Raw genomic sequence first — 57,407 nt, forward strand, 5'->3', positions numbered from 1 at the left:
CTGCTCGGTGTGGTGGTCGGCTGGGTGCTCGCGGCAGCCCTCGGCGATCTCGACCCGAAGGCGGTCGACGGGCTGCGCGACGCGGCCTGGGTCGGCCTGCCCGAGTTCCACGCGCCGAGCTTCAGCCTGCGCGCGGTCGTGCTGGTGATCCCGGTGATCCTGGTGCTGATCGCGGAGAACGCCGGGCACGTCAAGGCGGTCGCCGCGATGACCGGCCGCAACCTGGACCGGGACATGGGCCGGGCGTTCCTGGGTGACGGGCTGGCCACCGTGCTGGCCGGCTCGGGCGGCGGCTCCGGCACCACCACGTACGCGGAGAACATCGGCGTGATGGCCGCGACCCGGGTCTACTCGACCGCCGCGTACTGGGTGGCCGGGGTGGCGGCGGTGCTGCTCGGGCTGAGCCCGAAGTTCGGCGCGCTGATCCTCACCGTGCCGGCCGGCGTGCTGGGCGGCGCCACCACCGCGCTGTACGGCCTGATCGCCATCCTCGGCGCGCGGATCTGGATCGAGAACCGGGTGGACTTCCACGACCCGGTGAACCTGCTGACGGCGGCGGTCGCGGTGATCGTCGGCGCGGCGAACTACACGCTGACCGCCGGCGACCTGTCGTTCAACGGCATCGCCCTCGGCACCGCCGCCGCCCTGGTCATCTACCACGGCATGCGCCTGATCGCCCGCCTCCGCGGCACCACCCCGGAAACCCGCCGCGGCCCCGAACCCGAACTCTGACCGCCCACCGCCTGTGCCCGGGCCGGGCGGCCGGTCACGGTTGATCATGAAGTTGTTACCCTCCGGGACGGCGTGTCGCGGCAACAACTTCATGATCAACGGGCCGAACCCGGGGTGGGGCGGCGGCGGGTGAGTGGGAGGGGCCGGCCGCGTGAGCAACCGGCCCCTTCCGCGTCCGGGTCAGTCGCGTTCGATCTGGTGGCCGATGACGGTGGGGCCGAGCATGACGGCGAAACCGGAGCCGTCGCGGCGCGGGTCGGCCGCCGGCAACGCCACCGGCTCGCCGTTGGCGGTGGCGCCCACCGGGCGCGGCCCGACCCAGGCGACCACCACGTCGGTCTCGCCCTTGAGGAACCGCTGGGCACGCACCCCGCCGGTCGCCCGCCCCTTCGCCGGGTACGCCTTGAACGGCGTCACCTTCACCGTGGCGCCGGTGGAGGTGACCACCATCGACTCACCGTGCTTCGGGTCGTCGGTGCGGACCGCGCCGAAGAACACCACCCGCGCGCCGCCCGGCAGGTTGATGCCGGCCATGCCGCCGCCCTTGAGGCCCTGCGGGCGCACCAGCCCGGCGGAGAAGCGCAGCAGCGACGCCTCCGAGGTGACGAAGGTGAGCGTCTCGGCCCCGTCGGTGAGCCAGGTCGCGCCCACCACCTCGTCGCCCTCACGCAGCCCGATCACCTCGAACTCGTCGGAGCGGACCGGCCAGTCCGGCGCGCAGACCTTCACCACGCCCTGCCGGGTGCCGAGCGCCAGCCCCGGCGAGCCCTCGGCGGTCGGGCCGAGCGGAGCCAGGCCGACCACCGTCTCGCCGGCCGCCAGCGGTACCAGCTCGGCGGCCGACATGCCGCCGCGCAGCGACACCGTGCCGGCCTGCTCGGGCAGCACCGGCAACGGCAACACGTCGATCTTGAACGCCCGGCCGGCGCTGGTCACCAGCAGCACCCGGCCCCGGGCCGTGGTGTGCACGACGGCGCGTACCGCGTCGTGCTTGACCCGGCCGTGCCGTCGCCGGCCCTCGGCGGCCTCCTCCGACTCGGCGGCGGTCCGGGCGACCAGCCCGGTCGCGGAGAGGATCACCTGGCACGGATCGTCGGCCACCTCCAGCGGGCCGGCCGGCGCGGACGCGGCCAGCACCTCCTTGAGGTCGCCGTCGACCAGGGTGGTACGCCGGGCGGCGCCGAACTGCTTCACCACCGCGGCCAGCTCGTCGGAGACGAGCTTCCGGAGCACCTTCGGGTCGTCGAGGATCCGGGACAGCTCGGCGATCTCGCCGCGCAGCTTCTCCTGCTCGGCCTCCAGCTCGATCCGGTCGTACTTGGTGAGCCGGCGCAGCGGAGTGTCCAGGATGTAGGTGGCCTGGATCTCGGAGAGCTTGAACTTCTGCATCAGGCCGTCCTTGGCCGCCTGCGCGTCCTCGCTGCCCCGGATCAGCTTGACCACCTTGTCGATGTCGAGCAGCGCGATCAGCAGACCGTCCACCAGGTGCAGCCGCTCTTCGCGCTTGCGCCGCCGGTACGAGCTGCGCCGGGTCACCACCTCGTAGCGGTGCGCCAGGAAGACCTCCAGCAGCGCCTTCAGCCCGAGGGTCCGCGGCTGCCCGTCGACCAGCACCAGGTTGTTGACGCCGAAGGACTGCTCCAGCGGGGTGAGCCGGTAGAGGTCGGCGAGCAGAGCCTGCGGGTTCACGCCGACCTTGCACTCGATGACCAGCCGGGTGCCGCTCTCCCGGTCGGTGAGGTCCTTGACGTCGGCGATGCCGGTGAGCCGCTTGGTCTTGGTGACCTCGTTGGTGATCGCCGCGATGACCTTCTCGGCGCCGACGCCGTACGGCAGCTCGACCACGGTGATCGCCTGCCGGCCCCGGCTGCCCTCCAGCGGGCCGATCTCCACCTTGCCGCGCATCCGCACCACGCCGCGCCCGGTCTCGTACGCCCGGCGCACCTCGTCCAGGCCCAGCAGCAGGCCGCCGGTGGGCAGGTCGGGGCCGGGCACGAACTCCATCAGCTTGTCGAGCGTGGCGTCCGGGTGGTTGATCAGCCAGCGGGCGGCCTGGACCACCTCGCCGAGGTTGTGCGGAATCATGTTCGTCGCCATCCCGACCGCGATCCCGGACGCGCCGTTGACCAGCAGGTTGGGGAAGGCGGCCGGCAGCACGGTGGGCTGAGTCAGCGAGCCGTCGTAGTTCGGCTCGACGTCGACGGTGTCCTCGCCCAGCTCGCCGACGAGCAGCATCGCCTCGCGGGACATCCGGGCCTCGGTGTTGTGGTTGACAAAGCCACCGGCGAGGAAGGAGTGATCTTCGGACTCGACCCTGACCGAGTAGACCTCGGCCGCCGAGCAGTTCTCGACCTCAATCACCTGCTCGAAGCGATAGCCGGAATCCATGATGGGAAGGATCGTCGCGAGGATCTCCGGATCCTTGATCCGGTCGATGATGCGGAGACGCTCCGTCTCCCAGCGTTCAACCCGGTCGAAGTTGTGCTGAGTCAGCCATTTACGCCCGCTCCCGCGTCGGTCGAAATCGAGAGCCTCACGGACATAGTCGGCGACGAACGGGACCCGGTCCCTGCTCAACCGGTGAGGTCGCAGTGGCGAATGACCAAGCACCTGGTTCAGCTTGGTCTGCTTGGTGCCAAGGAACCCGACCCGGTGTGCGTAGGCCTTGATGTTCCGAAGGCCCGAGATGACCAGTCGGTGCTCGACCGAGCCGCTGGGGCGGGTGTACTGACGCCGGCCAGCGATGACGCCGAACTCCGCAAGCAGTTCCTGAACCTCTGTGACGAGCCGTTCGCTATAGCTGGTGTACTGGATGGTGAAGCTGTCGTTCGCCACTCGAACGCCGCCGTCGCCTTCGAAGAGAGCCATCAGGAAGGCTCGCTTCACCCCCCAGCCACCGGTCCAGACGAACTGTGGAACGCCCTTGTCTCGCGCCTGACACCCGATGAACTCCGCCAGCGGGCTTGATCGGAACGCATCCATCCCGCCGGCGCACTCCTGTACGTCCAACTCCTGAATACGCTTCCGGTCGCGGCGGGTTTGCCGCTCGCTCACATAACGGCGACCGCCAACGACCTGGTCGTACGCATGCAGCACCTCACCAAAGAAGTGCGCGTCGGTGTTGTTGAACCCTGCTCGTGATTCGCTCGCGAAGCCCTCGGACGCCCACGCGCCCCCGAGGACGCCGAGCATGTACTCCTGAGCCGTGGGGACGACCTGCGACCAAGCGTTACGCGCGATGCAGACCACCGTGCCGGCGCTGATCTCGTCGAGTCGCCGCCATTGAAAGACCGGCACGCCCATGGGCGCCTCGAGACACAGCACAAGATGATTCTCGCTCCCCCGCAACGAGAAACCCGCCTCTGTCGCGATCCGGATCGTCGGCTGCAGACCGGAGTTGAAGACCTTGTTGACGCGGACTGCCTTCCCGTCCTTGTCGAGCACCTCGAAGTCAGCGTCTGCCTCGCTGTCGGGGGGAAGATCGACCAGGTCGGCGATGCGGGGACTGGTGCCGTCAGCAAGGCGAATACGGGTGTCACCGGTGACGCAGTAGCGGGCGGCGGCCGGGCCGTCGTCCGGGGAGCCGAAGTTGCCGTGCCCGTCGATGAGCGGCACGTTCAGGGAGAAGTCCTGGGCCAGCCGGACCATCGCGTCGTAGATCGCCGTGTCCCCGTGCGGGTGGTAGCGACCCATCACGTCGCCGACCACCCGAGCGGACTTGACATGCGCCCGGTCCGGGCGGAACCCGGAGTCGTACATCGACCAGAGGATGCGCCGGTGCACCGGCTTGAGGCCGTCGCGGGCGTCCGGCAGGGCGCGGGAGTGGATCACCGAGAAGGCGTACTCCAGGTAGGAGTCGGAGACCTCGGCGACCAGCGAGTTGTCGATGACCCGAGCGCCGGCCTGGTCGAAGGCGGACAGGTCCACCTTGGCGCGGTCTTCCTTGCGGCGTGCCATGAGTCAGCTTTCCCCTCGAACGAACCCGGTGCTCATGCGTCGATCGCTTCCCGGTCGACCAGGTCGGCCGAGTCGATCAGCCAGTTGCGGCGCGGCTCGACCTTCTCCCCCATCAGCAGCTCGAGGATCCGCTCGGCGGCGTCCACGTCGTCGAGGGTGATCCGGCGGACCGACCGGGTGGCCGGGTTCATGGTGGTCTCCCACAACTCGTCGGCGTCCATCTCGCCGAGACCCTTGAACCGCGGGATCGGGGTGACGATCTGCTTGCCGGCCTTCTCCAGCCGGCGGACCGTGGCCGCCATCTCGGCCTGGGTGTAGGTGTAGAACGTCTCCGGGTTGCGCCCCTTGGTGGTGATCTTGTGCAGGGGCGGCATCGCGGCGTAGAGCCGGCCGGCCTCGATCAGCGGCCGCATGTAGCGGGCGAAGAGCGTGATCAGCAGCGTCCGGATGTGCGCGCCGTCCACGTCGGCGTCCGCCATGATCAGGACCCGGCCGTACCGCATGGCGGACAGGTCGAAGGTACGCCCGGAGCCGGCGCCGAGCACCTGCACGATGGCGGCGCACTCGGCATTGTCCAGCACCTGCTGGAGGTTGGCCTTCTGCACGTTGAGGATCTTGCCCCGGATGGGCAGCAGCGCCTGGTACTCGGCGGAGCGGGCGAGCCTACCCGTTCCGAGGGCGCTGTCCCCTTCCACGATGAACAGCTCGCTGCGCTCGATCCCCGCGGCGCGGCAGTCGACCAGCTTGGCGGGCATCGACGCGCCCTCCAGGGCGGTCTTGCGCCGCGCGGCGTCCTTCTGCTGCTTCTGGGTCAGCCGCACCCGGGCCGCGTCGACGATCTTCTGCAGGACCGTACGCGCCTCGGTCTTCGTCTTCCGGTCTTCCAGCCAGGCCTTCAGATGCTGCTCGACCAGGGACTGGATCACCTTGGTGATGCCGGCGGTGGAGAGTTCGTCCTTGGTCTGCGAGGTGAACTGCGGCTCGGGGATCCGCACGTGCACCACCGCGGTCATCCCCTCCAGGACGTCGTCCAGGGTGGGCGGATCCTCCTTGGCCTTGAGCAGGCCCCGGGCGTTGCGGACGGCGTCGGCGAGGGTGCGCGCCAGGGCCCGCTCGAAGCCCTTGCGGTGGGTGCCGCCGTGCGCGTTGCGGATGGTGTTGGTGAAGCACTCGACGGTGCGCTCGTAGCCGGTGCCCCAGCGGAAGGCCACCTCGACCTCGGCCCGTCGCTGCACGTTGGACTGCATCACGCCGTTGGCGTCGGCGGCGTTCTCCCGGTAGCTGCCCTCGCCGGTGACCACCAGGATGCCGGAGACCGGACGGTCGCCGGCCGGGGCGAGGAACTCCACCATGTCGGTCAGGCCGTTGGGAAAGTGGAAGCGCTCCTCGGTCGGCTCCGCGCCGGTGTGGTCGCGCAGCAGGTAGCTCACGCCGGGCACCAGGAAGGCGGTGTTGCGCAGCTTCATCCGCACGGCCTCGGTGTCCAGGGCTGCGCCGGTCTCGAAGTAGCGGGGGTCGTGCCAGTAGCGGATTGAGGTGCCGGTGCGCTGGCCGCGCTTCATCGCGCCGACGATCTGGAGCCCCGGGCCGGCGGTGAACGGCGCGTCCGGCCCGTCGCCGTCGAAGACCCCCGGCACACCGTGCCGGAACGACATCGCGTGGACCTTGCCGCCCCGGCGGACCGTCACGTCGAACCGGCGGGACAGCGCGTTGACCGCCGAGGCGCCCACGCCGTGCAGGCCGCCGGAGGTCTTGTAGCCGGAGCCGCCGAACTTGCCGCCGGCGTGCAGCCGGGTGAGCACCAACTCGACGCCGGAGAGGCCGGAGCGGGCGTGCACGTCGGTCGGGATGCCCCGGCCGTCGTCGTCGACCTGCACGGAGCCGTCGGCGTGCAGCGTCACCTCGACCTTGCGGGCGTGACCGGCGACACCCTCGTCGGTGGCGTTGTCGAGGATCTCGTTGACGAGGTGACCCACGCCACGGCTGTCGGTGGAGCCGATGTACATGCCGGGCCGCTTGCGGACGGCGTCCAGCCCCTCGAGGTGCGTGAGGTCGTCGGCCCCGTACAGGGTCTCAGGCTCTGCGGTCAACTGGTCGTACTCCCAGGTCTCGGCGGTGTGGTGCCGCTCACCGGCGAACGTCGCCCCCCGCGGCGCGCCGCAGCGAGCCTAGCCCGCTGCTCCGACAACGCCGTGGCACCCCGCGCGACCCGGCGGGGCGGAGCGCGGAAGCGGCTCGGAAGTTCCGGAGGACCCGCTGGGCGCTCCCGGCAGTGCAACGCCGCGGACCCCGGCCGGATTCCGCCTACCGCCCGGGACGGCCGCCGCGGCACCGCACCGCCTGGCGGCGCCGGCGCCGCACACCAGTCGCTGACCCGGGGGGTCGGGACCACCGACCGGGACGGTCGCGTCCGCCCCTGTCGAGCTGCGCGCCCGGCCGAGGCGCCGACCCGGTGACCGCCCCGCAACGAAAGATCATTGTTTCCGGCCATTGACGGCCGTCACACCGAGGTGATCTGATCACGCTCTCGGAGAATCTTTCATATTTCGATCGTTGGATGGGGGACCCATGTCCAGGTTCCGTCGTACCGTCGTCGCGGTCGCGCTGGCCGCCGCCACGGCGGCGCTCGCCACCGCCGTGGCGCCGCCCGCGCCCGCCTCGGCGGCCCTGCCCACCGCGGCCGTCGCGCTGGGCGACAGCTTCATCAGCGGCGAGGGCGCCGGCGCGTACGCACCCGTGGTCGACGTCAACGGCGTCGCGCAGACCTTCCCCGGCTGGACCGCGCCGAACAGCAACGCGTTCTTCTGCCACCGCTCGGCAAACGCCTCGCTGCACCGGGCCGCCCTGCCCGGCATCCAGGACCGGTTCAACCTCGCCTGCTCCGGCGGCCAGCCGCACGACATCGCCACCACCTCCTCGGCCCGCGCCAACGGCCGGCAGGTGGCCGCGCAGCTCGACCAGCTGCGCGCGGTCGGCCGCACCCACGACATCGACCTGGTGCTGCTCGGGCTCGGTTCCAACAACAGCTCGTTCACCTTCGGCGACGTCGCCGAGAAGTGCGCCAACCGGTTCATCGCCGACGCCTGGACCGGCTGGTGGGAGTTCTGGGCGTACCTCGGCGGGCCGGTCGAGCAGGAGCCGTGCACGGACGCCGACCTGGCCACCGCCGCCCAGTGGAGCGCCGCGACCGCGGAGACCACCACGGCCGTACGCCAGCTGCTGACCACCCTGCGCGAGATCGACGCCGACGGGCAGCACCGGGTGGTGTTCCAGGACTACACCAACCCGCTGCCCTTCGACCTCGACCCGACGTTCCACACGGAGGACGGCCGGAGCGACACCCGGGACAAGTTCCGGGCCCTCGGCGCCGAGCGGTACGCGGCCGGCTGCCCGATCCACCGGGCCAGCCTGCTGCCCGGTCACCGCTTCTCGCAGGGCCTCGGCACCCTGGTGCGGTCCACCCGGGACACCCTGGCCGCCGAGTTCCCCGGCGCTGACCTGGTCTACCTCAACGTGCAGCGGGCCTTCGACGGCGCCCGGCTCTGCGAGTCGGCGGCCAGCCCGACCGGCGCGCTGGCCACCCCGATCCGGCTCCAGGACTCCCCGCCGAACGGCGTCTTCGTCACCAGCCTGGCCGGCAAGGACAAGATCGACATCCAGCGGATCGCCAACACCTGCGTGTCGTACTTCCAGACCTGCCAGGAGTCGTGGCACCCGAACGCGGCCGGGCACCAGGTGCTCGGGCAGTGCCTGAGCGGCGCCGCCGCGACCAGCGCCCGCTCGGTGGCCTGCGTCCGCGCGAGCAACGGCTCGATCACCGTCTCCTGACCCGCCGCGCCTGGGCCCGCAGGCGCGGCACCGACGAGGCCCCGCCGCTCGGCGGGGCCTCGTCCGCGCCCGGGTGCGCGAAGAAAAGACGGGTGTCGAAGATCCGCTCGCCCGGGGTGACCTATTCGTCACGCCCGGCGGGGGCGACGCACATCGCCGGAACGGCGCCGGACGCCGGGGCGCCCGGCGCGCCGGACGCGGCCGGGGGCGCGCCGAGGGCGAGCAGGATCGGGCCGGCCGGCCCGGTGACCAGATCGTCGAGGCGTACGCCGTCGAGCACGGCGAGGAATGCCTGCTGGGCGCGGCGCAGCTCCGCGCGCAGCCGGCAGGCCGCCCGCAGCGGGCAGGGCGGCGCCTCGCAGCCGACCACCTCGTCCTCGCCCTCGAACGCCCGGACAACCTGACCCACGGTGAGCCGCCCGCCACCGTCGGCGAAAGCCACCCCGCCGGCCCGACCCCGGATGGTGACCAGCACGCCGAGCCGCTGCAGCCGCTGGACCAGCTTCGCCACGTGGTTGCGCGGCAGCGCCAGCTGCTCGGCCAGCTCGTCCACCGTCGTCCGGCGCCGCGCCGCCGCGGCGGCCATGGCGACCCGCAGCGCCATGTCGGTGGACCGGTTGAGCCGCACGGACCCGACCCTAGCCAGCGCCGACACCGCCGACCACGGCCGGACGGGCCGGCAGTGTGATCCGGACGACCAGCGGCCCGGGACCTTCGGCCCTGAAGAGGTATCTCAAATGCTTGTTTAGCTGGCCGGGCCCGAACGGTTCATCGGAGAAGGAGACAACTCGTGCTCACCGAGTCCTCAGCAGCAGTGGTGACGGCGACCCTGCCCGCCGTCCAGGCGCACGGGGAGGCGATCACCCGCCGCTTCTACCAGCGGATGTTCGACGCGCACCCGGAACTGCTGGACCTGTTCAACCGGGGCAACCAGGCGACCGGGGCGCAGCAGGCCGCGCTGGCCGGCGCGGTGGTGGCGTACGCCGGGCACCTGACCGGCGGCTCGACGGTGCCGTGGGGGCCGATCCTGGACCGGATCGCGCACAAGCACGCCTCGCTGGGCATCACCGCCACCCAGTACACGATCGTCGGCCGGCACCTGCTCGCCGCCGTCGGCGAGGTGCTGGGCGACGCGGTCACCCCGGCGGTCGCGGCGGCCTGGGACGAGGTCTACTGGCTGCTCGCCTGCGAGCTGATCGCCCGGGAGGCCCGCCTCTACACGCTCGCCGGGCTGGCCGAGGGTGAGTCGGTGTGGCGCGCCTGGCGGGTGGCCGACAAGGTCCGGGAAACCCCCGACGTCGTCTCGTTCGCCCTGGTGCCGGTCGACGGCGGCGCGGTGCCCACCTTCACTCCCGGCCAGTACACCTCGGTCGCGGTCGACCTGGACGGCGGGCGCGGCCAGCAGATCCGGCAGTACAGCCTCTCCGGCCGCCCCGGCGCCGACCACTGGCGGATCACCGTCAAGCGGGTACGCGGCACCGGCGGCGACCCCGACGGCATGGTCTCCACCTTTCTGCACCAGCAGGTGACCGTCGGCGACACCCTCCGGCTCAGCCCGCCGTTCGGCGAGGTCAGCGCGGTCGCCGGGTCCGGACCGCTGCTGCTGGTCAGCGCCGGCATCGGGCTCACCCCGGCGATGGCCGCGCTGGAGCACCTGGCGGCCACCGAGCCGCAGCGCCCGGTGACGCTGGTGCACGCCGACCGGGCCGGCACCGCGCACGCCTTCCGCAGCGAGCTGCCGCGGTTGCACGCCGCGCTGCCCAACCTGCGCACCACGCTGTGGTACGAGGAGGTCACCGACGCCGACCTGGCCGGACCGACCGCCGAGGTGGCCGGTGGCCTGGTCGACCCGGAGATGATCCCGCTCTCCCCCGACGCGCACGTGCACCTGTGCGGGCCGCTGCCGTTCATGAACGTGGTCCGCGGTGGCCTGCTGCGCCGCGGCGTTCCGGTCGACCGGATCGCCTACGAGGTGTTCGGGCCGGGCATGCTCCGCGACGAGCGGGCCTGACACCGGATACGTCCGCCTCGAACGGGACCGGGCCGGCGGGCGCCGGGGCGACGCGCCGCCCCGGCGCCCGCTCGATCTCCACATCCACAGGTCCTCGCCGCAATGGACCGGGTGCAGCGGCACCGGCCGGCCCTGCTGCCCGCACGGTAGGAGGATCCGGCCCGGCGGGCCGGTGGTGGACGACCCACTAGCTACCGACAGGTAACCTGAGCCGGTGAACGCGACGGCGGAGTACGCGCAGGAGTTCGTCGAGGTCGACGGGGCCCGGCTCGGGATCCAGGTCTACCCGGAGCCGGAGGGCGTGCCGGCGGCACCAATGGTGGTGATCTGGCCGGCGATGGGGGTGCGGGCCCGCTACTACCGCCCGTTCGCCGCCGCGCTGCGCGCCGCCGGCCTGGCGGTGGTGGTGGCCGACCTGCGCGGCACCGGGGAGAGCACGCCCCGGCCCAGCCGCGCCTGCCGCTACGGCTACGCCGAGCTGGCCACCGACGTGGGCGCCGTGCTGGCGGCGCTCAAGCCCCGCCTGGACGGCCGCCGGACGGTGCTGCTCGGGCACTCGCTCGGCGGGCAGGTCGCCCTGCTGCACCTCGCCCTGCACGGCACCGACGCCGTCGACGGCCTGGCCCTGGTCGCGGTCGGCATCCCGTACTGGCGGTCCTACCCCGGCGGCCGGCGGTTCGGGGTGCTGCCGTACACCCAGGGCATCGCCGCGGCGGCCCGGCTGCTCGGCGTCTGGCCAGGCTGGGGCTTCGGCGGCCGGCAGGCACGCGGGGTGATCCGGGACTGGGCGCACACCGCGCGGACCGGCCGTTTCCCCCGGCTGGACGGGGTGGACGCGGAATCGGCGGTACGGGCGGTCCGCACTCCGGTGCTCGCGGTCAGCGTGGACGACGACCAGTACACCCCGCACGCGACGATGGACGCGCTCTGCGGGAAGCTGGTCGCCGCACCCGTGACGCGCGAGCGCTACACGGTGGCCGAGGCCGGCGCACCGCTGGACCACTTCACCTGGGTCCGCGCGGCGACCCCGCTGGCCGCCCGGGTGGCCGCCTTCACCGCCGGCCTGCCGGCCCGCTGACCGCCGCGCGGCGCGCCCGTCCCCCGGCCCCGGCCAGCGCGGCGGTCGGGCGGTGCGCCGGTCGCGCCGCCTGCGGAGCTGCCGACAGCGCAGCCGACCACCGGCCCTGGGCTCGGGTACTGCGCCCGGGTCACTCGTCCTGGTCGACCGGCACCATCCGGCCGTCGCGCTCCACCCGGGTCTCGCCGTGCTCGGCCGGCGGCGGGACCTGTGCGCTGGTCTTGCGCGGGTCGTTGTCCGGATGCATCAGGACCGCATCGGTCTTCGGGGTCTTCTCCCGGCTCTCGTCCGGCTGCGACATCCCGCTTCCCCTCTCCCTCGGCTGCGTCGGTGACGAACTACCCGCCGCCGTCCGGCCGACTCCTCCGGGCGCCGATGGACCGTCCGGCCGGCCCGGACCCGACCCGGTCGTCCGGCGGCTCACCGATGTCCGCCCGGCTCCGCTTCCGGCGCGTCCCGCCTCATGACGCTCGGGATTAGCGGCCCTGGCGGTGGGTATGCCGCGACGCCCGACACGGTGGAAGGGGATCAGATGTCCGAACGGCACACCGCATTGCGCTCGATGCACGATCTGGGCTTGGCGGCCTGGTTCGGGGGCTCCCTGATGGGAGCGTTCGGCGTCAACGGCGGAGCAGCACAGATCAGTGACTCGACCCAGCGGCTTCCGGTGGCCTCGGCGGGCTGGTCCCGGTGGACCCCGGTCAACGCCGCGGCGATCGGCGCCCATCTCGCCGGCGCGGTCGGCGAGTTGGTCACGGAGAGCCCCCGGGTGATGGCCCAGACGGGGGTCGGCCGGGCCAGCACGCTGAAGACCGCGCTGACGGTCAGCGCTCTCGCGGTCACCGGCTACAGCCGGTTGCTCGGGATGAAGCTCGAGAAGTCCGGCAGCCCGCCGGTGGACGGGATCACCGAGCCGAACCACCAGACGCCGGCGAACGTCGCGTCCGCCCAGCGCCAGATGAAGGCGCTCCAGTGGGCGGTCCCGGCGCTGACCGGCGCGCTGATCGTGGTCACGGCGTACATGAGCGAGCAGCAGAAGCCCGGCGAGGTGCTCCGCGGGATGCTGAACCGGGTCGGCGCGATGGGCTCGCCCAAGGCGATGGGCAAGATGGCGGCGATGACCGCGATCGGGAAGCGGATGCCCATGTCTTCCCGCCGCTGACACCGGTGACGAGTGCGACGGCGTCCCGCCGACTCCTCGACGGCGGGGCGCCGGCCGGCGTGTCCGGACGCCGGGCCACGCCGGCGACCATCCGGAGCGCGGGGCATGACCGGGGCCGGGAGGGGCAATCCGCGCCGGTAGCGACGGAGCGACCAGCGAGGTGAGCATGGCACCAGCAGACCGGCGGGGCGGCGACGGACGGGACGTGACCACCCCGTGGAAGACCACCGACGGGTTCGACGCCGAACCACCCTGGGGCGCCGGCGAGGACGACCCGATGGACGAGGGCAGCGAGGAGACCGCGGTACCGGAGGGGCACCGCGGGGAGCGCCGCGCGGGCCAGCCGGCCGGACCGTCCGGCGCCCGCGGCCGGCACGGGTTCGGTCCGGTCGAACCGACCCGGACGGCCGAGGCGGGGCCGGGCGCCCCGCCGGATCCGGCGCCGTCGCGCCGGTCCTTCCCGGACGACGCGGACATCGGGGAGCGGACCGAGGACGCCTTCCGGACCCAGGGCCGCCGGCACTCGTAGGTCGCGGTCACCGGACGAGCGCGAGGCCGGCGGTGGCGTACAGGATCGGCGGGACCGACGACGGATGGCCCTGCGGCATGTCCACGCAGGCGAAGGTGAGGCCGTGCTCGCGCAGAAAGGTCAGCGTCTCCGCCGCCGCCGGACCGTCGAACCAGGACCCGTGCCGCAGCTCCACGGCCACCCGCCACGGCCGGCACCGCACGGCCAGGTCGGCGATCCGCCGCCGGGCGGCCTCGCCACGGGCGAACCACGGCGGGAACTGCAACAGCACCGCGCCGAGCCGCTCGGCCGCCGCGAGCGGCTCCAGCGCGGCGTGGAACCGGGCCCACAGCTCGTCGTACGCCGCCGGCGGCAGGTCGCGGCGACGGATCCGGGCCGGTCCACCGGCCGGGCGTAGGTCCCGCGGCAGCGCGGCGACCGGGGTGGGGTGGCCGGTGAAGAGGCTGAACGCCTTGACGTCGAAGGTGAACCCCGCGGGCGTGGCGGCCACCCAGCCCTGCGTCGTCTCCGGCACGGGCACCGCGTAGTACGAGGTGTCCACCTCGACCAGCGGGAAGCAGCCGGCGTACCAGCCGAGCCGGCCGGCCGGGGTGTTCGCCGTGCGGGGATACCAGCTTGAGCGGAGCAGCATCCGGTGGGCCCAGCCCGACGTACCCACCTTAATCACACCCATGTAGTTCAGTGCACCGCCGATCGGGCGGATCGGCAACCGGAGGGCACGCACGGGACGAAACCGTCGGTGGTCCGGCCTATCCTGGCCCTCGCCACGACGTCGGGTGAAGGGTGACATCGATGACCATCTCGGAACAGGTGACCACCGGCGAGCGGGCCGATCTGCTGCAGACGCTGCGCCGGCACCGCGGGTTCCTCCGGCAGACCGTCGACGGGCTCACCGACGAGCAGGCGGCCCGGCGCACCACGGTCAGCGAGCTCTGCCTCGGCGGGCTGATCAAGCACGTGGCGGGCACCGAACACCGGTGGATGCTCTTCGCGGTCGGCGGCGCCGCGGCGATGGAGAGCGAGCCGGTGGACTGGGCCGGCCAGTTCCGGATGACCGGAGCCGACACGCTGGCCGCCCTGCTCGACGACTACGCGCGGGTCGCCGACCGGACGGACGAGCTGGTCCTGACGCTCGACTTGGACGCCGCGCACCCGCTGCCGCAGGCGCCGTGGTTCGAGCCGGGGGCGAGCTGGTCGGTGCGCCGGGTCGTGCTGCACATGATCGCCGAGACGGCCCAGCACGCCGGGCACGCCGACATCCTCCGCGAGGCGATCGACGGCGCGAAGACCATGGGCTGACCGCCTGGGCCGGGCGTCCGACGCGAGCCGGATGCCCGCCCCCGGCGGTGCCCGGCCCCGCGTCGACCGACCTTGTCCCACGTCACACCGGCGCGATGTGACACCACCGGAGCCGGTGGCGCTGAGGGACACGAGATGAACGCACACCGGATGGACCAGGAAACCGTCGAGCGGCTGCTCGACGGTCCGGCCGGCGACCCGCAGGACGGTCCCCGGCCGTTGGTCCTGCTGCTGACCGCGGTCCGCGCCGCGCCACGCGACGGTGAACTGGCCGGGGAGGGCGCGGCGGTGCACGCGTACCGGCGGGCGCTGGCCGGTGCGCCGCTGGACCTGCCGGCCTCACCTCGGCAGCGGTTCACCCTCACCGCGTTCGGCGTCCGGGCCCTGGTGGCCGGCGTCGCCCTCGCCGCCACCGGAGGGGTGGCGTTCGCCGCCGCGAACGGGAGCCTGCCGAACCCGCTGCGCGCGCCGGCGCCGGCCAGTGCGCCACCGTCGACCCTGCCGCCGCCGTCCGACTCCCCCGGTCAACCGGCGGGCCCGTCGGCGTCGCCGTCCGGGCCGGGCGAGCACGACGTCGCGTCGACCGCCACGCTGACCAGCCTGTGCCGGGCCTATCTCGAGGTGGCGGACAATCCGGGCCGCGCGTTGGACAATCCCACTTTCGCCCCGCTGCTGCACGCCGCCGGCGGCAAGGGCCGGGTGGACGACTACTGCGAGCGGGCGCTGGTCGGTTCATCGGGCCGGTCGAAGTCGCCCGGCGCCCCGACCGACCGGCCCGGCGGTGAGCCGGGCACCCGGGCGACCGACCGGCCGACACCGGCCGCGTCCCCGGACGAGCGGCCCGCGGTGACCGGTGGCGACCACACCCCCGCCCCGGGCCAGCGCCGCAGCCTCCCGCCGGGGCACGCCGCGAGCTGACCGCCACCGGCGATCGACGCGGCCGGCCGGCGGAGGCGGGCTGATAGCGTGCGCCGATGAGTCTGCGGCGGCGGGGCGTGGCGGTGTCCTTCCGTCTGACGATCGTGATCAGCGTGCTGGCCGGGATCGTGCTCACCACGCTCGGTCCGGCGACCGTCACCGGCCTGCTGCCGTACTTCACCATCCAGAGCAACGTCGCGGTCGGCCTCCTCGCCGGGTACGCCGCCCTGCTCGCCGGGCGCGACCGGCCCGGCCCGTCGCCCGCGCTCAAGGGCGCGGTCACCCTCTACATCGCCATCACGGGGGTGGTGTACCACCTGCTGCTGGCGAACCCGGCCAGCCCGTTCGCCATGGCCCAGCCCGACCGCGCCCCCGGTGAGGTGCTGGGCAACCAGTTGCTGCACACGGTCGTGCCGCTGCTGGCGCTGGCCGACTGGGCGCTGCTCGACCGGCGCGGGCGGCTCCGCCTCCGGCACCCGCTGTACTGGCTGGCCTTCCCCCTCGGCTACCTCGGGTTCGCGCTGCTGCGCGGGCTGGTGGTGCACCGGTACCCGTACCCGTTCCTGGACGCGGCGACGTCGGGCTACCCGGGGGTGGCGGTGAACGCCGTCGGCTTCGCCGTCGCGTTCTGGCTGCTCGGCCTCCTTCTCGTCGGCGTCGACCGCGGACTGGCCCGACGGGTCACCCCGCCCCCGCCCCCGTCCCCGACGACCGCCGCGGCGCCGACGGCGGGCCGGGTCACCGCAGCCGGGCCCGGTGCCCCCTGACCCGGTCCCGGGCGTACGCGTCGGCGTGCCCCCAGCGGCCCGGGATGTCGTACAGTTCGATCCGCCCGAAGCCCTTCGGCAGCGCGGGATTGACCAGTAGGTTCTCCCCGCACGGGGACAGCCCGAGCATCGTGGCGAGCAGCAGCAGCACCGCGCCGGAGGACCACGACTGGGGCCGGCCGGCGCTCGGCAGCTGCACCGGGTATTTGGTGAGGCTGCGCGGGTAGCCGGCGATCAGCTCGGGCACCGGACCGCCGAGGATGTTTGCCATGTCCACGATCCCGGCGGCGACCCGGGCCGCCTGCTCGTCGTAGCCGTAGCGGCGCAGCCCGGCGGCGATCAGCGAGTTGTCCGACGGCCACACCGCGCCGACGTGCGAGCCGACGGGGTTGTACGACCGTTGACCAGCGGCCAGGGTGCGAACGCCCCAGCCGCTGAACATCGCCGGACCGAGCAGGTGGTCGGCCACCGCGCCGGCCCGCCCCGCGTCGACGATCCCGCTCCACAGCAGGTGCCCGATGTTGGACGCGAGCGCGTCGACCGGCTCGCCGTCCGGCCCCAGCGCCAGCGCGTAGTATCCCCGGTCCGGCAGCCAGAAGTCCCGGTTGAACCGTTCCTTGAGCTCCGCCGCCTGCCGCTCCAGCCCGTCGGCCCACTCCGGGTCGTCCCAGAACTCGCGGGCCAGCCGCGCGCCGCGCACCTTGGCGTCGTACGCGTAGCCCTGCAGCTCGCAGGTCGCCCGAGGGAAGGCGGGCAGGCGGCAGTGCCGGTCCGCGATCGCGTCGGCGGAGTCCTTCCAGATCTGGTTGACCGTGCCGGTACGCGGGTTGCGGGTCTGGTACCGCAGGTAGCCGTCACCGATGAGGTCGCCGTACTCGTCGATCCAGTCCAGCGCCATCCGCGCCGGGTGCCGCAGTTGCCGCACCAACTCGCCGTCGCCCGACCAGCGCTCGTACTCGTCGAGCAGGATGAGGAAGAGGGGGGTGGTGTCGGCCGCCCCGTAGTAGAGCGCCGTCGGCCGGTCACCGAAGGCGGCGGCCTCGCCGTAGCGCAACTCGGCCAGGATCTTGCCCGGTTCCTCGTCGTGCTCGTCGTCGAGCCGACCGCCCTGCAGCAGGGCGAGCAGCCGCAGCGTCGCCGGGGTCAGCTCCGGGACGAACGGCAGGGTCTGCAGGCAGGTGATGAGGCTGTCCCGTCCGTAGAGCGACATCGCCCAGGGCAGGCCGCCCACCGGGACCCGGTCGACCGACGACAGCGGCTCGTAGCGCAGCGCGGCCAGGTCGGTGAGGCAGCACCGGTACAGCTCGGGCAGGGCGTCGTGCTCGGCGATCAGCTGCGGCGCCCGGTCCAGCCAGGCCTGGAGATCCTCGCGCATCCCGCGACGGATGTGCTGCCGGTGGGTGGTCAGGTCGGCGCGCATGTCCCGCCCGGCCTCGCCCTGGAAGGTCATCGCGATGTGCAGGTCGGTGAGCCACTGCCCGTTCGGCTCCACCCGGATCCGGAACGTCATCCCGCCGCGGTCGACGTCGGCCGGGGCGGTGCTGGAGACGACCGCCTCCCGACCGAACCGACCCCGGTTGTACCGCAGCCGCAGCTGCCCCCGGTCGGCGTCGGCGAAGACCGCGACCTCGCGATGCCGGGGCTGCCCGACCTCGGCGATGTCCGCGAAGTCGGACCCGATCTCCATCCGCACTGTGAGGTCCGCCGGCTCGGCGGAGTGGTTGAGCACGATGAGCCGCTCGTTGAAGCTGTCGTTCAGCGAGCGGTGCCGGATCACCGAGACGTCGGCGTCGACGTAGTGGCTGGCCGCGCCGGGCACCAGGACGAACCGGGTCTCGAAGTACGTCAGGTCGTCGCGGGAGAGCGCGTTGAGCCGCTCACCGTCCACGGTGAGCACCCAACGGGACAGGAACCGGGTGTCGAAGGAGAAGAGCCCGACGGGCGCGTGCGGGTCGACCTCGATGTCGCCCTGGGCGTCGCCGATGACGAAGGCGTTGCCGGCGACGACGTGCAGCCGTTCCTGGCTCATCGGCCGTCACCCGCCGTCGAGGCCATCTCCCGGGGGTGTCGGGCATCCGGCGGCCCGGGGAAGATCCGCCGCAGCAGCAGGAACAGCCGGATATCGCCCTGCACGGTCACCTCGTTGCGCATCAGCGCCGCGGCCGGGTGGAGCTCCCCGCGGGCCAGCTGGTCGAACACCTCCCGGTCGGCCCGGACCACCAGCTCGGCGTCGTCGGTCGAACGGCTCACCCGGACGCGCTGGTCGGCGATGGCGAGGTACCAGTGTTCGGTCCGCCCGTCCTCCATCATGTCCAGCCGTACCGTGCCGGCCAGGGCGTCGGGCAGGTCGGGGCGGCGGCCGGGCCCCAGCCGCCGCAGGTGCTGCACCGCGGACACGTCATCGGCTCCCTCCGTCGCACCCTCGCAGGCTCAGGGTCGCCCGGACGAGGGTGACGGACGCTCACCCCGATGGGGTGATTCGTGGCCGCACCGTCGGGGCACACCCCCGGCGCGGCGCGTGCCGCCGGGTCGGCCCGGCGGTGTCCGGCCGACACCCGGCGGTCTGCGCCCCACGCCATCCCCGCCCCACCGCCGGCCCCTGTTTGCGCCGCCGCCCAGTGGGCAGACCCGCCGGTGGAGGTCGGAACGGACGGACGGGAGTCGGATCATGCGCGCACTGCGGTTGCCAGGCTGGAAGTCGGAACCGGAACTGGTCGAGGTCGACGAACCCACCCCCGGCCCGGGCCAGGTGGTTGTCAAGATCGGCGGGGCCGGCGCCTGCCACTCCGACCTGCACCTGATGCACGATTTCGAGGCCGGTGCGGTGCCCTGGAACCCACCGTTCACCCTCGGTCACGAGAACGCCGGCTGGGTGCACGCCCTCGGCACGGGCGTGACCGGGCTGGAGGTCGGCCAGCCGGTGGCCGTCTACGGGCCGTGGGGTTGCGGCACCTGCGCCCGCTGCCGGGTCGGCGTCGACCCGTACTGCGAGAACATCGCCGCGGCGCCGGCGCCCGGTGGCGGTGGCGGGCTGGGCGCGGACGGCGGGATGGCCGACTACCAGCTCGTGCCGGACGCCCGGCACATCGTGCCGCTGCCCGAAGGGCTGGACCCGGTGCGGGCGGCGCCACTGACCGACGCCGGCCTCACCCCGTACCACGCGATCCGGCGGTCCTGGGCGAAACTCGCGCCGGGCAGCACCGCCGTGGTGATCGGCGTGGGCGGGCTCGGGCACGTCGGCATCCAGATCCTCAAGGCGACCACCGCCGCCCGGGTGGTGGCCGTCGACACCCGGGACGCGGCCCTGCGGCTGGCCGAGGAGTGCGGCGCCGACCTGGCCCTGTCCTCCGGCGCGGGGACCGTCGACGAGATCCGGCGGGTCACCGGCGGCCGGGGCGCGGACGTGATCCTCGACTTCGTGGGCGCCGACGCCACCCTGGCCCTGGGCGTGGCCGCCGCGCGCACCGTCGGCGACCTCACCATCGTCGGGATCGGCGGGGGCACCCTCTCGGTCGGCTTCTTCAGCGTGCCGTACGAGCTGAGCATCCAGACCACCTACTGGGGCAGCCGGCCGGAGCTGGTGGAGGTGCTCGAGCTGGGCGCACGGGGCATGGTGCGGCCGAAGGCGACGACGTACCCGCTGGAGGAGGCGCTCACCGCGTACCGGCAGATGCGGGAGGGCACGCTGGAGGGGCGGGCGGTCATCGTGCCCTGATCCGGTACGGCCGTCAGCCCCGCTCGATCAGCCCGCGCACGTAGGCGGCCTGGCCGATGTGCTGGAGGTCGTCCTCGACCACGCTGACCAGCCGGACACCGAGGGTCACCGGCGGGTCCCAGGATTCGTCGACCACCCGGTCCAGGTCGGGCGGACGTAGTCCGGTCAGGAACGCGCGGGTACGCGCCGCCACCGCCTCGTGGTAGTCCACCAGCGCCCGCGCGCTCTCCGGACGTACCGCGGCGACCTGTTCCGGGGTGTGCGCGTAGCCCGTGTCGTCGGGATCCGGGCTGAGCCCGAACCGCCCCGCCCAGTCGCCGGTGACCCAGAGCTGCTCCACGTCGAACGCGTCGGACACGTGGTGGTCCTGGAGCCGGGTCAGGTGCCAGACCAGCCAGCCGACCGGGTTCGCGTCCGGCCCGGGCCGGTGGCGCAACTGTTCCGGGGTGAGGCCGTCGACCGCCGTGCGGACGAGGGCGGGCAGCCGGTCGTAGGTCTCGGTCAGCAGGTCGTTCGCGTCCATCCGGAGCCTCCTGGTCGTGCGGACCTCTCCGGGTACCGCCGGGGGCCACGGTCAAACCCCGACGCCTAAGGTGATCGCGTGGTCGCGGCGCTGGAGCTCTACCTGGACACCGACGCCACCCGGCGGATCCGGGTGCTCTGGGAGGCGCTGGAGTCCGAGGGCGTGCAGAGCATGCGCTCCCTGCTGGAGCAGCGCCACCGGCCGCACGTCTCGCTCGCGGTGGCGCCGCGCTTCGACCCGGAACGGGTGGCCGCCGCGCTGGCCGGGACGATGGTGGCCGCGCCGCTGCGGCTGTCCTTCCAGCACGCCGGCCAGTTCGTCGGCCGGGTCCTCTGGCTCGGCCCGACCCCCACCGCCGAACTGCTGGACCACCACCGGCGGGTCTACGACCGGCTCACCGAGGCCGGGATCACGCTGGTCGAGCACTACCGGCCGGGCCGCTGGGTGCCGCACTGCACGCTTTCCATGCGGGTGCCGAACGTGCTGATGGCCGCGGCCGTCCGGCGGTGCCTGGAGGTGCTGCCGCTGGAGGCCACCGTGGTCGGCGCGGCTCTCACCGACCACGCCCGGGGCATCTCCCGCCCGTTGCCCTGAGCTTCGCTCAGTCTCCGCGGGCGGGGTCCGGCACCCGCCGGGCCGAGCGGTCGGCACCTCAGGCGCCGTCGGCCCGGCCGAGCCGCCAGTACCCCATGAACGCCACCGCGCGCCGGTCGAGCCCGCGCTCGCCGACCAGGTGCCGGCGCAGGGTACGGATGACCGCCGCCTCGCCGGCCAGCCAGGCGTAGAGCGGCACCGGGGCGGCCGGGGTGGGCACCTCCCACAGGATGTCCCGGTCGACGTCCACGTCGGCGATGACCTGGTCGGCACCCGTTTCGGTGTCACCGAGCAGCGCGCCCGCCGCCGCCGTGACGGCCGGGACGAGCCGGCTGCCGTGCGCGCCGTCGCCCCGGGGCAGCCACTCGACCTCGAACCCGGGCGGCGCCGCGACCGGCAGCGCGTCGGCCGGTTCGGGCACCTCCAGCAGCGCCCGCCCCCGGGCGTCGACCGGCAGCCGTTCCAGGATGGCGCAGATCGCCGGGGCGGCGGTCTCGTCGCCGGCCAGCAGCAGGTGGCCGGTCGACGGCGGACGGAACTCCACCCCGCCGTGGTCACCCGGGTAACCGGCGTCCGGGCCGAGGATGGCGATCTCGTCGCCGGGGCGGACCCGGCGGGCCCACCGGGTGGCCGGCCCACCGTCGCCGTGCAGCACCAGGTCGACGTCCACCTCGCTGAGCAGCGGGCGGACGGCCCGGACGGTGTAGGTGCGGATGGGGTTGCGCCGCTCCTCCGGCAGCGCCCGCCACTGCGCGTACCAGTCCTCGCCGCCGGGCAGCCGCACCGTGGTCTCCCCGGCCAGCGGGAACGCCAGTTTGATCCGCTGGTCGTAGCCGTTGTCGGCGAACCGGTCGAGGTCCGGTCCGGTGAAGGTGACCCGCAGGAACGACGGGCTGATCCGGCGTACCGCGCGGACCTCGACGGTGAAGACGCGCCACGGCGCGACGGGCAGGGCCTGGGTCATGACGGTTAGGGTAGGCTAACCAATATCGGAGTGATCGGCGGCCCCGCCCGAGGTGCCGGCGCTGGAGGCGATCCGGCTGGCCCTGACCGGGACGGCCGAGATGATGCAGGCCGACCGGGAGTTGTGGCGGCTCCGGCTGGCGGTCATCGAGCGCAACCCGGCGCTGCTGACCCGGCTGATCGCCGGAAACGCCGAGGTCGAGCGGGCGATCGTCGAGGCCGTCGCCGACCGCCTCGGTGTCCCGCGACCACGGTCACCCGGCACTGGTCGCCGCGGTGGGCGGCGCCGCGCCCGGGTTCGCCTGTCCGGAACACCCCACGAGCGTCGGCGCGCGGTTCGCGGTGCTCGCCCTGCTCGTGGTGCTGTTCATCAAGGAGAAGCCGCTGCACACGCTCGGCGGGGACGAGCGGCGGGCGCAGGGAGGAGGCCGCCGCGCAAGCGGCCGCGCACTGACCCGCACGGCGGCGGGGTGGGCCGGTCGACCCACCCCGCCGCCCCGTCAGTCGGTCGCGGGCGGCACCGGGAAGTTGGTGTTGAACACCGCGTCCGGGTCGTAGGCCCGCTTGACCTGTCGCAGCCGGCTCAGCGTCGGCTCCGGGAAGGCGTCGCGCAGCCGCTCGGGGCGCGGGTCGGTCTCGAAGCTGAGGTAGAGACCCTCGGCGTGCGGGTACACCCAGCTGTCCCACGGCTCGTCCAGGGCGGCGCGCCGCACCCCGCCGCCGAAGGCGACCGCGGAGAAGTTCTGGTGCCGGTGCGGGTACGCGGTCTCGCCGGCCGGCACGTCGTTGACCGCCCCGCCCACCGCGCGCAGTTGCAGGAAGTACGAGACGCCCTCGGTGACCAGCCGGGCGAGCCCGCCGGACACCTCCGGGGTGAGGTGGGTGAACAGCCCCGAGCGGGTGACCGGCCCCGGCCCGCCGGAGGCGTGGTGCGGCTGGGTGGGGAAGACGACGCCCGAGTAGGGCGTCAGCCGGGCCTCGTGGTCGAGCAGCGGGGCGATGTCCGCGAGCCGTTGCAGCGCGGCCACCGCCGCGTCGGTGTCGTCGCTGGCGTAGACGGTCATCACCCGCGCCACCGCCGACGGCGCGCCCCGGTTCGGGGACAGGATGATGAAGCTGGTCAGCTCGCGCGGCGAGGTCTCCACCACCTGCCCCCAGCGCGCCAGCACCCCGGCGGTGTCCGAGGCGTCGAGCAGCATGACCGAGTGGACGATGTCGCCCACCCGGTCGGCGGCGAGTTCCAGTGACGTGACCGCGCCGACGTTGGCGCCGGCGCCGCGCAGCGCCCAGAACAGGTCGGGGTGGTTCTCGGCGTCGGCGCGGACGATCCGGCCGTCGGCGAGGACCACCTCGGCGGCCCGGACGTGGTCGATGGTCAGCCCGTGCAGCCGGCCCATGAAGCCGATGCCGCCGGTGGTGGCCAGCCCACCGACGCCGACCCCGCCGTAGTCGCCGGAGCTGATCGCCAGACCGTGCGGGACGAGCTTCTCGGCGACCCGTCCCCAGCGGGCGCCGGCGCCCAGCCGGACCAGCCCGGTGCGCTCGTCGAGCAGCTCGATGCCGTCGAGGGCGCCCAGGTCGACCACGATGCCGCCGTCGTTGGTGGAGTGGCCGCTGATGCCGTGGCCGCCCGAGCGGATGGCCATCGGCACCTCCTGCTTGCGGGCGAAGGCCAGCGCCTCGGCGACCTCCTCGGCGCTGCGCGGGCGCAGCACCAGACCGGGCCGGCCGGCGCGCAGGTAGCCGGAGCGGACCGACCCGTACTCCCGGTCGCCCGGCTCCACCGCCCGGGCGGCCAGCGCGGCCGGCACGTCGTCGTAGGCGATGCCGGCCCGGCGGGCCGCCAGCGCGGCGCTGCCCCGCCGCCGGGCCACCGGCGCGGTGCCGGCGGACGCCCGCTCCGCCGCGACGAGTTCCCGCAGCGCCGGCGCGACCTCCTGGCCGAAGGTCTGGATGGCGCGCGGGTCGTCGCCGATCAGGATGAAGGTGCCGATGCCCTGCTCCAGGGCGTAGGGGGCGAGCTGCTCGACCCACTGCGCGGGCGGTCCCTGCAGGAAGCCCCGGCCCTGCGGGGTGAAGGCGCCGCCGATGTTGAGCACCCGGCGGATCTCGCCCGGGTGGCGGCCGGCCCGGGTGGCGGCCTCGTCGATCGTCGCGTTGCCCTCGGTGAGGCCGTCGTCGCCGACGTACTGGAGGGTGACCGCCCAGCCGTCCGCGATCCGGCCGGTGAGCCGCAGCATCCGCGGCTTGAGCGCGCCCACCCAGATCGGGATGTCGTGGGCCGGCGCCGGGCCGCGCTTGGCGCCGGCGACCCGGTGGTAGTTGCCGTCCACGGTCAGCGCGGTCGGGTCGGCCGCGTCCCAGATCCCCCGGATGATCTCGATGCCCTCGGCCAGCGCCTGGACCCCCTGGCCCGGGGTGAGCCGCTGGCCACCCATCGCCTCGATGGCCTCCCAGAAGGCGCCCGCACCGAGCCCGAGGGTGAACCGGCCGCCGGAGAGCCGGTCCAGGCTGGCGGCCGAGCGGGCCAGCACCGCCGGCGGGCGCAGCGGCAGGTTGAGCACGTTACCGGCGACCGAGATCCGCTCGGTGGCCGCCGCGACCCAGGTCAGCAGGGTCCAGGTGTCCAGGAAACCGGGCTGGTACGGGTGGTCCTGGAAGGTGACGAGGTCCAGCCCGGCCGCCTCGGTGAGCTGGGCGAGCTGGACCGGCACCTGGGGGTTGTCGTTCTGGGGCGTGATGAACGTCCCGAATGTCAGGTCGTGCCCGTAGTCGGTCATGGATCCGCTCCGTCGTCCGCCACATTGTTTGCGCGACAAACGATACAGGTGCTAACTCATCTGTCCAACAGATGATGTGTCTGTTCAATCACTGACTGGTAGCATCGGTGGCATGACCACCGCTGGCGTTCCCACCCCGGCCCGCACCGACTCCGAACCGGAGTTCGTCGGCGAGTTCGGTTGGGCGCTCACCGTGCTGCTGCGGGAGTGGAGCGCCCGGGTGGCGGCGGCGGTCGGCGACCTGCCCTACGGCACCCGGGGCTACCAGGTGCTCTCGGCCGTCGTCCGGGACGAGCCGCCCAGCCAGGCCTCGCTGGCCACCCGGCTGGGCATCGACCGCAGCGTGATGACCTACCTGATCGACCGCTGCGTCGAATCCGGCCTGGTCGAGCGCCAGCAGGACCCGACCGACCGGCGCGCCCGCCGGATCGTGCCCACCGGGCACGGGCGCCGCCGGCTCGACGAGTTGGACGCGCGGGTACGCCAGGTGGAGGAGGAGCTGCTGGGTGCCCTGCCCGAGGCGGAGCGCGCGCTGCTGCACCGACTGCTGCGCCAGGCCGCCGACGGCGTCGCGCACGACCCCGACCGGTGCGCGGTCACCGCGGACGCGATGCGCGGCGGCCCCAGCTCACCGGCCTGACCGGGGGCGCCGCGCGGCGCGGGCTCAGCCGTTCAGATACGCCAGCACGGCCAGCACCCGCCGGTTGTCATCGTCCGACGGCGGCATGCCGAGCTTGCTGAAGATGTTGTTGATGTGCTTGCTGACCGCCTTCTCGGTGACGAACAGCCGGCCGGCGATCGCCGCGTTCGACCGGCCCTCCGCCATCAGGCCCAGCACCTCGCGCTCGCGCGCGGTCAGCCCGGCGAGCCGCTGCCCGCCGGTGTTGCGGGCCAGCAGCTGGGAGACCACGTCCGGGTCCATCACCATGCCGCCGGCCGCCACCCGGCGCACCGCGTCGACGAACTGGTCCACGTTGGACACCCGGTCCTTGAGCAGGTAGCCCACTCCCCCACCGCGGTCGGAGAGCAGCTCCCGGGCGTACAGCTGCTCGACGTGCTGGGACAGCACCAGGATCGGCAGGCCGGGCAGCCGGGTACGGGCCTGCAACGCGGCCTGGAGGCCCTCGTCGGTGAAGGTCGGCGGCAGACGTACGTCGACCACCGCGACGTCGGGGCGGTGCCGGGTCAGCGCCGGCAGCACGGACGGGCCGTCGGCGACCGCCTCGACCACCTGGCAGCCGAAGGCGTCGAGGATGCGGGTCAGCCCGTCCCGGAGGAGGGCGAGATCCTCGGCGATGACAACTCGCACGGCAGCTCCATGGTCACGACGGTCGGTCCGCCGGGCGGACTGGTCACCGTCATCGTTCCATCGAACGCCGCCAGCCGGCGCCGCACACCCGCCAGGCCGGTCCCCGCGTCCGGCTGCGCACCGCCCCGGCCGTCGTCGCCGACCACCATGGCCAGCCAGCCGTCCCGGTGGGTCAGCCGGATCCAGGCACGCGCCGCGCCACTGTGCTTGGTGACGTTGGCCAGCGCCTCCGCCACCGCGAAGTACGCCGCCGACTCGACCGCCGCCGGCGGGCTGCCCGGCAGCTCCACGTCCACCGTCACCGGCATCGGCACGGCCAGCGCGAGCGCCTCGACCGCGCCGCCGAGGCCGCGTTCGGCGAGCACCGGCGGGTAGATGCCGCGGACCAGGTCGCGCAGCTCGATCAGGGCCTGCCCGCTGGCCTCCTGGGCCTCGGCCAACAGCCGCCGGGCCGCCGCCGGGTCGTCCGCCACCAGCTTCCCGGCCAGCCCGATGCTCATGCTCAGCGCCACCAACCGGGCCTGCGCGCCGTCGTGCAGGTCGCGCTCGATCCGGCGCAGCTCGGCCGCCTGGGTGTCGACCGTGTCGGCCCGGGTGACGGTCAGCTGCCGCACCCGCAGCGCCAGCTCCTGCGCCTTCGTCGGAGTCAGGAAGAAGCCGGCGAAGCGCAGGTGCAGCCAGACCAGCCAGGGTGCCACCGCCAGCCCGCCGACCAGGAAGAACCACCCCTGCGGTACGGACAGCCAGGCCTTCACGATGTTGTCCATCGGCCAGAACACGCCGTAGCCGTACCAGTCGATGGTCAGGTAGAGCACCAGCGGCACCAGCAGCACGCCCTCCAGCCCGTACGCCGGCAGCACGAACGCCAGCAGGCAGGCCGCGCCGGTGACCGCACCCGGCACCAGCCAGGCGAAGTCCCGCCAGGTGGCCGGGTCGCCGACCACCCACCGGAACCGCCGCCAGGTGCCGATCCGCGCGTCGGCCGGCATCGGCCGGTACGGGGTGGCCATCGGCATCCCGCCCCAGCGGGCCAGCCGGCGCTGCGCGCCGAGGCAGAGCCGGACCAGCGCGGTCACCACCGGGAACAGCGCGAACCCGATGCCGAACACCGGGATCAGCGCGAGCGACACGACCGTCAGCGCGAACAGCGCGACGTTGGTGGTCAGGCAGAGCAGGGCCAGCGCCAGGCCCTGCACGGCGGCGATCGCGCCGGGCCGGAGCCACTGCCGGACGAACAGGCGTACGGAGCTGTCCACGGCTCCCATTCTGGGCCACGCCCGCCGCCGGATCGGTGGTGCCAGCACCACCGCGGTTGGGGACGTGACACCCCTGCCCTCGCCGGTCGCGGGCCGAAGGATCGAGGGCGTGAGAACACCCAATCCGCGGAGGGAACCCGCCATGTTCCGGCACCGCCTGGCCGGCCTGCCGTCCGGTCGACGATCCAAGTACGCCCTGCTCGTCTTCTGGCTCATCGTCATCGCGGCGGCCGGACCGCTGGCGCTCAAGCTGACCGAGGTGCAGGACAACGACACCCTCGGCGCGCTGCCCGCCGGCGCCGAACACAGCCGGGCGGCGCAGCGGGCGGAGGCGGCGTTCCCCGACTCGGGGGCCCCGCTGGCGATCGCGGTCTACGTCCGGGACGGCGGTCTCACCGCCGCCGACCGGGCCAAGGTCGACGCCGACCGCGCCGCCTTCACCCGGTACGCCGACGGCGGTCAGGTGCCGGCGGCGGTGCCGAGCGAGGACGGCCGGGCGCTGCTGCTCTCCTTCCCGGTCGCCGGGGACGACGAGCGGCGCGGCACGGCGGTCACCGAACTGAAGGACCGGCTGGCCGCCGAGACCCCGGCCGGCCTGCGGACCGCGCTGACCGGCCCGGCCGCCGCCGAGCACGACGTGTTCGACGCGTTCGGCGGGATGGACGGCGCGCTGCTGCTGGCCACCGCCGCCACCGTCGCCCTGCTGCTGCTGGTCACCTACCGCAGCCCGGTGCTCTGGCTGCTCCCGCTGCTCACCGCGGCGTTCGCGAACCAACTCGCCAGCGCGGTCGTCTACCTGCTGGCCCGGTACGCCGGGCTGGCGGTCGACTTCCAGAGCCAGAGCATCCTCACCGTGCTGGTGTTCGGCGTCGGCGTGGACTACGCGCTGCTGCTCATCGCCCGCTACCGGGAGGAGCTGCGCCGGCACGCCGACCGGCACGCCGCGATGGCGGTGGCCGTACGCCGCTCGATCGGCGCGATCGGCGCGTCCGCGGCGACCGTGGCGATCGGCCTGCTCTGCCTGCTCGCCGCGCAGCTGCCGTCGACCCGGGGGCTCGGCCCGGTCGGCGCGGTCGGCATCGCCGCCGCCCTGCTCGCCATGACCACGCTGCTGCCGGCCGTGCTGGTGCTGTTCGGCCGGTGGCTGTTCTGGCCGTTCGTGCCGCGCTACGCGCCGGACGCGGCCGGGGTGGACGTGGCCGCCGACCACCGGGTGTGGCGGGGGATCGCCGGGCTGGTCGGCCGCCGGCCCCGGACGGTGTGGATCGGCACCGCCGCGGCACTGGTCGCGCTCAGCTTCGGCATCGGCAACCTCAGCGTCGGTCTGCCGGGCGACGAGACGTTCACCCGGGAGGTCGGCTCGATCACCGGCCAGCGCATGATCGCAGCGCACTACCCGAGCGGCACGGTCGCCCCGGCCGACATCCTGGCCACCGCGGACCGCGCCGACCAGGTGGTCGCCGCCGCCCGTGCCGTGCCGGGGGTGGCCGAGGTGGGCGCGCCGGAACGCTCGCCCGACGGCCGGTGGGTGCGGATCGGCGCGGTGCTGGCCGACACCCCGGACAGCGACGCCGCACTGGACACCGTGGACCGGCTGCGTGCCGCGGTGCACGCGGTGCCCGGCGGCCAGGCGCTGGTGGGTGGGGACAGCGCCTACCTGCTGGACGAGGAGCGCACGGTCGACCGGGACAACCGCCGGGTGGTGCCGCTGATCCTGGCGGTGGTGTTCGTCATCCTGACCGTGCTGCTGCGGGCGCTGGTCGCGCCGTTGGTGCTGCTGGCGAGCGTGGTGCTGTCGTACCTGGCGGCGCTGGGCGCGGCCGGGCTGATCCTGGACGCGATGGGGCACGCCAAGCTGTTCGTCGGGATCCCGTTGCAGACCTTCCTGTTCCTGGTCGCCCTCGGCGTGGACTACACGATCTTCCTCACCACCCGGGCCAGGGAGGAGGCGGCGCTGCTCGGCCACCGGCCGGGCGTGCTGCACGCGCTGACCGTGACCGGCGGGGTGATCACCAGTGCGGGTGTGGTGCTGGCGGCCACCTTCGGCGCGCTCAGCGTGCTGCCGCTGGTGCCGTCGGTGCAGTCCGCGGTGATTGTCGGCGTCGGGGTGCTGCTCGACACGTTCCTGGTGCGCAGCCTGCTCGTCCCGGCGCTCGCCCTGGAGATCGGCCGGCGTACCTGGTGGCCGAGCGCGCTGGCCCGGCCGGCGTCCCGGGCCGTCCGGCGCCGCCCGGCCGAGCCGGTCCCGGCCAACTCCTGACCGGGTACGCGGGGTGGCCACCGCCGGTGGCCACCCCGCGCGCAGGGGATACCCGACACCGCCGCCGGGCGAGTACGTTACGGCGGGTCGGGCTGGGTCGACCGCGGGGAGGCCGGATGGCCGGGAAACACCGTTCGTGGTGGGGTTGGGGCCACGTCGAGGACGCGGTGACCGGCGCGGAGGCCGCGGCGCTGACCGACCGGGTACGGGCCCTGCTGCCCGACGCCGACCTGACCGCGCACGTCCCGCCGCCCGTGGCCGAGCTGGGCCTGCGGCCGCCCCGGGTCGCCCCGCCGGCGGCGCTGGCCCACCTCTGCTCCGTCGAGGAGACCGACCGGGCCGCGCACGCGCACGGCAAGGCGTTCCGGGACGTCGTCCGGAACCTGCACGGCGACCTCCGGCACCCGCCGGACCTGGTCGTCCGCCCGGCGTGCGAACAGGACGTCGTCGACGTGCTGGACTGGTGCGCCGGGGCCGGGATCGCGGTGGTCCCGTACGGCGGCGGCTCGTCGGTGGTCGGCGGCGTGGAGCCGCGGGTGGCCGACGATTACCCGGGCGCGGTCAGTCTCGACCTCGGCCGGCTCGACCGGGTGCTGGAGGTCGACCGAACCAGCCGGGCGGCGCGGATCCAGGCCGGTGTGTTCGGCCCGGCGCTGGCCGACCAGTTGCGGCGGCACGACCTCACGCTGCGACACTTCCCGCAGTCGTTCGAGTTCTCCACGCTGGGCGGCTGGCTGGCCACCCGGGCCGGCGGCCACTACGCGACCGTGCTCACCCACATCGACGACCTGGTGGAGTCGCTGCGGGTGGTCACCCCGGCCGGGACCAGCGAGTCCCGTCGGCTGCCCGGCTCCGGCGCGGGGCCGTCACCGGACCGGCTCTTCCTCGGCTCCGAGGGGGCGCTCGGCGTCATCACCGAGGCGTGGCTGCGCCTGCAGGACCGGCCGCGCTGGCGGGCGGACGCGGCGGTGCACTTCGACGAGCACGACGCGGCGGTGGCCGCCACCCGGGCGATCGCCCAATCCGGGCTGCACCCGAGCAACTGCCGGCTGCTCGATCCGGCGGAGGCGCTGCTCAACGCCGGGGCCGCCAGCGCCGGCGGGGTCCTCGTACTGGGCTTCGAGTCCGCCGACCATCCGGTCGGGCCGGCCCTGGACCGGGCCGTCGAGCTGTGCCGCGACCACGGCGGGGCGCTGCCCGAACCGGCCCGGTACGGCCCGGCGTCCACCCCCCGGGGCGGCGCCGTGGACACCTGGCGCTCGGCGTTCCTGCGGATGCCGTACCAGCGGGACGCCCTGGCCGCCCGGTCGATGATCGTGGAGACCTTCGAGACCGCCTGCACCTGGGACCGCTACCCCGCGCTGCGCGCCGCGGTGCTGGACGCGGCCGGCGCGGCGCTGCGCGAGGTCGGCGCGACCGGCGTGGTCACCTGCCGGTTCACCCACGTCTACCCGGACGGGCCGGCTCCCTACTTCGGCGTCTACGCCACCGGCCGGTGGGGCGGCACGCTCGCGCAGTGGGACCAGATCAAGCACGCCGTCTCCGAGGCGCTGCTCGCCGCCGGTGGCACCATCACCCACCACCACGCCGTCGGCCGCGACCACCGGCCCTGGTACGACCGGCAGCGCCCGGAGCCGTTCGGGCTCGCGCTGCGCGCCGCGAAGGCCGCGCTCGACCCGTCCTGGGTGCTCAACCCCGGCGTCCTGCTCGACGCCCCCAGCGGGCGGCGGACCGATGCCGGCGGCCGGTAGGGCCCGGCGACCCGGCGAGGTGACGGGCCGGCGGGCGCGGGCAGGCGGGGCCTACCAGCAGGTCGGCGCCGGGGTGAATCTCAACGGCATCGTGCGCACGCCCGACCGTACGGCGCTGATCGTGGTGCAGTCCAACACCGGCCTGCTCTTCCGGGTCGACCCGGCCACCGGCGTCGCCACCACGGTCGACGTGCCCGGCCACACGTTCACCAACGGCGACGGGCTGCTGCTCGTCGGCCGCACGCTCTACGTGGTGCAGAACCGGCTCAACCAGATCGCCGTGGTCCGGCTCGATGCGTCCGGCACCGCCGGCACGCAGCTCAGCGGACCTTGCGGAAGAACGCCCGGACGTCGGCGACGAACAGCTCGGGCTGCTCCATGGCGAAGAAGTGCCCGCCCTTGTCGTACTCCGTCCAGTGCACCACGTTGTGGTCGCGCTCGGCGAACCGGCGGATGGTGACGTCCTGGGCCGCGCCGGCCGCGAGCCGCCGGGCGGTCCGGCGGCGCTGGCGGCGAGCCGGCCGGCGCCGGTCACCCGGATCGGGTGAGGACGTGTCACCCGGGTCGGGGGCACGGTGAGGGACCACGGCAGTCGAGGGAGGGGCACCATGCTGCGGTCCAAGGTCAACGTCGCGCCCACCGACGACGTACCGCTCAAGCCGGCGTGGGGTTACCGGCTGCGCCGGCAGCGGCACCCGATCGGGCGCCGGGGCGGGCCGCGGCGCGCCCCGCGCGGCTACCGGCTGCCCGACGCCGAACGACACCGGCTCCGGGCCGCGTACGACCTGCGCGAGCGGCAGCTGGTCCGGGCCCTGGTGACCGCCGCCGGGCAGCCCGGCGACGCGGCGGAGAACCTGGCCGGGCAGTTGGAGCAGCGGCTGGACGCCCTGGTGCACCGGGCCGGCTTCGCCCGCAGCGTGAGCGAGGCCCGCCACCTGGTCACGAACAACACGTTCACCCTCGACGGCGGCAAGGTCAACCAGCCGTCCTACCTGGTCCGGCCGGGCCAGATCATCCAGGTGCGGCCGGAGAAACAGTGTCCCACCCCGGCCGCGGTGGCCGCCGGCGGCTTCCCCGCCACCGAGGCCCCGCCGTACCTGGAGGTACGGCCGGCGGCGTTCACCGCCACGCTGACCCGGGAGCCGCGCCGGCAGGAGGTGCCGGACCTGCGGGACGTCCCGCTCACCGTCCGACCCGACTAGGTTCACGAGCGCCGGTCGGGAGCGCCTGGCCGGGCCGCTCCCCCCGGTCACCCGAGGTCGCGGGCGAGTCCGCGTTGCCGCCGGCGCGGGCCTCAGCGGCTGATCGTCACCTCGACCGGGCCGACGCGCAGGGTGCCGTCGTCCAGCGGGGTGCAGCGGATGCCGCCCCGGCGGCGCAGCGCCTTCCACGCGCCGGGGCCGATGGCGACCTCCATCCAGGCGCAGGGGTTCGCCGGGCGGTTGACCCGCAGCCGGACCGGGCCCGCGCCGGAGTCCAGGCTGAGCACCGCGCCGATCAGCTCGTCCACGGCGATCCCGGTGGTGAGCACGTTGCGGCGCACCTGCACCAGGTCGACCCCGGGCGGCAACGACTCCCGCGCGATCACCGTCACGCTCGCCTCGCGGTGCGCCGGCTTGCCGAAGTACCGGTCGCCGACGATGCCGAGGCCCGCCCGGAGCTGGATCTGGTCGACCAGTTCGCCGGGTGGGGCCGGTGCCGGACCGTCGGCGGGCCGGCCCAGGTAGCGGTGCACGGGCGAGGCCAGCAACTGCACGATCTGCGGCACCCAGCGATTCTACGGAGCGCCCGGCTCCCGGCCGGCCGTCCCGGGCGAATCAGCGGCACGGGTTCGGCGGGGCGGCACCGGTGACGCGGCCGCCGTGGGGCATGCCCCACGGCGGACCGCACTGACGACACGGGCTGCCGCACCACGGGCCGAGCTCGTTGCGAAACCTCACCGGAAAATCCGGGTCAACATCGCCCCGCTCGGCGCTTCAACTGTTCACAGTTGATCATCGTGTCTGCCCAAACATGATGCTGGCCTGCTGATCCCTCCCGCAGCCACAGACCGGGCAGCGGCTTAGCTATCGTTAGCTTTCCGGAAAATCTTGCCGCACCAATCGGCCGCTGCAATACTCCACATCTATTCGGGTCGATGTCGGGTCGGCGTCCCACCGGCTGCGGCGGCGACCCGACACCCCCACCACACCAGGCCGGCGCCCCCACCAGCCCGGTCCCCCACCAGAAGGGGCAGAAATGATCGACAGCAGCCAGCAGGACAACCGTCCAAGATCGACCGCACGAAGGCGGGCGGCCCTCGCCCTCGCCGCCGTGGGTCTGCTCGCCGCGGCCGGTGCCGTGGTGCTGCCCGTCGCGGCCAGCGCCGGCACCACCCTGGGTGCCTCCGCGGCGGAGCGGGGCCGGTACTTCGGCGCCGCGGTGGCCGCCAACAAGCTCAGCGACAGCGCGTACACCACGATCCTGAACCGCGAGTTCAACTCGGTGACGCCCGAGAACGAGATGAAGATCGACGCCACCGAGCCGCAGCAGGGGCAGTTCAACTACACCAACGCGGACCGGATCGTCAGCCACGCCCGCAGCCGCGGGATGAGCGTGCGTGGCCACACTCTCGCCTGGCACTCCCAGCAGCCCGGCTGGATGCAGAACATGAGCGGCAGCGCGCTGCGCCAGGCGATGCTCAACCATGTCACCCAGGTGGCCACCCACTTCCGGGGCCAGGTCGTGGCGTGGGACGTGGTGAACGAGGCGTTCGCCGACGGCGGCAGCGGCGCCCGGCGCGACTCCAACCTGCAGCGCACCGGCAACGACTGGATCGAGGCCGCGTTCCGGGCCGCCCGGGCCGCCGACCCGGGCGCGAAGCTCTGCTACAACGACTACAACACCGACGACTGGACCCACGCCAAGACCCAGGCCGTCTACAACATGGTCCGCGACTTCAAGCAGCGTGGCGTGCCGATCGACTGCGTCGGCCTCCAGTCGCACTTCAACAGCGGCTCGCCGTACCCGGGCAACTACCGCACCACGCTGTCCAGCTTCGCCGCGCTCGGCGTCGACGTGCAGATCACCGAGCTGGACATCCAGAACGCCCCCGCTGACACGTACCGCAACGTGGTCAACGACTGCCTCGCCGTCGCCCGCTGCACCGGCATCACGGTCTGGGGCATCCGGGACAGCGACTCCTGGCGGGCCGACCAGAACCCGCTGCTGTTCACCAGCAGCGGCGCCAAGAAGCCGGCGTACGACGCGGTCCTCGCCGCCCTCAACGGCGGCACGACCCCGCCGACCACGCCGCCGACCACCCCGCCGACCACCGGGCCGACCACCCCGCCGCCCGGCGGCAGCTGCACCGCGACCCTGCGCGACGGCACCCGGTGGGGCGACCGGTTCAACAGCGAGGTCACCGTCAGCGGGGCCAGCAACTGGACAGTGGTCGTCGCGGTCACCCCGCCCCAGAAGGTCTCGGCGACCTGGAACGGCACCCCGAGCTGGGACAGCAGCGGCAACGTCATGACCATGCGGTCGAACGGCAGCGGGAACGTCTTCGGCTTCACCACCATGGCCAACGGCAACTGGAGCCGCCCCCAGGTCCGATCCTGCACCGCCTCCTGACCCGAGCGCACCCGACGAACCCCGCGGGGGTGGCGACGCGCCGCGTCGCCACCCCCGCGCCCGCGCGTGCCCGGCCGCCGGCGCACGCGACGGTCCGCCGTGGACCAGCAGGCGGGGGCGGCCGTACGGAAAGTCGATGCCCGCGCCGGTAGCGGGCGAGCCGGTTCACCGGGTAGAAACAAGCCACCCCCTTCCTTCACGACGTGATCCGAGCCGGCGAGCCGAGAGAGCGCTCTCACAGGGCCTTGTCCGCCGCCGGCAGTGGCAGGTCCCCCTTCCCCATCCACGTCGCTGCGCCGGAGCAGGTGCCGGCCAGCGGAGAGGACGAACCGCATGACGACGCATCCCCGCAGCGGCCGGCGGCGTACCGTCCGGGCCCTCGCGCTCGGACTCGCGCTGGCGACCACCGCCAGCCTGGCCGGCACCGCCGCCACCGCCGGTCCGCCCCGGCACGGCACGCCGGACTTCGGACCCAACGTCACGATCTTCGACCCGAGCATGCCGGTCAGCCAGATCCAGGCTACGCTGGACGCGGCGCACGCCCGCCAGGTCGACGCCGAGATGAGCACCGCCCGGCACGCCTACCTTTTCAAGCCGGGCAGCTACGGCACGGCGGAGCAGCCGTTGCAGGTCAAGGTCGGCTACTACACCGAGGTCGCCGGGCTGGGCGCCGCCCCCACCGACGTCGACGTCAACGGCAAGATCGAGGTCTACAACCGCTGCCTGGCCGACGGCGGCGCCGGCAACTGCATCGCCCTGGTCAACTTCTGGCGCACGCTGTCCAACCTGTCCATCGACGTCGACGCCGCCGGTCAGGACGGCTGCCGGTCGTCGGCGAACTTCTGGGCCGTCTCCCAGGCGGTGTCGATGCGCCGGCTGGACATCGCCGGCGGCAACCTGTCGCTGATGGACTACTGCACCGCCGGCCCGCAGTACGCCAGCGGCGGCTTCATCGCCGACTCCCGGCTACCCGCCACCACCAACGGCTCCCAACAGCAGTGGCTGACCCGCAACAGCGAGGTCGCCGGCTGGTCCAACGCGGTGTGGAACCAGGTTTTCAGCGGCGTGGTGGGCGCGCCGGACGATGCCGGCTTCCCCGACCCGCCGTACACCACGCTGGACACCACCCCGCTCAGCCGGGAGAAGCCCTACCTGTTCGTCGACGCCAAGGGCCGCTACCAGGTCCGGGTGCCCGCGGTGCGGCGCGACAGCCGCGGCATCACCTGGGCCGACGGCCTGACGCCCGGCCGGACCATCCCGATCGGCGACTTCTTCATCGCCAAGCCGTCCGACCCGGTGCGGGTCATCAACAGCCAGCTCGCCCGCGGCAAGCACCTGCTGCTCACCCCGGGCGTGTACGACATCGCCCGCAGCATCCAGGTCAAGCGACCGAACACGGTCGTCCTCGGGCTGGGGCACGCCACCCTCACCGCAGTGGGCGGGTCCGTTCCGCTTGAGGTGGCGGGCGTCCCCGGCGTGGTGATCGCCGGCGTCACCATCGACGCCGGCCCGATCGAGTCGCCGGTGCTGCTGCGGGTGGGCGACAAGCGCGGCCGCAACCACAGCACGCCGTGGAATCCGACGACGCTGTCCGACGTCTACTTCCGGGTCGGCGGGCCGCACATCGGCCGGACGAACATCGCGCTCGAGGTCAACAGCGATCACGTCCTCATCGACCACACCTGGGTGTGGCGCGGCGACCACGGCGTCGAGGGCTTCACCGAGGGCGTCAACGGCGACACCGAGCGGTGGCGGACCAACACCGGTCGCTACGGAGCGGTCATCAACGGCGACCACGTGACCGCGACCGGGCTCTTCGTCGAGCACTTCCAGCGCTACAACACCGTCTGGAACGGCGAGCACGGCACCACGGTCCTCTACCAGAACGAACTGCCGTACGACCCGCCGACGCAGGCCGACTGGATGAACGGCGAGGTCGAGGGCTGGGCCGGGTACAAGGTCGGCGACCGGGTGAAGCACCACACGTTGTACGGCGGCGGCGTGTACGTGTTCAACCAGAACAACCCGTCGATCCACACCGAGAACGGCTTCGAGGTCCCGGTGACCCCGGGCGTCCGGCTGCACCACGTGATGACGGTCAACCTCAGCGCCGGCACGATCGACCACGTGGTCAACGGCGTGGGCGAGGCGGCCGACACGACCCGGGTCGGCGCGCCGGTCTACGTCCCGCGGTACCCCCTCCCGTAACGACGACCGACGACACGGGCCGGAGCCGACCGCGGCTCCGGCCCGTGCGCCCGGCGTCCCCGCCGCCATGCGCGGATGGCCTCGATGCCCCGGTGTTCCCGCCGGCCCGGGCGCCAGCGAGATCATGCGCGACCGGTACGCCGCGGTCACGCCGGCGGGTCGCCGGTTAGCCTCCCCACGCGGCACCGCCGCCTAGGCTGCCGGTGAGGGGGTCGCGGGGTCGACCGTGATCGTCGACGGCCGGGGCGGTGCGCGACGGCCGCCTCGACGGCGAGCGCACGCAGGGAGGGGCGGCGATGGATCCGACCACCGAGGTCCCGCTGGGCGCGCTGAAGCGCGCCGCGGAGGCGCACGGCGTGCACGAGCAGCAGCTGGGTCGGTCCGACCCGGACTGGCCGCAGTGGTACGCCGAGCACATGACCCGCACCCTGGCCGAGGACGGCTACCGGCTCACCGGCCCGACGATCACATAGTTCCGCCGTCGGGCGCCCCGGTCTCCAGCAGCCGGCCCTCGGCGAGCCGCAGCCAGCGCTCCACCCGGATGTTCTCCAGGAACCGCTCGTCGTGGCTGACCACCACGAACGCGCCCTGGTACGCGTTGAGCGCGCTCTCCAACTGGCCCACGCTGACCAGGTCCAGGTTGTTCGTCGGCTCGTCCAGCAGCAGCAGTTGCGGTGCCGGTTCGGCGAACAGGACGCAGGCCAGCGTGGCCCGCAGCCGCTCCCCGCCGGAGAGCACGCCGACCGGGAGGTGCGGGCGGGCGCCCCGGAACAGGAAGCGGGCCAGCAGGCTCATCCGCTGCGCCTCGGGCAGGTCCGGCGCGAACGCGGCCAGGTTCTCGGCCACCGTCCGGTCGAGGTCCAGCAGGTCCAGGCGCTGGGACAGGTAGGCGACCCGGCCCTCGGCCCGCCGGGCCACCCCGCTGCCCGGCGTCAGGTCACCGTCGAGCAGGCGCAGCAGGCTGGACTTGCCGGCGCCGTTGGGCCCGGTCAGAGCGATCCGCTCGGGCCCGCGGATGGTCAGGTCGAGCCCGTCGCCGGCGAAGAGCGGGCGGTCGCCGTAGCGCACCTGCAACCGCTCGCCGAGGAAGACCGTACGGCCGGCCGGGACGTTCGTCCCGGGCAGCTCCAGCGTGATCTTCTCCTCCTCGCGCACGGCGCGGCCGGCCTCGTCCAGCCGTGCCTTCGCCTCGCTGACCCGGGCGGCGTGCGTCTCGCGCGCCCGGCCCGCCGACTCCTGGGCGCCGCGCTTCATCGTGCCGGCGAAGATCTTCGGCAGGCCGGCGTTCTTCAGGTTGCGGGACGCGTTGCTGGCCCGGCGCTCGGCCCGCTCGCGGGCCTGCTGCATCTCGCGCTTCTCCCGCTTGACCTCCTGCGCGGCGTTGCGGAGGTTCTTCTCGGCCACCTCCCGCGCGGCCCGCACCGCCTCGGCGTACGCGGTGTAGTTGCCGCCGTAGGAGCGGACCTCGCCCCGGTCGAGTTCGAGGATCCGCTCCATCCGGTCGAGCAGCGCCCGGTCGTGGCTGACCAGCAGCAGGCAGCCGGTCCAGCTCTCCAGCACTCCGTAGAGCTTGTGGCGGGCCTCGACGTCGAGGTTGTTGGTCGGTTCGTCGAGCAACAGCACGTCCGGCCGCTTCAGCAGCTGCGCGGCCAGGCCGAGGGAGACCACCTGGCCGCCGCTGAGGGTCCGCAGCCGCTGGGTGAGCGTGACCTCGGTGAGGCCGAGCCGGTCCAGCTCGGCGCGAGTGCGCTCCTCAATGTCCCAGTCGTTCCCGATGGTGGTGAAATGCTCCTCGCTGGCGTCGCCGGACTCGATGGCGGCCAGCGCCCGCAGCACCGGGTCGATCCCGAGGACCTCGGCCACCGTCAGGTCACCGACCAGGGAGAGGTTCTGCGGGAGGTAGCCGAGCAACCCGTTGACGGTCACCGTGCCGCCGGTGGGACGCAGCTCGCCGGCGATCAGCTTGAGCAGGGTGGTCTTGCCGGCGCCGTTCGGCGCGACCAGGCCGGTGCGGCCGGCGCCGACGGAGAAGGACAGGTCCTGGAAGACGGGGGTGTCGTCCGGCCAGGAGAAGGACAGGTTCGAGCAGACGATGAACGCGTCGGACATGCGAGAGACCTCGGATGTGACGTGGGCGCGGCGCAGCCGGCCCGGCAGGGGACAAGGGCTGGTGGAACGACGGCATGGCCACGACGGCGGCGCTGGTCACTGCGCCAGCCGGTGGCCGGACTTCCGGAATCACCCGGAGATGTCGTCGTCACCTGCCATGTCTGGTCTCCCTCGCTCGATCACTCCCCTCGACCCTAACACCGCCGGCGCCGTGGCCCCACTAAGATCCACTATCTCGACGGACGAGCGCGGGCCCGCGCCCACGAGGAAGGGGCGTCGGCCTTCGGGACGAGGAGGGCCGGATGCCGGAGGAGAAACCCGGACCGTACGCGGCCCGTCGACCGCTGCTCCTCGGCGCCAATCCCTTCGCCACTCTCTACGCCGGTGGGGAACCGAGCGCGTACGTCTCCGTCTGGCGCGTCGACTGGTCGATCTGGGGCAGCGGCAACGTGCTGATCCTCTGGTACGACGGCCGGCTCCACGTTGTCGGAGACGACGGGCGGCTGGCCGGCCGGATCGAGGAGTACTTCGTCCGCAACTTCGACGAGGCGGCCGCCCTCCCCGGCTGGCCGGCGGCCACGGTGACCGTCGCCGAGACCACTGTCCGCGTCGACCCGGCGAGCGGGACCACGGCGCACGGCGGTGACATCACCGTACGGCTGTCCGGCATCCTCGACGCCCGCCCGTTCGCGGCACCGGACTTTCCCCTCCACGGGCGCGGCCACGGCCTGTCGATGCAGGTGCTGCCCTGCGCCGCGGCCACCGTGACGCTGGCCGGCCGACGCCTGCCCGGCGCGCCCCGGGTCACCCGGGACGACCGCGGCCGGCCGCTCTCCTCGGCGGTCTGCACCCTGCACGAGGCGTGGAGCGGATAGGTCGCGGGCCGGCTGCTCGTCGACCACGCGGCGGAGGATCCGCTGCAGCCGGTGCGCGGCGAGCGCGACCCCGGCGGTGGACAGGCGGCGGCCCCGCCACCCGTCGTGGGTTGGCGGGGCCGCCTCGGCCGGTGATCAGCCGATCGGGAGGCCGGCGACCCAGTCCTGCCAGGCCTGGCCGGTGCGCTCCGGGTCCTGCTGCGGGCCGAACAGGTGGTGGCCGAGCACCAGCGTGTTGCCGCGCTCGGCGCCGGAGTGCAGGAACCGGTAGAGCGCGTCGTCGGTGCGGACGCCGAGGTAGGTGGGCAGCCCGGCGAGGTCGACCACCCCCTCGACCGGCGGCAGGCCGTCGGCGGTGAACCGGACCGGCGCTCCCTCGGTGACCGGGCCGGTGATACCGAGAGCGCGGGCGACCGCCGCCCAGACCTGGTCCGGGGTGCCGGCCTCGGGCCGGAAGGCGGTGACCGGGGCACCGGTGCGGCCGGCGAAGTGGGCAACGTATGCGGCCAGCGTGCCGAGGTACATGTCCCAGCCGACCTTCATCGCCTCGTACTCGGTCTCCCAGTTGTCGCCGAGCACGCCGCTCTGCACCAGGCGCAGCGTGGTGCTGCCCTGATCCCGGCCCTCGATGAGGTATTCGATCGCCATGAAGGTGCCGTCCGGGCCGGCGTCGCCGCGGTACGCGAACCGCTTGCCGGGCTCCCAGCCGGTGATCGTCGCCTCGCTGACGAAGCCGGCCATGTCGTGGCGGGTGCGGCTGCCCTCGCCCGGGTTCACCTCGCTGCGGCCCATGAACCAGGAGTCGATCCCCGGCCCGGTGGCGATCGCCTCCCACACCTGCTCGGGCGTGGCGGCCAGCTCGATGTCCTTCGTCAGCTCGAATGCGTGTCCCATGATCGGCACCTTTCAGTCAGTGTTCTCAGTCGTCTGTGGGGTTGGTTCGAAAGGGGTCGCCAGGGCGTGGGAGCCGCCGGCGAGGCCGGGCGTGCCACCCTCGGGCGCCGCCCGGCGGGTGGGCGGGCTCGAGTCAGCGGACGTTCGCCCGGTGGCGCAGCATCGGCAGCAGGGCCGCGGCGACCACGACGTGCAGCACGCAGAGCATGATCCGGGTGTCCACGGTGGCCTGGTTGAGGAAGACCGGCACGAACGAGGCCAGCAGCACGGTGCCGGCCAGCACACTCCAGACGGACCGGGCGTGCCGGGTGTACCGCTCGAGCACGGCCAGGGCACCCCAGCCGAGGAGCGCGAAGACCAGGCTGAAGCCGGCGATCTCCGGCAGGATCAGCTGGTGCGCCTGGTCGGCCTCCGGCGCGGTGAGCAGGAAATCGGTGCCGGCGGCCCGGGCGGCCAGGTAGAGCAGGCCGTTGGCGGCCACCGCGGCGGCCACGCCGAGGGCGCGCCGGCGCCGGATCGTGGCGGTCGTCGGGCTGGTCAGGACGGTGATCGGGCTGGTCATGGCGGTCATGTCAGGACTCCTCGGGCTCGGTGTCGGTGGTGGGGTTGACGCTGGGATGCAGGGCGAGCACCACCCGGTGGGGGCGCCCACCGGGTGCGGACTCGTCGTGGTACCTGCTGACCAGGGCGGCGAGCGTGGACGCCAGTTCCTCGGCGAACGCGGCCCGCTCGCCCGCCGAGGCGAACCGCACCTCGGCGTCCATCGCGAAGGTCGCCACCCGCTTCTTCGCCCGGTCGGCGCCGGTGATGAGCGCGCCGACGTCCTGCACGAGCCGGGCGGCGACGGCGAGCAGCCAGCGCGCCGAGAGCCGGTCCGGCTGCTCGGACGGCTTGGGCCGAACGGCGGCGAGGGCGGCTGGCGAGATCACGTACGACGCCGCGGTGGCCCGCATGACCCGTTCGGTGACGTTGCCCTTGCGGCGCTCCTCGACCAGCTCGATCAGGCCGTGCTGCTCAAGTGCGCGGAGGTGGTAGTTGACCTTCTGCCGGGGAAGGCCGACCCGCGCCGCGAGCATGGTCGCCGAGGCCGGCTCGGCGAGCTCGGCCAGCAGCCGGGCCCGCATCGGGTCCAGCGACGCCTCGGCTGCCGCCGGGTCCTCGATCACTGCGATGTCGAACATGCTCTGAGCCTCCCACCGACAGCTTTCCTTGTCAAGACAAAACTTTTTGTCGGTGGATTCGACACGGGACGCCGGTTGCCAGCCCCGCCCCACTTATCCATACTTGTGGATGCTCCTGAGCCGGACATGATCGGGCACCGGGCGGCCTCGATCGGAACCCCCGCCCCATCGGCGTCTCCGGAGGAACCCATCCCATGAGAGCGAAGATCAAGCTGCTCGGCGCCACCCTGACGGCCGCCGCGCTGGCGGCGCTGGCGGCGGTGACGGCGGCGGCGCCCGCCTCGGCGGCCACGCTGACCGAGGTCACCAACTTCGGCGCCAACCCGAGCAACCTGCGGATGTACCTGTACGTGCCGGACGCCGTGGCGCCGCGTCCGGGGCTGCTCGTCGCGGTGCACTACTGCACCGGCTCCGGCCCGGCGTTCCACTCCGGCACGCAGTTCGCGTCCCTGGCCGACCGGTACGGCTACATTGTGGTCTACCCGTCGGTGACCCGCAGCAGCCAGTGCTTCGACGTCTCCTCGCCACAGGCGCTGCGCCGCGACGGCGGCAGCGACCCGGTGGGCATCATGTCGATGGTCAACCACGTCCGGCAGCGGTACGCCGTCGACCCGGCCCGGATCTACGCCACCGGCGTCTCGTCCGGGGCGATGATGACCAACGTCCTGCTCGGGCTCTACCCGGACGTGTTCAGCGCCGGCGCCGCCTTCGCCGGCGTCCCCTTCGGCTGCTTCGCCACCACCAACGGTTCGGAGTGGAACAGCGAGTGCGCCAACGGCCAGGTGAGTCGACGCCGCCCAGGCGATCCGCTTCTTCGGCCTGGACAACACCGCGCCGCCGACCAGCCCGCCGCCCAGCACTCCCCCGCCGCCCACCGGAGGCTGCCGGGTGGCGTACGCGGTGAACGCCTGGAACACCGGCCTGACCACCTCGGTGACCATCACCAACACCGGCACCGCCGCGGTCAACGGCTGGAGCCTGGCTTTCACCCTGCCCGCTGGGCAGACCATCACCGGCGGCTGGAACGCCTCGTACGCACCGGCCAGCGGCGCGGTGACCGCACGTAACGTCGCCTACAACGCCACCATCGCGCCGAACGCCTCGGTCAGCGTCGGCTTCCAGGCCACCCACACCGGTGACGCCGGCCCGCCGGCCTCGTTCACGCTCAACGGATCGCCCTGCGCGACCGCCTGAAGCCGACGGCGGAGGTGGGCACCGGCGTTGCCGCCCACCTCCGCCCCACCCGGGTCAGCGACCCCGCGCAGGGCGTTTCCGCTGGTCCACGACGCTGCGTGCCGATCCGCACACGAGCTGGTGAGGTTGCCGCCGCAGGTATTGACGGTGAACTGAAGCACACCATTCAATGTCGGGATGGTGGGACGCGCCACCGGAGCGGCCACGACACCGAGACGTCGGCCCGGCGGTCACGACCGGTAGCGCTACCACGTCACCTGCGATCGTCGGCGGAGTGCCGTGGCTACGGTGGACAGTCGGGTGAACGAGCGTCGCCGAAGGATCCTCCTCGGCGCGGCATTGCACGCCGTCTCGCACGCGGTAGCCGTCGTCTACTGTCTCCTGACGCTCCACCAGCCGAACCGGTCCCTCATGCTCGCGGCCTACCTGTGCGGAATGGCGTCCGGGCTGGTGGGGGTGTGGGCGGCGCGGCGGGTGACGACGCAGGTGTCGGGATACCGTCTCTCGTTCACCATCCTGCTGATCACGCTCCTGGCGGCGGCGCTCGGCGCGCACTGGGACGGCGGCGTCACCTCGCCGGCCGCACTGGGTTTCGTGACCACCACCGTGTTCGTCGCCAACTACACGCCGCACCTACGGCTGATGATCGCGCTCGAGGTGCTCGTCGTCGGGTCCTACCTCGCCGTCGCCGTCACCGGCGGACCGGCGAACTCCGGTCACGTCTTCATCTACCTCGCGGGCATGCTGGTGCTGGCCTCGGTCTGCTCGACGCAGGCCCGGATCCTCGCGCGGCAGCGGTCCCAACTGCGTGCGCTCGCGGCGCTGGATCCGCTCACCGGCGCCCTGAACCGGCGCGGCCTGGCCGAGTTCGCCAGCCACCTCTTCCGGGGCGGCTGTCGTCCCGGCCCGTCCCTGCTCTGCCTGGACCTGGACGACTTCAAGCTGGTCAACGACCGCCTCGGGCACGCCGCCGGCGACGAGTTGCTGCGGCGGACGGTGACGGCGGCGCGGGACGCGCTGCGGGTCGAGGACGCCATCGCCCGGGTCGGCGGCGACGAGTTCGTCGTCGTGCTGGTCGACGCCGACGAGCCCACCGCGCGGGCGATCGCCGCCCGGGTCGGCGCGGCGGTGGGTCAGCACACCGGCGTCAGCATCGGCTCGGCCACCGCGCCGTACGACGGCGACTCCCTCGAAGCGCTGATGCTCGCCGCCGACCAACGTCTCTACCGGGTCAAACAGGAACGCCAGCGGGTCGCCGCCGGGCCGCCGGCGGACGGCAACGGCCTGCTGCCCCGGGGCGCGGGCGCCCTCGGCGCCCCGTAGTGGGCGCCGCCCGGCCAAGTCGACTCGACCTGATCCGCGGACCAGCCGCCCATCCGGCCCGCGATCACGGCTCCGCGAACTTTCCGACACACGAGGTCCGCTCTCCCCCGAGGGTGCGGAACACTCACCTGCATGGCGAGTCGGCGCACGGTCCAGCATCCGCGGGATGTCCGGCGACGGGATCGGGAGGCCGTCCGGACGGACCGCGACCGCCGCTCGCGATGCCGGCATCGGCCGGACCGGGGCGCGCGGCCATCGAGCGGGATCGAGTCGGTACGCGCCCCGCGGGGCAGGGCCCAACGGCCGGTTATCGTCCGATTTGCACCAGCGATTATCCGACTGCGCACCCGATTGCGTTCTCAACACCCTTGCGTGTATGTATGTAGCTCTGGAGGATCCTGCGACCTGCGCCGAGACCGCGCCTCCGCGTCCAATCGAGCGTGTCCGGAGGGGTTGTGGCATCCATTTTTCTGAGTTACAGACCAGACGACGACGGCGCCTACGCCGAAGCGTTCCTCGGTGAACTCTGTGACGCCATCCGGCTGCTGAACGGCGGCGGCAGCGGCCCGCCGTTGACGGTCTTCATCTCCGGAGACGACGCAGTCGTCGACGGTGAATGGACGAGACAGGCCGCACAGGCATTGGCGGAATGCACAGTGTTCCTCGCAATCGGTTCGCAGCGGTATTTCCTCACCGAACGATGCGGCCGCGAATGGTCGGTCTTCCAGGACCGGCTCAACCAGCACGAGACGATCACCGGGCGCCGGCCGAAGGCCTTCGTTCCGGTCGCCTGGGGAGACAACGGACTCTACGGCGACCTCCCGGCCGGCGAGTTCACCACGGACCTGGCGCGACGGGCGGACGTCCGGGCCCTGGTCCGGCTCAAGAGCAACCGGTCCCGCTACCGCGAACTACTCGGCGGGCTCGCCCGCCACATCGTCGAGGTCAGCCGCAACGATCCGGTACGCCCGGCGGTCACCCTGCTGCCCTACCGGGCCACGCCGAACGCCTTCCGGACGGTGGGTGACCACTCCCCCCGGCCGACCGCCGCGAGAGCCGGCTTCGCGCCGTCGTCGGTGCGCTTCGTCGTCGCGGCGGGACGTCGCGACGAGATGGCCTCGCTCCGCGGCAACCTCGACTTCTACGGTCCCCGGCGGGCCGACTGGCGGCCGTACCGTCCACTTCGTCCGGAGGCCCTCGCCGCCCAGGCGCAGGCGGTCGCCGCCGACCACCTGTTCGATTCCGATGTCGTCGACGACATCGAGGACATCGTCGGTGTACTGGAGCGGGCGGACGCGGACGACGAGTTGCTCGTCATGCTGATCGACGCCTGGGTGGTGCGGATCGCCGCGCACCGCGAGGCGCTGGCCGAGGTCGACCGGCGGGCCGACCCGACCACCGGATTCTTGGTGCCGTTCAGCGCCACCGACCCGGAGACGAGTCAGGCGCGAGAACAGCTGACCGAGGCGTTGTCGCGGTTGCTCGCCCTGCGCACCGCGCGGTGCAATCCGATGCTACGGATCGGCCCCGACTCGGCCGAGGAGTTCGAGCAGGAACTGGGCGGCATCCTGGAGACGTCGCGCAACCTCACCTTCCGCTCCGCGGACGTCCGCAGAGTCGCCCCGGGCGCCCCTGCCGGCAGCCGCCCGTTGCTCGACGCCCCTTGAGTCGGGCAGCCGATCGGCGTGGCCCGGCGGGCACGAAGGCCGACCCCGACATCTTCTTCTTCCTGAGCTTCGCCGAGTCGAGCGACACCGATGACGAGTTGGTGGCGGTCTTCTTCAACGACCTGCGCAACGAGGTGCGGGCGGTGAGCGGGACTCGAAAGAGTGATCCGGCCGCCACCGGGTTTCTCAGCATCGCCAACCTGCGACTCGGCGCCGACTGGTCGGAGGAGATCAGGACCGCACTCGGCACCTGTCGAGTCTTCGTCGCGCTCAGCTCACCGACCTACTTCGGCAGCGAATCCTGTGGCCGCGAGTGGCAGGCATTCGCCGACCGCCTGTCGGCATACCGCGCGGCCACCGGTCGGGCCGCGCCCTCGTTGCTGCCTGTCTCGTGGCGGCCAACCGAGATTCCGGAACACCTCGGCACGATCCAGTACGTCGACCGGTCATTGTCGACCGTCGTGTTCGACGAGGGACTGCTCCCCGTCATGCGGTTGATCCGGCATCGTGATGCCTACCATGAATTCGTGGGCAGGCTCGCGGCTCTGATCGTCCGGACAGCGCGGAGCCATCCGATTCCGCCGTCCCGGCCGGGTCCGGATTTCTACCGCCTACCCGTCGCGTTTCCGACCCTTCCGCCCACGGGCGGCGCCGAAGCGGTTCCCCGGCAACGGGACGCCGAGGCGACCGCTCGACAACACCCTGACGGCAGACCCCGCACGCCGCCCGATCTGGGCGGCAGAGGTGAGCTTCCGCGACTGCACGGCAACTGACCGGTAGAGCGACCGAGAGGGAGGTCCACGGTGTCCGGTAGCGTCCCCGAGCCCGCCGCCGGTGAGCCGCGGCACGGGCGGATCATCACCTTCTACTCGTACAAGGGCGGCAGCGGCCGGACGATGGCGCTGGCCAACACCGCGTGGATTCTGGCCAGCAACGGCTACAAGGTGCTGGCGATCGACTGGGACCTCGAGTCGCCCGGCCTGCACCGCTACTTCCACCCGTTCCTGGTCGACGACGAGCTGCGCCGGACCGAGGGACTGATCGAGCTGCTCCAGCGCTACAGCGCGGCCACGGTCACCCAGGAGAGTTCGCCCTCGTGGTTCGAGGAGGTGAGCCGACTCGACAGCGCGACGATGTCGCTGAACTGGATGTTCCCGCACGGCGGGATGTTGGACTTCCTCCCGTCCGGCAAGCAGGACGGCCGGTACTCGGCGAAGGTCTCCAAGTTCGACTGGGACAACTTCTGGCAGCGCCTCAACGGCAAGGGTTTCATCGACGCGCTCGCGGCCGGAATGCGCCGCGACTACGACTTCGTGCTGGTCGACAGCCGGACCGGGCTGAGCGACAGCGCGGGGGTGTGCACCATCAGCCTCCCGGACACGGTCGTCGACTGCTTCGCCCTCAACACCCAGGGCGTCGACGGCGCGGTCAGCGTCGCCCGGTCCATCGCGCGCGCGGACCCGTCGATCAGGATCTACCCGCTGCCGGGCCGGGTCGAGCCGGGCGAGCAGGCCAAGCTCCAGCGGGGCCGGGACTACGCGCAGCGCAAGTTCCGGCCGTACACCGACGCGCTCGACCTCGACGGCGACCGCTACTGGCGCAGCGTCGAGGTGCCGTACAAGCCGTACTACGCGTACGAGGAGATCCTGGCCGTCTTCGGCGACCGCCCGAGCGAGCCCAACTCGCCGCTGTCGGCGTTCGTGGCCCTCGCCGAACTGCTGGCCGACCGGCCGCTGGGGACCCCGGACACTCCGGAGAAGCAGCGGTTGTCGGTGCTGGCCCGGTTCGAGCGGACAGCCACCTCGGCGCCGATCCAGGTGATCGTGCAGTACGCCGCGATCGACCGGATCTGGGCGGAATGGATCAGCCAGGAACTGACCCGGATCGGACACGACTGCCTCCTGGTCGGGCCGGGCCGGGAGGAGGCTCCGGCGCTGGAGGGCATCGATCGGGTCGTCGTGCTGCTGTCCCACGACGGGCTGACCTACGAGGGCATCGAACGGTACTGGCGGCGCGAGGTCGACCGGGCCGACCTGCGTCCGGCCGACTTCCTCGTGCCGATGCGCGTCAACGGACCGGTCCTGCCCGTGCCGGCGTCGGTGGCCGGCACCGTGGACTTTCCCAACCTGCGCGCAGACGAGGCGGTGCAGGCCGTCTTCACCGCCCTCGGAATCCGCTACACGCCGCCCGGATCGGCCGCCGGCGAACTCTCGCGGATCCGCTTTCCCGCACAGCACACCCGGCACTGGCGGGTGCCGAGCCGGCGAAACCCCGCGTTCGTCGGGCGGGAGGCGGCGATCGAGGAGTTGCGCGACCGGCTACTCGACCTCAACGGGTCGACAGCGGTCTCGCTGATCGGCATGAGCGGCGTCGGCAAGACCCAGATCGCCCTGGAGTACGTCTACCGCTTCGCGGCCGCGTACGACATCGTGTGGTGGATCTCGGCCGACAGCGTGGAGCAGGTGACCGCCGGCTTCGAGGCGTTGGGCGAGGTGCTGGGGCTGCCGCCCAACCGGGAGGGGACGGGGCGGGTCGATGCGGTCCTGCGCGCCCTGCGCGAGCGGGACGCGGCCACCCGCTGGCTGGTCGTGCTGGACAACGCCGAGGACCCGGCCGAACTCGCCGACCTCGTGCCGGCCGGCCCGGGCGACACCATCATCACCACCCGGGACCAGGCGTGGTCCCGCTCGACCCGGGAGATGCAGGTCGACGTGTTCGAGCGGGCCGAGAGCGTAGCGCTGCTCGCCCGGCGCGGCGCGAAGCTGGCCACCAGCGAGTCCGCGGTCCTGGCGGAGCGGCTCGGTGACCTCCCGGCGGCGGTCGAGACGGCGGGCTACTGGCTGGCGAGCACGGCCGGCACCCTGCCGGAGTACCTGCGGCTGCTGGAGGGACACGTCGCCGAGGCCCTCCAGGTGCCCGGGTACGACGCGCCGATCACCGCGACGTTCTCGGTGGCGATGGAGTCGTTGCGCGGCCGGAGCCCGGCCGCCGCTCGACTGGTCGAACTGCTCGCCTTCTTCGCACCCAACCCGATTCCGACGGCCATCCTGAAGTCCGAGCGCATCGGTTCGCTGCTCGCCGAGCACGACGCGGCCCTGCGCGACCCGCTCCTGCTCAGCCGGCTGATCCAGCACATCGGACGGTTCGGCCTGATCAAGTCCGATCCGGCCAGCCGCAGCATCGGCATGCACGTACTCACCCAACAGGCGATCCGGCACGGCCTCAGCCCGGACGAGCGGGTGACGAACCGGGGCATCGCCCAGGAGGCGCTGGCGGACATCAATCCGGGTGACGCCGACAATGCCGACAACTGGCCGCTCTACGAGGGGCTGCGGCCACACGTCGACGCGCTCGACGCGGTCACCTCGGACTCGCCGAACGTCCGGAAGCTGATCATCGACCTGGTCCGCTACCTGCGGCTGCGCGGCTACTACGCCGGCGGCGAGCAGCTCGCCGACCGGGCCATCGCCGCCTGGGCGGAACTGTTCCCGGATCCCGACGACGTGATGTCGCTGCTGCTGCGGTTCCAGTACGCCAACATCATCCGTGACCTGGGACGAATGGCGGAGGCGTACGCGATCGACAACGACCTGATGGCGCGGTTCACCCGGGTGGCCGGCGAGGACCACCCGTACACCTTGATGGTGGCCGGCAGCTACGCCCAGGACCTGCGCGAGCAGGGCCGGTGGGCCGACGCCGAGGAGCGCGAGGCGAAGACGTTCGGGCTCATCCCGGTGGTGCTCGGCGAGGACCACCCGCGGACCCTGATGGCGGCGCTCAACTACGCGCTGACAATGCGGTTGGCGGGTAACTACGCGGAAGCGCTGCGGCTGGACCGGCAGACGCTGGACAAGCGACGCCGGCTGCTGGGCGAGCGGCACCCGTTCACGCTGTCCTCGGCCGACGCCTACGGCACCGACCAGCGGGACAACGGGGACCTGCAGGGTTCGCGCAAGACGCTGGAGGCGGCGTGGAAGGCCTGCGAGGAGGTGCTCGGCGAGGACCACCCCGACACCCTGCGGACGCTGCGCAACTTCGCGACGACGTTGCGCTGGCTCGGCGAGACCCGGCTGGCGGCCAGCCTGCTCGACATCGCGTTGCCGCGTTACGAGCGGGTCCTCGGTTCCGGGCATCCGGCCACCGTCGGCTGCCGGCTGGAACGCGCGAACGTGGCGTCCGACCTCGGTGAGGACGACGTGGCCCGGCGGCTCGCCGCGGACGCCGAACGGGCCTACCGGGAACTGTTCGATCCCGCGCATCCGCTGTACCTGGTCGCCCTCAACAACCTCGCTGTCTTCACCCGCCGGTGCGGTGACCTGTCGGCCGGGCGCACCATGGCCGAGCGGGCGGCTACGGGTTTCGAGGAGGTGCTCGGCGCCTCGCACACCATCACCGCGCTGGCCCTGGTCAACGTCGCGAACGCGGCTCATGCCGCCGGTGACGCCGAGTACGGCCGGCACACCGACGAGCGCGCGTACAACATCCTCCGGGAGTCACTGCGCCCGGAGAACATCGCCCTGATCGGCGCAATGCTGAACGTGGCGGTGGGCCGGCTCGCCGGCGGCGACTACGACCAGTCGGGCTGGAACGACGCGGTGGCCTACTCGGCTCAGGTGCTGGGCAACGACCATCCCATCACCGAGCTGGGGCGGCAGAAGCGCCGGGTCGACCTCGACATCGAGCCGTTCGTCATGTGAGCGGCGCCGGCGCGGACGGCGGTCGCCGGGCGGCCATGTCCGCCGAGACGCGCCTCCTGACGTGTCGGATGATCCGCAACAGGTCGACGCAGTAGACGGAGCGGAAGTCGAACCCGGCGGTGGGATGGAAGCGGTGCGCGTACAGCCCGCCGCCGCAGACGCCGAGCACGTCACAGCCCGCACAGGCCCGGGGGACCGCTCGCGCCGACCGTTGCTCCGCCTGCACCGACGGCACGGTGAGGGCGTCGTCGAACGAATGGGACAGCACGTCGAGCCCGGTCTCCGGCGCGCCGGGAACCGTGGTCTTCAGCACGTCGCTGCCCTGGATGCTGCCGTCGGTGTCGATGACCACCGCGCCGGTCCGGGTGGTGCCGATGTCCTCCGTGCCGCTCGCCCCGCCGAGCAGTTGCTGGATGATCGAGTCGAAGAGCCGGATCGCGACACGGCGACGTGGGGCGTCGTACCACTCGTCGAAGACCGTGACGAGCCAGTCGCCGTAAGGCGTCCCGGTGCGGTCCGGGCGCCGCCCGGGCGGTGGATGTACCCAGTTCCCGTGCGGCAGCCGGAGGTCGATCATCGGTGGTGCGAACGCCAGGAGGCTGCGGTACACCTCCAGCGGATCGTTGGCGAGGTCAACGGTGCAGAGGATGCCGCCGTAGATCGCCCGGTAGGGCTCGCTGCCCAGCAGGGCCAGCGCCCGCGCGACCCGGGGGAAACTCTCCGCACCGGCAGCCGAGCGGCGGTGCCGGTTGTGCGCGGGAAGCCCACCGTCGAGGCTCACCCCGACCCGGACGTCCTGATCCCGGAAGAGCCGGAGGAACTCGTGCCCGAGCCGGAGGCCGTTGGTCTGGACGGTGAAGCCGATGTCCGCGTCCGCGGGCGTGGCCGCCCGGACGGCGGCCACGGCCCTCGCCAGGTGCGCCGTGCCGGCCAGCAACGGCTCGCCTCCGTGCAGGATGACCCGCGCCTCCCGCACCCCGTGCCGTCGCAGGTGTTCGCCGATCCGTGCGGCCGTCGCGTCGATCACTGTGGCGGACATGGCCCGCGGCCGGTCGCGCCAACTCTGGTCGACGTGCTCGTACACGTAGCAGTAGTCGCACGCCAGGTCGCACCAGCCGTGGATCTTCACCACGAACTGTCGGAACGGAAGCCAGGGTGTCAGACCGCTGAGTTCCACGGCGCGACCTGGTCCGTCGGCTCCGGTTCGCGCTGCCGGCGGCGGGCCGCGCGAAGGTGATGGGACAGGACGTCGGCCCCATCGTCCTCATCGGACCCAGCGGTGGCGCTCGCGCTGTCGGGACCGACACTGGTCGGGCGGGTCGGCTGGACTTTCACGTCAGCTAGTGGCATACCCGCCCCCTGGCCCGGCGAAATTGCCTCACTTCCCTGCATTAAAACAAACCGCAGATGCGAAAACGACTACAAATATCCGACTCAACGGCCGGTCAGTTCGGCAGCGACCGGCCCGGATCCGCGCGTTCCTGGGCGATCTGCGCCCATCGCTGCATTTCATCGCCTTCGATGCGGGTCACCGCCTTGACGAGTTCGGCGTCGCGCAGGGAGGGATCGTCGTACGGGTGCGCACCCACCCGGTAGAGCCGGCGCTGCTCCTCCACCGCTTCCCGCGCCTGGCTGAACCGCAGGTAGTTCTCCTGCCACTGGAACACCGCGCGGCACCCGGCGATGACCACCAGGAGCGAACCCAGAATCGCGGGAATCTGCGGCCGATTCGGCACGAGCAGCGCGGCGAGAGGGATCGCCGCGGAGAGCACCACGGTGGTGAGTTCGGATATCCGGTGGGATCGACGGGAGCGCTTCGCCGCCACCAGATACCACCGGTACGAACCGTCGGCGACCTCCATCGCGTAGGACCGCTCGGTGCGAGCGCCGTCCGGTTCCACGACCATGGCACATCCCATCGCTCGGAACTCCCGACCTCTCCGATGATCCCCGTTCGGTCAACAGCGGACCATCACCCGTGCGCCGGGTTCCCGACCGAGATGGGTGCGGTGTCACGGGCGGAAGCGGTAGCCCATCCCGGGTTCGGTGATGGGTGCCGGCGGTCAGAACGCGATCAGCACGACGGCGAGGACGAGCAGCGAGCAGCCGATCTCGATCATCCCGACCCGCGCCGGCCGGAGCCGCCGGCCCGGCAGGACCACCGCCCGGATCAGCAGCAGCAGGAAGACCGGCGCGAGCAGCAGGTCGAGCCAGGCCGCCGCGAGCAGCGCGACCACGTGGAAGCCGACGGAGAGGCGCAGGTAACCGGCGTCCCCACGCTCCCGGATCATGGTCTTGACGTAGAACACGGTGCCGACCAGGTACAGCAGCAGGGCCAGGAACGCGGGAGCCACCTCGGCGAGGGGCACCCCGGCGATGGTGGCCAGCACGAAGACCAGCAGGCAGCTCTGCGCCACCGAGGCGAGGTCGTTGAGCAGGGCGCGCTCCCGGCGGCGCCAGGCGTACCCGGCGTTGACCGCCAGCAGCGCGGCGTAGCACGGGGCGTACCAGAGCACGGCCGGCCGGGCGAGCAGCACGGCCACCGCGAGCGGCGCGGCCACCAGGCCGTAGACCAGCAACTGCTCGGCGAAGCGCCGCGGTCGGCGGGTCTTGATCGCCTGGAACACGTAGTAGGACATCAGGTAGCCGGCCAGCCACGCGCCGAGCAGCGGCAGGTGCGGCCAGCGCGGGCCGACCAGCGCCACCCCGACCGTGTACGGCAGCAGGAGCATCGCCCAGGCGCCGTGCTGCGGTGGCAGGAAGCGGCGGATCCGCCGGCGGGAGCCGACCGGGCGCGTGGTGGTGGCGGCGGACACGGGTCAGCTCACCGCGGCCGGCACGGGCGCCGGGTCGGCGTCGGGCACGGGCAGGGTCAACCGCACCACGCAGGCGTCGGGCGCGCCGAAGGGTTCGAGCACGGCGCCGGTCGGCGGGGCGCCGGCGTGTTCGAGCGCGCCGCGGACGACGCCGACGTGCAGCGCGCAGATCGCGTCCGGGCTGCGGTTGACCAGTTCCAGGAAGGGGCAGGTGTGCAGGTGGACCTCGACGGTCCCGTCGGCCGTCCGGTGCCGGCGGGGGTCGAAGCCCAGGCCCCGGAGCACGTCGAGCAACGTGTCGACCGGGTCCCCGCCGGTGGCGGTCGCGGCGGCGGCGAGGTGGCGTCCCCAGCCGTGGCCGGCGTGGACGGCCTCGGCCCGGGCGGCGCCGGGATCGCGGCGGGAGAGGTGGTCGAGCAGGGCGGCGGCGAGCGCCCGGTAGGGCGCCGGGGCTGGCGCTGCCACGGCGGCGGCCCGGTAGCGCCAGGCCGGCCGGCCGGGCTGCCCACCGCTGGCCCGCGCCCGGACCAGCAGCCCGGCGTCGACCAGGCGGTCGAGGTGGGCGCGGACGGTGGAGAGGTGCAGCCCGGTCCGCTCCCCCACCTCGGCAATGGTCAGCCCGGTGTCGGCGGCGCGCACCAGGTCGAGGATCGCGGCCCGGCTGGCGGTGCCGAGCGCCCGGTGGCGGCGCGGGTCGATCGTCTCGCCGGCCGGCCCGGTTCTCGGGGTTTCCACGTCAACCAACATTACAACGTGTTCATCCGCAAAAACCCCCCGAGCCCGGGTCCACGGTCCCAGGATCTCGGGGCGTCCGGCCCTGCCGGCGGCATCGCCGCCGGGCGGACGATGCCGGCAGACGTCCATCCGGCCGGGGAGATGAGTGCCGTGTGCAACTACTGCGGCTGCCGGGAGTTCCCGCTGATCGGTCGGCTCTCCGCCGAGCACGAGGCGATCGCGAACGCCGCGGGCCGGCTGCGCACCGCGGTACGCGACGGCGCTGACCCGCACGCGGCCCTCGACGACCTGCTCGCCCTGCTGCTGCCGCACACCGCCACCGAGGAGCGGGGGCTCTTCGTGGAGCTGCGGGAGGAGGGCAGCCTGGCCGACGCGGTGGCCAGGCTCTGCGCCGAGCACGACGACATCCACGGCGTGCTCGGCGGCGTGGACCGGGCGGCGCCGGACTGGCCGGCCGTGCTGGCCGCCCTCGACCGGCTGCACCGGCACATCGACAACGAGGAGCACGGGCTCTTTCCGGCAGCGGTGATCGCGCTGCCGATCCCGGCCTGGGACCGGATCACCCCGTCGGCCGCCGCACCCCGGTAGCGCACCCCGGTATCCCAGCCCGCTGGCGCGCCCGGGCAATGCCCGATCGATCGACCGCGATCGGAGCGCGTCCGTCCGCGCACGCTCGTGCGGCGGCGCCCTCCGGCGGGGACATCGCCCGTCGATCTCGGGACCTTCGGCCCGGTTCTCCGCGGTACCGCGCCGGCACGATGATCGCGACGCCCGGTCTCCGGTTGCGCTCCGGCGCACCTTTGGCCAACGTGGGCAGCACGGCGATCTACCCGAGGGGAGCGGCGCGGATGTCACGAGCGACGGGAGGGGCGGGGCGAGCGCTGCTGGCGGTGGGCGGCCTGGTACGCCGGGCCGAGGTCTCCGCCGACGGCCGGACGCTGCACCAGATCGGCGGCCGGGAGGCCGACGCCTTCTACCGGGACCGCTGGTCGTACGACAAGGTGGTGCGCTCCACGCACGGGGTCAACTGCACCGGCTCGTGCTCCTGGAAGGTGTACGTCCGCGACGGCATCATCACCTGGGAACAGCAGCAGACCGACTACCCGAGCGTCGGGCCCGACCGGCCGGAGTACGAGCCACGGGGCTGCCCCCGGGGCGCCGCCTTCTCCTGGTACACCTACTCCCCCACCCGGGTGCGCTACCCGTACGCCCGGGGTGTGCTGGTGGAGATGTACCGGGAGGCCAAGGGCCGGCTCGGCGACCCGGTGGCCGCCTGGGCGGACATCCAGGCCGACCCGGAACGCCGCCGCCGCTACCAGAAGGCGCGCGGCAAGGGCGGGCTGGTGCGGATCACCTGGGACGAGGCGCAGGAGATGATCGCCGCCGCGCACGTGCACACCATCGGCGAGTACGGGCCGGACCGGATCGCCGGGTTCTCCCCGATCCCGGCCATGTCGATGGTGTCGCACGCCGTCGGCGCCCGGTTCATCTCGCTGCTCGGCGGGTCGATGCTCTCCTTCTACGACTGGTACGCGGACCTGCCGGTGGCCTCCCCGCAGGTGTTCGGCGACCAGACCGACGTGCCCGAGTCCGGCGACTGGTGGGACGCCTCCTACTTCGTCATGTGGGGCTCGAACGTCCCGGTGACCCGCACCCCGGACGCGCACTGGATGGCCGAGGCGCGCTACCGCGGCCAGAAGGTCGTGGTGGTCAGCCCGGACTTCGCCGACAACGTCAAGTTCGCCGACGAGTGGATGCCCGCCCAGCCGGGCACCGACGGCGCCCTGGCGATGGCGATGGGGCACGTCGTGCTCAAGGAGTTCTTCGTCGACCGGCGCACCCCACGCTTCGTCGACTACGTGCGCCGCTTCACCGACCTGCCGTTCCTGGTGACCCTGGAGCCGGGGGCGGACGGGGCGTACCGGCCGGGCCGGTTCCTCACCGCCGAGGACCTGGGCGAGACCGGGCGGGAGGCGGCCTTCAAGACGGTGCTCTGGGACTCGGCCACCGACGCCCCCGCCGTGCCCGGGGGCAGCCTCGGCCACCGGTGGGGCGAGCAGCAGGGCCGGTGGAACCTGGACCTGGGCGACCTGGAACCGGCGTTGACCTGCCTCGGCGCCGGCGCACCGGTCGAGGTGGAGCTGCCCCGCTTCGACACCGACACGCCGAGCGTGCTGCGCCGGGGCGTGCCCACCCGGCTGGTGGAGGGCCAGCTCGTGACCAGCGTGTTCGACCTGCTGCTGGCCCAGTACGGGGTGGCCCGCGACGGGCTGCCCGGGCAGTGGCCGGCCGGCTACGACGACGTCGAGGTGCCGTACACGCCGGCGTGGCAGGAGCCGATCACCGGGGTGCCGGCGGCCCAGGTGGCCCGGGTCGCCCGGGAGTTCGCCGACAACGCCGAGCGCTCCGGTGGCCGGTCGATGATCCTGCTCGGCGCCGGCACCAACCACTGGTTCCACTCCGACGCCACCTACCGGGCGATCCTCGCGCTGGTGACCCTCACCGGCTGCCAGGGGGTCAACGGCGGCGGCTGGGCGCACTACGTCGGGCAGGAGAAGTGCCGCCCGGCGACCGGCTGGGCGCAGCTCGCCTTCGGCCTGGACTGGGTCCGCCCACCACGGCAGATGATCGGCACCGCCTTCTGGTACGTGCACACCGACCAGT

At 73.1% G+C, this 57,407-nt stretch carries 46 protein-coding genes and 5 pseudogenes (1 of these 51 running past the window's edge); 27 read left to right on the plus strand and 24 right to left on the minus strand.

The annotated features are described in order from the left end of the window. Positions 1-732, plus strand: a 732-nt coding sequence (locus tag FHX32_RS21740) for a uracil-xanthine permease family protein (RefSeq protein ID WP_486481253.1), incomplete at its 5' end; no start/stop codon positions are given. A 180-nt stretch (positions 733-912) separates the two neighbouring features. On the opposite strand, the pseudogene FHX32_RS35305 reads toward FHX32_RS21740, so the two are convergent. The 4 genes and pseudogenes from FHX32_RS35305 to FHX32_RS21750 all read right to left on the minus strand — a co-directional run. Then, positions 913-2,994: pseudogene (locus tag FHX32_RS35305) on the minus strand (DNA gyrase subunit A); the annotation flags it as partial. Between the two features lie 393 nt (positions 2,995-3,387). After that, positions 3,388-4,269, minus strand: a pseudogene (locus FHX32_RS35310) (LAGLIDADG family homing endonuclease); the annotation flags it as partial. 12 nt (positions 4,270-4,281) lie between these two features. Beyond that, positions 4,282-4,689 (minus strand): annotated as a pseudogene (locus tag FHX32_RS35315) (DNA gyrase subunit A); the annotation flags it as partial. Between the two features lie 32 nt (positions 4,690-4,721). After that, positions 4,722-6,779, minus strand: a complete 2,058-nt coding sequence (locus FHX32_RS21750) for a DNA topoisomerase IV subunit B (protein WP_167186440.1) — start codon at positions 6,777-6,779, stop codon at positions 4,722-4,724. Positions 6,780-7,257: 478 nt separating this feature from the next. Here FHX32_RS21750 and FHX32_RS21755 point away from each other — a divergent pair, with 478 nt between their 5' ends. Continuing rightward, positions 7,258-8,517: an SGNH/GDSL hydrolase family protein gene (locus FHX32_RS21755; protein ID WP_167186443.1), complete on the plus strand. Its 1,260-nt coding sequence runs from the start codon at positions 7,258-7,260 to the stop codon at positions 8,515-8,517. Positions 8,518-8,638: 121 nt separating this feature from the next. On the opposite strand, the gene FHX32_RS21760 is transcribed toward FHX32_RS21755, so the two are convergent. Continuing rightward, positions 8,639-9,145, minus strand: a complete 507-nt coding sequence (locus FHX32_RS21760; protein ID WP_167186446.1) for an Rrf2 family transcriptional regulator — start codon at positions 9,143-9,145, stop codon at positions 8,639-8,641. A gap of 162 nt (positions 9,146-9,307) precedes the next feature. On the opposite strand from FHX32_RS21760, the gene FHX32_RS21765 reads away from it, so the two are divergent. After that, entirely contained in the window at positions 9,308-10,528 is a 1,221-nt protein-coding gene (locus tag FHX32_RS21765) for a globin domain-containing protein (RefSeq protein WP_167186449.1), read from the plus strand. Between the two features lie 214 nt (positions 10,529-10,742). Next, positions 10,743-11,606 (plus strand): alpha/beta hydrolase family protein, encoded by an 864-nt coding sequence (locus FHX32_RS21770; protein WP_109898637.1) that lies wholly within the window; start codon positions 10,743-10,745, stop codon positions 11,604-11,606. 130 nt (positions 11,607-11,736) lie between these two features. Here FHX32_RS21770 and FHX32_RS21775 read toward each other — a convergent pair whose 3' ends face one another. Then, positions 11,737-11,907: a hypothetical protein gene (locus FHX32_RS21775; protein WP_167186452.1), complete on the minus strand. Its 171-nt coding sequence runs from the start codon at positions 11,905-11,907 to the stop codon at positions 11,737-11,739. A gap of 231 nt (positions 11,908-12,138) precedes the next feature. On the opposite strand from FHX32_RS21775, the gene FHX32_RS21780 reads away from it, so the two are divergent. Next, a complete protein-coding gene (locus FHX32_RS21780; protein WP_109898636.1) occupies positions 12,139-12,768 on the plus strand; it encodes a hypothetical protein in 630 nt (209 codons plus the stop codon). A 166-nt stretch (positions 12,769-12,934) separates the two neighbouring features. After that, entirely contained in the window at positions 12,935-13,297 is a 363-nt protein-coding gene (locus FHX32_RS21785; protein ID WP_109898635.1) for a hypothetical protein, read from the plus strand. A 7-nt stretch (positions 13,298-13,304) separates the two neighbouring features. On the opposite strand, the gene FHX32_RS21790 is transcribed toward FHX32_RS21785, so the two are convergent. Further along, a complete protein-coding gene (locus tag FHX32_RS21790) occupies positions 13,305-13,970 on the minus strand; it encodes a DUF72 domain-containing protein (RefSeq protein ID WP_486481254.1) in 666 nt (221 codons plus the stop codon). 119 nt (positions 13,971-14,089) lie between these two features. On the opposite strand from FHX32_RS21790, the gene FHX32_RS21795 reads away from it, so the two are divergent. The 3 genes from FHX32_RS21795 (at position 14,090) to FHX32_RS21805 (ending at position 16,281) form a co-directional block, all read left to right on the plus strand. Beyond that, positions 14,090-14,596, plus strand: a complete 507-nt coding sequence (locus FHX32_RS21795; protein WP_109898634.1) for a DinB family protein — start codon at positions 14,090-14,092, stop codon at positions 14,594-14,596. A 135-nt stretch (positions 14,597-14,731) separates the two neighbouring features. Further along, positions 14,732-15,514 (plus strand): hypothetical protein, encoded by a 783-nt coding sequence (locus tag FHX32_RS21800; RefSeq protein ID WP_109898633.1) that lies wholly within the window; start codon positions 14,732-14,734, stop codon positions 15,512-15,514. A gap of 56 nt (positions 15,515-15,570) precedes the next feature. Continuing rightward, the gene (locus FHX32_RS21805; protein WP_167186455.1) at positions 15,571-16,281 is read left to right on the plus strand and encodes a Pr6Pr family membrane protein; all 711 of its coding nucleotides are present in this window, start codon (positions 15,571-15,573) and stop codon (positions 16,279-16,281) included. Here the strand turns inward: FHX32_RS21805 and FHX32_RS21810 are convergent. Both FHX32_RS21810 and FHX32_RS21815 read right to left on the minus strand, forming a co-directional pair. Continuing rightward, positions 16,253-18,310, minus strand: a complete 2,058-nt coding sequence (locus tag FHX32_RS21810; protein WP_167186458.1) for an amylo-alpha-1,6-glucosidase — start codon at positions 18,308-18,310, stop codon at positions 16,253-16,255. The two genes, FHX32_RS21805 and FHX32_RS21810, sit on opposite strands and share 29 nt — an antisense overlap. Then, positions 18,307-18,678, minus strand: coding sequence for an SCP2 sterol-binding domain-containing protein (locus FHX32_RS21815; RefSeq protein WP_109898631.1), 372 nt, complete (start codon positions 18,676-18,678; stop codon positions 18,307-18,309). Before FHX32_RS21815 ends, FHX32_RS21810 begins: the two co-directional genes overlap by 4 nt. A 271-nt stretch (positions 18,679-18,949) precedes the next feature. Here FHX32_RS21815 and FHX32_RS21820 point away from each other — a divergent pair, with 271 nt between their 5' ends. Continuing rightward, positions 18,950-19,996, plus strand: a complete 1,047-nt coding sequence (locus FHX32_RS21820; RefSeq protein WP_167186461.1) for an NAD(P)-dependent alcohol dehydrogenase — start codon at positions 18,950-18,952, stop codon at positions 19,994-19,996. A 13-nt stretch (positions 19,997-20,009) separates the two neighbouring features. Here the strand turns inward: FHX32_RS21820 and FHX32_RS21825 are convergent, their stop codons facing one another. Then, positions 20,010-20,519: a mycothiol transferase gene (locus FHX32_RS21825; protein ID WP_167186464.1), complete on the minus strand. Its 510-nt coding sequence runs from the start codon at positions 20,517-20,519 to the stop codon at positions 20,010-20,012. Positions 20,520-20,597: 78 nt separating this feature from the next. Between FHX32_RS21825 and FHX32_RS21830 the strand changes: the two genes are divergently transcribed. Further along, positions 20,598-21,113 (plus strand): 2'-5' RNA ligase family protein, encoded by a 516-nt coding sequence (locus tag FHX32_RS21830; RefSeq protein WP_167186468.1) that lies wholly within the window; start codon positions 20,598-20,600, stop codon positions 21,111-21,113. A 58-nt stretch (positions 21,114-21,171) separates the two neighbouring features. Here FHX32_RS21830 and FHX32_RS21835 read toward each other — a convergent pair whose 3' ends face one another. Then, positions 21,172-22,077, minus strand: coding sequence for a siderophore-interacting protein (locus tag FHX32_RS21835; protein ID WP_167186471.1), 906 nt, complete (start codon positions 22,075-22,077; stop codon positions 21,172-21,174). A gap of 52 nt (positions 22,078-22,129) precedes the next feature. On the opposite strand from FHX32_RS21835, the pseudogene FHX32_RS21840 reads away from it, so the two are divergent. Then, positions 22,130-22,309: pseudogene (locus tag FHX32_RS21840) on the plus strand (acyl-CoA-like ligand-binding transcription factor); the annotation flags it as partial. 267 nt (positions 22,310-22,576) lie between these two features. Here the strand turns inward: FHX32_RS21840 and FHX32_RS21845 are convergent. Beyond that, the gene (locus FHX32_RS21845; protein ID WP_167186474.1) at positions 22,577-24,856 is read right to left on the minus strand and encodes an LLM class flavin-dependent oxidoreductase; all 2,280 of its coding nucleotides are present in this window, start codon (positions 24,854-24,856) and stop codon (positions 22,577-22,579) included. Between the two features lie 112 nt (positions 24,857-24,968). On the opposite strand from FHX32_RS21845, the gene FHX32_RS21850 reads away from it, so the two are divergent. Next, on the plus strand, positions 24,969-25,496 hold the full coding sequence (locus FHX32_RS21850; protein ID WP_167186477.1) for a MarR family winged helix-turn-helix transcriptional regulator: 528 nt from the start codon (positions 24,969-24,971) through the stop codon (positions 25,494-25,496). Between the two features lie 24 nt (positions 25,497-25,520). On the opposite strand, the gene FHX32_RS21855 is transcribed toward FHX32_RS21850, so the two are convergent. Both FHX32_RS21855 and FHX32_RS35320 read right to left on the minus strand, forming a co-directional pair. Next, positions 25,521-26,165: a response regulator transcription factor gene (locus FHX32_RS21855; RefSeq protein WP_167186480.1), complete on the minus strand. Its 645-nt coding sequence runs from the start codon at positions 26,163-26,165 to the stop codon at positions 25,521-25,523. Further along, positions 26,117-27,430, minus strand: a complete 1,314-nt coding sequence (locus tag FHX32_RS35320) for a histidine kinase (protein WP_167186483.1) — start codon at positions 27,428-27,430, stop codon at positions 26,117-26,119. The genes FHX32_RS21855 and FHX32_RS35320 overlap by 49 nt, the downstream gene beginning before the upstream one ends. A 133-nt stretch (positions 27,431-27,563) precedes the next feature. On the opposite strand from FHX32_RS35320, the gene FHX32_RS21865 reads away from it, so the two are divergent. Together FHX32_RS21865 and FHX32_RS21870 are read left to right on the plus strand one after the other, a co-directional pair. Further along, positions 27,564-29,681, plus strand: coding sequence for an MMPL family transporter (locus FHX32_RS21865; RefSeq protein WP_167186487.1), 2,118 nt, complete (start codon positions 27,564-27,566; stop codon positions 29,679-29,681). 116 nt (positions 29,682-29,797) lie between these two features. Continuing rightward, the gene (locus FHX32_RS21870; RefSeq protein WP_167186490.1) at positions 29,798-31,432 is read left to right on the plus strand and encodes an FAD-binding oxidoreductase; all 1,635 of its coding nucleotides are present in this window, start codon (positions 29,798-29,800) and stop codon (positions 31,430-31,432) included. A 320-nt stretch (positions 31,433-31,752) separates the two neighbouring features. On the opposite strand, the gene FHX32_RS34620 is transcribed toward FHX32_RS21870, so the two are convergent. Then, positions 31,753-32,019: an alpha/beta fold hydrolase gene (locus FHX32_RS34620; RefSeq protein WP_208419143.1), complete on the minus strand. Its 267-nt coding sequence runs from the start codon at positions 32,017-32,019 to the stop codon at positions 31,753-31,755. A gap of 21 nt (positions 32,020-32,040) precedes the next feature. On the opposite strand from FHX32_RS34620, the gene rpsD reads away from it, so the two are divergent. After that, positions 32,041-32,634 (plus strand): 30S ribosomal protein S4, encoded by a 594-nt coding sequence (gene rpsD / locus FHX32_RS21885; protein WP_167186493.1) that lies wholly within the window; start codon positions 32,041-32,043, stop codon positions 32,632-32,634. 92 nt (positions 32,635-32,726) lie between these two features. On the opposite strand, the gene FHX32_RS21890 is transcribed toward rpsD, so the two are convergent. Further along, positions 32,727-33,200 (minus strand): molybdenum cofactor biosysynthesis protein, encoded by a 474-nt coding sequence (locus FHX32_RS21890; protein WP_167186496.1) that lies wholly within the window; start codon positions 33,198-33,200, stop codon positions 32,727-32,729. A 470-nt stretch (positions 33,201-33,670) separates the two neighbouring features. Here FHX32_RS21890 and FHX32_RS21895 point away from each other — a divergent pair, with 470 nt between their 5' ends. From FHX32_RS21895 to FHX32_RS21905, 3 genes are all read left to right on the plus strand, one after another. Beyond that, positions 33,671-35,044: a glycoside hydrolase family 10 protein gene (locus tag FHX32_RS21895; protein ID WP_167186499.1), complete on the plus strand. Its 1,374-nt coding sequence runs from the start codon at positions 33,671-33,673 to the stop codon at positions 35,042-35,044. A gap of 333 nt (positions 35,045-35,377) precedes the next feature. Then, positions 35,378-37,252, plus strand: a complete 1,875-nt coding sequence (locus tag FHX32_RS21900) for an adenylyl cyclase (protein ID WP_167186502.1) — start codon at positions 35,378-35,380, stop codon at positions 37,250-37,252. Between the two features lie 296 nt (positions 37,253-37,548). Then, a complete protein-coding gene (locus FHX32_RS21905) occupies positions 37,549-37,725 on the plus strand; it encodes a hypothetical protein (protein ID WP_167186505.1) in 177 nt (58 codons plus the stop codon). Here the strand turns inward: FHX32_RS21905 and abc-f are convergent. Continuing rightward, the gene (gene abc-f, locus FHX32_RS21910; RefSeq protein WP_167186508.1) at positions 37,718-39,361 is read right to left on the minus strand and encodes a ribosomal protection-like ABC-F family protein; all 1,644 of its coding nucleotides are present in this window, start codon (positions 39,359-39,361) and stop codon (positions 37,718-37,720) included. The two genes, FHX32_RS21905 and abc-f, sit on opposite strands and share 8 nt — an antisense overlap. A 302-nt stretch (positions 39,362-39,663) precedes the next feature. Here abc-f and FHX32_RS21915 point away from each other — a divergent pair, with 302 nt between their 5' ends. Further along, positions 39,664-40,236, plus strand: a complete 573-nt coding sequence (locus FHX32_RS21915; protein ID WP_167186511.1) for a hypothetical protein — start codon at positions 39,664-39,666, stop codon at positions 40,234-40,236. A 135-nt stretch (positions 40,237-40,371) separates the two neighbouring features. Here FHX32_RS21915 and FHX32_RS21920 read toward each other — a convergent pair whose 3' ends face one another. The 3 genes from FHX32_RS21920 to FHX32_RS21930 all read right to left on the minus strand — a co-directional run bounded on the left by FHX32_RS21920 (position 40,372) and on the right by FHX32_RS21930 (position 42,311). Further along, complete coding sequence (locus tag FHX32_RS21920) at positions 40,372-41,130, minus strand: SRPBCC family protein (RefSeq protein ID WP_167186514.1); 759 nt, start codon at positions 41,128-41,130, stop codon at positions 40,372-40,374. A 133-nt stretch (positions 41,131-41,263) separates the two neighbouring features. After that, positions 41,264-41,701, minus strand: coding sequence for a DUF6069 family protein (locus FHX32_RS21925; RefSeq protein WP_167186517.1), 438 nt, complete (start codon positions 41,699-41,701; stop codon positions 41,264-41,266). A gap of 1 nt (position 41,702) precedes the next feature. Beyond that, positions 41,703-42,311: a winged helix-turn-helix domain-containing protein gene (locus FHX32_RS21930; RefSeq protein WP_208419144.1), complete on the minus strand. Its 609-nt coding sequence runs from the start codon at positions 42,309-42,311 to the stop codon at positions 41,703-41,705. Between the two features lie 194 nt (positions 42,312-42,505). Here FHX32_RS21930 and FHX32_RS21935 point away from each other — a divergent pair. The 5 genes and pseudogenes from FHX32_RS21935 (at position 42,506) to fxsT (ending at position 51,192) form a co-directional block, all read left to right on the plus strand. After that, positions 42,506-43,505: pseudogene (locus FHX32_RS21935) on the plus strand (extracellular catalytic domain type 1 short-chain-length polyhydroxyalkanoate depolymerase). 300 nt (positions 43,506-43,805) lie between these two features. Continuing rightward, positions 43,806-44,828, plus strand: coding sequence for a GGDEF domain-containing protein (locus FHX32_RS21940; protein ID WP_167186520.1), 1,023 nt, complete (start codon positions 43,806-43,808; stop codon positions 44,826-44,828). A gap of 656 nt (positions 44,829-45,484) precedes the next feature. Next, positions 45,485-46,495, plus strand: coding sequence for an FxsC protein (fsxC, locus tag FHX32_RS21945; protein WP_167186524.1), 1,011 nt, complete (start codon positions 45,485-45,487; stop codon positions 46,493-46,495). Next, complete coding sequence (locus FHX32_RS21950) at positions 46,492-47,268, plus strand: TIR-like protein FxsC (protein WP_167186527.1); 777 nt, start codon at positions 46,492-46,494, stop codon at positions 47,266-47,268. The genes fsxC and FHX32_RS21950 overlap by 4 nt, the downstream gene beginning before the upstream one ends. 30 nt (positions 47,269-47,298) lie before the next feature. Continuing rightward, on the plus strand, positions 47,299-51,192 hold the full coding sequence (gene fxsT, locus FHX32_RS21955; protein ID WP_167186531.1) for an FxSxx-COOH system tetratricopeptide repeat protein: 3,894 nt from the start codon (positions 47,299-47,301) through the stop codon (positions 51,190-51,192). Here fxsT and FHX32_RS21960 read toward each other — a convergent pair. The 4 genes from FHX32_RS21960 to FHX32_RS21975 all read right to left on the minus strand — a co-directional run bounded on the left by FHX32_RS21960 (position 51,185) and on the right by FHX32_RS21975 (position 54,743). Further along, positions 51,185-52,369 carry an FxsB family cyclophane-forming radical SAM/SPASM peptide maturase gene (locus tag FHX32_RS21960; RefSeq protein ID WP_167186534.1) on the minus strand — a complete coding sequence of 395 codons (1,185 nt, stop codon included), beginning with the start codon at positions 52,367-52,369 and terminating at the stop codon, positions 51,185-51,187. The genes fxsT and FHX32_RS21960 overlap by 8 nt on opposite strands. Positions 52,370-52,637: 268 nt before the next feature. Beyond that, on the minus strand, positions 52,638-53,099 hold the full coding sequence (locus tag FHX32_RS21965; protein WP_167186537.1) for a DUF4231 domain-containing protein: 462 nt from the start codon (positions 53,097-53,099) through the stop codon (positions 52,638-52,640). A 156-nt stretch (positions 53,100-53,255) separates the two neighbouring features. Further along, positions 53,256-54,008, minus strand: coding sequence for a YwiC-like family protein (locus FHX32_RS21970; protein WP_486481255.1), 753 nt, complete (start codon positions 54,006-54,008; stop codon positions 53,256-53,258). A 3-nt stretch (positions 54,009-54,011) separates the two neighbouring features. After that, positions 54,012-54,743, minus strand: coding sequence for a helix-turn-helix transcriptional regulator (locus FHX32_RS21975; RefSeq protein WP_486481256.1), 732 nt, complete (start codon positions 54,741-54,743; stop codon positions 54,012-54,014). 150 nt (positions 54,744-54,893) lie between these two features. Here FHX32_RS21975 and FHX32_RS21980 point away from each other — a divergent pair, with 150 nt between their 5' ends. After that, positions 54,894-55,331, plus strand: a complete 438-nt coding sequence (locus FHX32_RS21980; protein ID WP_167189055.1) for a hemerythrin domain-containing protein — start codon at positions 54,894-54,896, stop codon at positions 55,329-55,331. Between the two features lie 260 nt (positions 55,332-55,591). After that, a protein-coding gene (locus tag FHX32_RS21985; RefSeq protein ID WP_167186543.1) for a nitrate reductase subunit alpha crosses the window boundary here: on the plus strand, positions 55,592-57,407 show its beginning. 1,850 nt of this gene lie beyond the right edge of the window; 1,816 of the gene's 3,666 nt are visible here — the first part of the coding sequence; the start codon lies at positions 55,592-55,594; the stop codon falls past the right edge of the window.

It is taken from the genome of Micromonospora sp. CNZ280, assembly GCF_011759515.1.

What these genes read in the sequence shown, in the direction of transcription:
- FHX32_RS21755 (WP_167186443.1), top strand. Translation starts at nt 7,258, where the DNA reads ATGTCCAGGTTCCGTCGTACCGTCGTCGCGGTCGCGCTGGCCGCCGCC.
- FHX32_RS21775 (WP_167186452.1), bottom strand. Translation starts at nt 11,907, where the DNA reads ATGTCGCAGCCGGACGAGAGCCGGGAGAAGACCCCGAAGACCGATGCG.
- FHX32_RS21780 (WP_109898636.1), top strand. Translation starts at nt 12,139, where the DNA reads ATGTCCGAACGGCACACCGCATTGCGCTCGATGCACGATCTGGGCTTG.
- FHX32_RS21785 (WP_109898635.1), top strand. Translation starts at nt 12,935, where the DNA reads ATGGCACCAGCAGACCGGCGGGGCGGCGACGGACGGGACGTGACCACC.
- FHX32_RS21790 (WP_486481254.1), bottom strand. Translation starts at nt 13,970, where the DNA reads ATGGGTGTGATTAAGGTGGGTACGTCGGGCTGGGCCCACCGGATGCTG.
- FHX32_RS21795 (WP_109898634.1), top strand. Translation starts at nt 14,090, where the DNA reads ATGACCATCTCGGAACAGGTGACCACCGGCGAGCGGGCCGATCTGCTG.
- FHX32_RS21800 (WP_109898633.1), top strand. Translation starts at nt 14,732, where the DNA reads ATGAACGCACACCGGATGGACCAGGAAACCGTCGAGCGGCTGCTCGAC.
- FHX32_RS21805 (WP_167186455.1), top strand. Translation starts at nt 15,571, where the DNA reads ATGAGTCTGCGGCGGCGGGGCGTGGCGGTGTCCTTCCGTCTGACGATC.
- FHX32_RS21810 (WP_167186458.1), bottom strand. Translation starts at nt 18,310, where the DNA reads ATGAGCCAGGAACGGCTGCACGTCGTCGCCGGCAACGCCTTCGTCATC.
- FHX32_RS21820 (WP_167186461.1), top strand. Translation starts at nt 18,950, where the DNA reads ATGCGCGCACTGCGGTTGCCAGGCTGGAAGTCGGAACCGGAACTGGTC.
- FHX32_RS21825 (WP_167186464.1), bottom strand. Translation starts at nt 20,519, where the DNA reads ATGGACGCGAACGACCTGCTGACCGAGACCTACGACCGGCTGCCCGCC.
- FHX32_RS21835 (WP_167186471.1), bottom strand. Translation starts at nt 22,077, where the DNA reads ATGACCCAGGCCCTGCCCGTCGCGCCGTGGCGCGTCTTCACCGTCGAG.
- FHX32_RS21845 (WP_167186474.1), bottom strand. Translation starts at nt 24,856, where the DNA reads ATGACCGACTACGGGCACGACCTGACATTCGGGACGTTCATCACGCCC.
- FHX32_RS21850 (WP_167186477.1), top strand. Translation starts at nt 24,969, where the DNA reads ATGACCACCGCTGGCGTTCCCACCCCGGCCCGCACCGACTCCGAACCG.
- FHX32_RS35320 (WP_167186483.1), bottom strand. Translation starts at nt 27,430, where the DNA reads ATGGGAGCCGTGGACAGCTCCGTACGCCTGTTCGTCCGGCAGTGGCTC.
- FHX32_RS21865 (WP_167186487.1), top strand. Translation starts at nt 27,564, where the DNA reads ATGTTCCGGCACCGCCTGGCCGGCCTGCCGTCCGGTCGACGATCCAAG.
- FHX32_RS21870 (WP_167186490.1), top strand. Translation starts at nt 29,798, where the DNA reads ATGGCCGGGAAACACCGTTCGTGGTGGGGTTGGGGCCACGTCGAGGAC.
- rpsD (WP_167186493.1), top strand. Translation starts at nt 32,041, where the DNA reads ATGCTGCGGTCCAAGGTCAACGTCGCGCCCACCGACGACGTACCGCTC.
- FHX32_RS21895 (WP_167186499.1), top strand. Translation starts at nt 33,671, where the DNA reads ATGATCGACAGCAGCCAGCAGGACAACCGTCCAAGATCGACCGCACGA.
- FHX32_RS21900 (WP_167186502.1), top strand. Translation starts at nt 35,378, where the DNA reads ATGACGACGCATCCCCGCAGCGGCCGGCGGCGTACCGTCCGGGCCCTC.
- FHX32_RS21905 (WP_167186505.1), top strand. Translation starts at nt 37,549, where the DNA reads ATGGATCCGACCACCGAGGTCCCGCTGGGCGCGCTGAAGCGCGCCGCG.
- abc-f (WP_167186508.1), bottom strand. Translation starts at nt 39,361, where the DNA reads ATGTCCGACGCGTTCATCGTCTGCTCGAACCTGTCCTTCTCCTGGCCG.
- FHX32_RS21915 (WP_167186511.1), top strand. Translation starts at nt 39,664, where the DNA reads ATGCCGGAGGAGAAACCCGGACCGTACGCGGCCCGTCGACCGCTGCTC.
- FHX32_RS21920 (WP_167186514.1), bottom strand. Translation starts at nt 41,130, where the DNA reads ATGGGACACGCATTCGAGCTGACGAAGGACATCGAGCTGGCCGCCACG.
- FHX32_RS21925 (WP_167186517.1), bottom strand. Translation starts at nt 41,701, where the DNA reads ATGACCGCCATGACCAGCCCGATCACCGTCCTGACCAGCCCGACGACC.
- FHX32_RS21930 (WP_208419144.1), bottom strand. Translation starts at nt 42,311, where the DNA reads ATGTTCGACATCGCAGTGATCGAGGACCCGGCGGCAGCCGAGGCGTCG.
- FHX32_RS21965 (WP_167186537.1), bottom strand. Translation starts at nt 53,099, where the DNA reads ATGGTCGTGGAACCGGACGGCGCTCGCACCGAGCGGTCCTACGCGATG.